This window comes from Pseudoalteromonas sp. C2R02 (genome assembly GCF_018860845.1).
Taxonomy (GTDB): Bacteria; Pseudomonadota; Gammaproteobacteria; order Enterobacterales; family Alteromonadaceae; genus Pseudoalteromonas.
This window is the reverse complement of sequence record NZ_JAHKQC010000009.1, coordinates 1-57671: the sequence shown is the minus strand read 5'-3', so window position 1 is coordinate 57671 and position 57671 is coordinate 1. Positions and strand designations below refer to the sequence as shown.

Genomic DNA, 57671 nt, shown 5'->3' with positions numbered 1-57671 from the left:
ATAATAATTCATTTAAAACACATTGTTTTACTTGAGCATGTTGTTCTTTTTGTGGCTCAACCTCTTGCTCTGCAACACTGACAAAGCTGACGCTCAGTAATGACACGCTAATAAATTTAGTAAACAAATCCATGATGAAGTTTTTGGGTAGGTTAATTTGTAGCTAGTATACTGAATTTAATTGTAATCTAAAAAGAAAAAGGCAAACGATTTTCACCGTTTGCCTTGAGTAGTCATAAATTTATGATCCATGACTCTCACGCAATATTGTTTGAACTCACTAATTTGCTAGGTGAGCTTTTGGTAATTGGTAAAAAATTTATAAAGTTCAGTACCTTGATTAACACTTGCCGATGCAAAATGTAAAATTGTTATTGCATCTTGATCTAAACAAATAGATTGCAAAGGTTGCTCTGATAAATATCTTTCCATACGTAGTATGTTAGCTATTGGTTCACCTGCTTTTATATGGCTCCCAAGCGGCGCTAAGTACTCAACCATGCCGCCCATAGGCGCATAAAATGCGATGTAATCTTTTAATTCACATACATATCGCGGCATTGTTTTAGGTTGATATTGTGAGTCTGTAAAAGCTTCTTTATAAGTTAAATAACTTAAAATACTGTTAGCATCGTGCTTCGCTTCTTTCAGATCAATTAGCTCTTGAGAACCCAATTCAACTGTAAAAGCTTCTACTGCAACTGGGAAATCTTTCCCTAAAGTTGCAAATGTTTCTGTTAGGTTCCACCAAGGGCAAAAGTTTGCTTCATCCATTGCACCATCAAAATCATTAGGGATCATAAGTACATGTGGAATATCAAAATAGCTTGCACTAGATTTTGCATATTCAGGACAATATAAATGTTTACTTGAGATTGGCCCTGTATGTAAATCAAGTACGATATCAGCTTGATGCGCTAATTTTTGTAAGTTTAATGCAATGCGTTTACCTGTAGTAATGGCATAAGCAGGACCATCTAATATTTTATCTACTTCAGATATCAGTGATTGTCTAAATTCGCTTTTAATAGTTTCGATATCACTATCTAAGTGTTTATTTGCAAACTCATTTACTAAATGGCTATTGTCTTGGTACATGCGGTTCCAATTAGTACCAGTGATAGGATCAAAGCGACCCAAAGTGAATTCACCTGACTTTTGATTACAGCCAATTGGATTTGCATAAGGCACTAAAGTGATATCAGCTGTTAAATGCAACTGTTTTAACTGCTCAAGTAACTGATAAATTACAGCATTACCTTGTACTTCTGCACCGTGCATATTGGCTTGAATATACACTTTTGGGCCTGTGCCATCGCCTTTAATACGATAAACAGGGATCGTTAAAGGTAATCCATTAGCAATTTCACCAACTTGAATATCTTCTTGTGTGATTTGGTTTGTTAATTGTGTTGTCATAACCAATTACCTTAATACAAATAGCTTTGAGCGGGTTGAGCTGGGCGAATACAATGAGTTTGATTATTTTCAATCACATATTCTGCAGCAAGTTCATGGCATAAAAAATAAGGCATGCTTTCAGTAAAACCGTAAGCACCACATTGATTGAATACCAGCCAGTCATTTTCATTTATATCACTTGCGAAAGTATGCTCACCTAAGCTATCTAGTGCGGTACATAAGGGTCCATGCACATTAAATGATTTACTAGGCGCATTAGATTCCCTTAATAATAATGCCGGGAAATCTTGAGATGTCACTGCTGGACGTAAAATGTGGTTAATACCGCCAGCCATAATGAGTTGGTCTACACCGTAGTTTTGCTTTTGCTCGACCACAGGATTAGTGTAATAGCCGTATTCACCCACTGCATAACGACCAAGCTCCATCCAAAGTTGTTCAACACCAGCATTTTTTTTGATAAGGCACAGCGCTTCGATTAACTCAGGCCAATGCAGTTGTTTATCTTCTTCGGTATAAGGGATGCCTAAACCACCGCCTAAATCGAGCGTTTTTAATTCAAAACCTAAATCTGTAGCTAATTGCTGTAAAGGTGCAACCATTTGCGACCATAAATCAGCGAGTTTTTCAGTGCTGAGCATATTGCCCCACTGAAAAATATGTAAACCAGTAAAGTTCAGCTGTGCGTAATCAGCAATATTAAGTGCTTGCCATTGCTCACACCCTAAACCAAATGGTGTTAAGCTATCGCCACCTAATGGATTTTTTTCACCTTCAGGCCAGCGTAGCTGTACTCTTAATAATATGTTTAGCTCAACTTCTTGTGCTGTAGCTTCTTCATTCAACCAAGCTACTTGGTTAAGGCTCTCAGCAACAAATGTGCGCACGCCTAAATTAATAAACTCATTAATTTGGCGTTTGCTTTTGGCTGGGCCAGTATTAAGAACACGATTAGGATCTATACCTTGTTTGAGCACTTGTTTTAATTCACCACTGCTTGCAACATCAAAATTAAAACCAGACTTATCTATAGTTTTAATGATAGAAGAAAGCGGGTTAGCTTTAACTGCATACCATAACTTAATACCTGCATCACTGACCGATGAAGTTAGGTTTTGTAAATGTTCAGCTAAACCATCTAAATCATAAGTAAAAAATGGGTAAGGCTCATTTTTACTGATGGTATCGATATGTTGGCGAATATGCGTGCTCAAAAAACTCATAATGATCCTAATTTCATTTATCTTAAAATATCTTCTAACTCTAAAGATGCGTCGCTTTGCTCATCGCGGTATTTCACGATTAATGCACATGACATGCTTAAACCTTGTGCTTTACCCCATTCGCTAGAAGATGGACGAGAACCTGGAATTACAATTGCATTTTCAGGAATGGCTTCGCCTTTATCTAATACACGCTCATTAACACAGTCATAAACTGGAATAGTCGCTGAAAGGCGAACACCTGGCGCTAATACAGCACCTTTCTTAACTACAACACCTTCAACTAAAACACAGCCAGCACCAATAAATGCATCGTCTTCAACAACCACAGGGCTTGCTCCAATTGGCTCTAATACGCCACCAATTTGCACAGCTGCACTTAAATGTACGTTTTCGCCTATTTGTGCACACGAACCAACTAGTACGTTACTATCAACCATAGTGCCCGCACCAACATAAGCACCAATATTCACATAGGCTGGTGGCATGATGATAGTACCTGATGCAACATGAGCACCACGGCGTACACTTGAACCACCAGGAACCATACGTACATTATCTTGCGCTGAAAAACCACGTGGTGCTAAGTTATCTTTATCTACAAAGCCACCTGGAAATTCAATGTTAGAGCCATTTTTAAAAGCTTCTAAAATACCTTTTTTAACTTCAACATTGGCATGCCATTGACCATTTTCGTCTTGAGATGCCGCGCGTACAGTGCCGTTTTCTAAATTATTTAAAAGTTCTAACCAGTTCATTTTTATATACCTATTCTTTAAATCTAAAATTCTGTTATTGCCAAGATAAAATTGTTGAGTTTGCGTGTTCTATTGCTGAAAAGTCGGTTAATTCAAGATGTGTTAATGGCGGTCTTAAATCAGCTAAAGGTAACCGACCTTGCTGTTGCATTAATACTTTTACGGGAATTGGATTGGCGACAGCAAATAAGCTATTTACGGATTGAGTCCATGTTTGGAAAAGGTTAGGGCATGTACCTAACAATGCGCGACGAACAAATTCAGCCGTTTGTTCAGGCCAAGCATTTGCTGCAACTGATACTAACCCTTTAGCGCCAGCTTGAGCGAAATAAGGTAGTAGGGCGTCATCACCGCTAAAAATAGATAATTCTGGAGCCGCAGTTCTAAAACTTTCAAATTTGCTAATGTCACCACTGGCTTCTTTCATAGCCCATAAGTTTTTGTGATGAGATAAGTTTTGAATCACTTCAGGCTCTATTTCAACAGCACTTCGACCTGGTACGTTATAGATCATACAAGGGAAATCAGCAGTCGATAATAAAGCATCAAACCATTGAGTTTGGCCTACAATGCCGGGTTTAGCGTAAAGTGGAGAACCGAGTAAATATGAATCAATTGATAGTTGATTACAGTATGAAACCCATTCTTGTTGTTGTTTTAAGTTACTGCCACCGACTGCGACCATTAAAGGCACATTTGGTTGTAATTGACATACAAATTCAACAATAGATTTATGTTCGTCTAAAGTAAGTGCTAGGCCTTCACCTGTACTGCCTAATAATAGAATGCCATTATTTGCAGCAACCTGATCAGCAACTAAATTTTCTAATGTTGCAAAATCAATATTATCTTGAGCATCAAAAGGCGTGACTAGCGCAGTCCATAAAGGATAGTCATTTAAGTTATATTTTTGGTTCATCTCTACCGAACTCATATCATATTCGAGTGGTAGTTTTGGAGGAGAGCCCGTAATTACCAATCGAACATATTAAATTCGAAGAGCAATGGGCTTAAGAAGAAAAAGGCTAATAGCCTAAATTCTTTAAGACCAGAAGCTCTCCACCATTAGGTGACAGTCAATTAGGATTCAACCCAATCGCCCGAAATTTTATTAAAGCAAATAATAAAAATCTCTCGGCGTTAATTCCCATCACAAGTTCTCATCGGAGTTTGCTCTCCTAAAACTTGTTACCTGAATAACGCACCTCTTCCAGCCCTATCATTTATCGTAAAGTGAAAGCTCACTTAACAATAAACTTATGAATAGGGGAATTAATGATTAATTAAATAATCAGTAATTGCGTGAATTGAAACATTTTAGACGTCTACATGTCAATGAGGTTTTTTGTTATTTGTTATAACAAATTTTTAAATCGGTGATAAATAAGGAGAGAAACGGAAGATTTTAGGTATAAAAAAACGCCCAACTAAAATAAGTTGGACGCTTTCGGTGAAAATACCTTTAGGGGAAAGTTATTTTATTAAAAGTTAACAGTTACTTCTGCAGAACAGTTATCGCTACCTTGGTCACATACTTTGTAAGTGAATGAACCTGAAGTTTTGAAGCTATCAGTAAATGAACCGTCATTTGCAGTTGTTGTTCTTAATGCATCGTTACGGTAAATTTCAACACTTGAAGTAGAAGCGCCAGTCCACGATAAGTTTACGTTATTCTTACCTTTAGAGCGTGAAGTAGTTGCACTTGCTGTGATATCGCCACCAGTTGGTGGCGTTACATCACCACCACAACCATTTGCAGTTAAATATGCATCAGCTGATGCAATTTTTACGATACCGTAACCAAAGTATACATCTTTACCTGAAGCGCCACTGTCTTGTGCTGTTGCTTTTAATGCATCGCGAATTTCAGTACCAGTACACTCAGTATGGTTTGACCATAATAATGCAGCCATACCAGATACTGCAGGAGTAGCCATTGAAGTACCGCTCATAAAGCCGTAATCAGAAGTACCAATTGTGATATCTGCATTTGTAGAACCAACAATTGCCGCGCGGTCTTCAAATGCAGCACCTACAGCTGGAATTGATGTTGCGTTAGTATCACCTAATGTAGCGTATAACATGCCAGCTTCATTATTTATAATGATCGCGCCTACAGCACCTGAGTTTTCACAGTTTTGTACTTTGTCATGGAAAGAAATATTACCACGGTCAATCACACACACATTACCGTTAGCACCAGAATCAGTGGCTTCAGCTGTGCCCATGTAATACGTATTACCGTAAATGCTACCAGAGTTTTCCATTGATGACGTTGCCATTGCAGTACCATCAATACTTAAAGAAGCACTTGTAGCCATGCCAGCAGGGTATGTTGAAAGCGTATCTACACCGCCAGCTGTTACTTCAACACACACTGTTTCATCAGTTATCGTCGTTGCACGACGACCTTTACCTGTTGTTACATCACAGCTTGGGAATTGTGAGAAATCAGCAATATTATTATCAGCATCGTTTGCGCCGATCATCATTACTGAAGGGTAACCTGCTGGGTATGAACGAACTGAGTTACCATCGTTACCGGCAGCTGCAACAACTAAACCACCTGCTGCTGTGAATGCTTTAAATGCGTTTTCTTCAGTGCTGTTAGCACCACCACCACCTAAGCTCATGCTGATGATGTTTGCGCCAGCACCTGAACACTGATCAGCAGCATGCGCTAAGTCAGAAGAGTAACCCCAGCCTTCAGCGTTAAATACTTTAACAATATGCATATCAACGCCAGGTGCCATGCCTACTACACCAACATTGTTATCAGCTGCACCAATTGTTCCTGCAACATGAGTACCGTGTGGACCGCCGTGCTCATCCCAATTACCAGTGCCAGAATCGTTCGAACCTGTAATGTTGCCCCAAACAAAATCTTGGTTCGAACGATCTAAACCTGAATCGATAACACATACTTTCATGCCAGCATTTGAATTAAATGCAACTTGGTTAGCTTGAGATTGGTATACAGCATATGGCGTAAGCTGTTGTGTCATAGCATTACCCATATCATCGCTATAGATAGATAAAGGCATACGGCGTGCATCTTCTTCTATTAACTCAATATGTGGGTTGTTTAATAACCCTTTAACTTGAGATAAATCTTTACCAGTAAAAGTAGCAGCAACAAAACCGTTACCGTCTAGCTTTAGTTCACCGCCCATTTGTTTTGCAAGTGCTTTTACAACACCTTTTTTGCTGTTATCTACTTTGATGATGAAACGGTCGTCAGCTGCTTGTGCACTGAAAGCCGCTGTTACTGCTAATGCTAATACTGATGTAGTGAATTTAGAAATTTTCATGTTAACTCCGAATAAGGTCGTTATTATTTTTATAAACTATGTTGTCGTTGTTCTTTCGTATTGGTGAGCCCTAATGAGCTTCTTATAATAGTGCTTTTATTATTGACTTTATCCGTAGTCAGCTATCCGTGGTCAGCACTTATTGATGTATCGATACTAACAATTAAAAATTTACCGGCTAGTAAATTACCGACAGGTTTTCGTACAAAAACGACGCAATAAAGGCCTTCTTTTTAAAATCAACAAGTTAAGAGTTAGCAAAAAAGTAACAAAAAAACCTTTTTTGTTACTTTTTTTGTGAAAGACGTAATTTAATGAGGAGTTATTACTCTAATACTTAGTGGCGTTTAGCAGGAAAGTATTGCAATTACTGGGTTGTTACAGCATTATCAGTTTTAGGTGTGTAAGCAAAATGTTATTTTTTTGACTTGTTCTAGTATTGCTTTGAACTATAGGTTTTTTGAAAAATCACTGATTTATAGTGTAAATGTTAATCAAAAATCTTACTTTTTAGTACAAAAACGACTTTTATTCGTCATTTTGCGACATATGAAGTTCCAAAGCAGAAACATAATCTTAGTTAGGTTAAATTTGGTGCAATTATTAAGCTAAATCTAGTTAGCACTTGATAAACAATAAATTTAAAGTGCGCATTTATTAACATTCTTGAATTTAAAGAATAAGTAAAAATGTGAAGACCTTTAAGATTAAAAGTAACCAGGGGTGAAATATGCGGGTACAACCTTTAAAAGCAAAGTCGATTTTAGCGACAGGGCTATTATCTTTGTTAATTGGCACTGTTGTTAGTTATACAAATAACGATACCAATCTAGGTATTAAAAATGAACAACAAGCGTCATATTTATTACAAGCTAAAAATATGGATGTTTTACACAATGCATTAAAAAAAGTGCGTATAACTCCTAGCCACGAACTATCTATCATTAATTCATATGCTGTCACAGTTTCAGATTCACAATTAAAAGCTTTAAAAGAGTATGGTGATTTTAAAGTTACTAAAAATAGTGCTGTAAAGCTTAGTGGCTCGATTGCCTCAGCTTCTTTAGAGCAAGTTTCTGTTGTAAATAAAATTGTTAATGCAACAAGCGTGCACCAAACGAGTAATTATGGTGCTGGCATCACAATGGCGTTTTTAGATACAGGGTTACGCCAAATGAATGGTTTGAGATCTGATGTATATGGTTTACAGAAAACTTACGGTACTTATGATGCTATTAATAACAAACCTTTAAATAATGATAATGAAATAAACGGTCACGGCACACATGTATCAAGTATCGCTGGTAATAGTGAATTAGATATCCATGGCAAACCTATGGGTGTAGCACCAAATGCGCGTATGGTTGGTATTAAAGCATTCGACTTTGAAGGTAAGGGCACTTATGCAGATATTATTCGTGGTATAGATTGGGCTTTACAATACAAGGACAGATTGAATATTCGAGTATTGAATATGTCATTTAGTGGTCCACCACGTTCTTACTACTGGGATGACCCATTAAATCAAGCGGTAATGAAAGCATGGCAAAATGGTATCGTTGTTGTCGCTTCTGCAGGTAATAAAGGGCCGGATCCTATGTCAATTGGTGTGCCGGGCAATAACCCATATATTATTACTGTGGGCGCTATGACTGATAACTACACACCTGATGATAGGAGTGATGATAAACTAACGAGCTTCTCTTCTGCTGGGCCTACAGTTGAAGGCTTTGTAAAGCCTGATTTAGTTGCCCCCGGTGGTCATATGAGAGGGCTTTTGCCTGCAAACACTCGTTTGGCAAGATCCCATCCTGAAGCGCATGATGGAGATAAATACTTTACAATGTCGGGTACTTCTCAAGCGACAGCAGTTGTTACTGGTGTAGTCGCCTTGATGTTAAGTAATGATCCAACATTAACGCCTGATGATGTGAAATGTAGATTAGTCACTACTGCGCAACCAGCGGTTTTAAAGGACGGTACCCCGGCATATAGCGTTTTTCAACAAGGTGCTGGTTTAGTTAATGCGCAGTCAGCTTTAAAGAGTCAGCAAACGCAATGTGCGAATCAGGCGTTAGATATTCAAAAAGATTTAACGGGAGAACAGCATTTTGGTGGCCCGGCAGCTATGAGTGAAAATGGAGAGTTTTACATTGTAGACGAAAATGGCGTAATGCTTAATGATGGTGGCTTTATATGGCGTGATGGCGGTTTTATATGGCGCGATGGTGGTTTTATTTGGCGTGATAACTTTGCATGGGGTGATGGCGGGTTTATCTGGCGTGATGGTGGTTTTATATGGCGTGATAGTGCCTATTCATGGAATGATGGTGGCTTTATTTGGCGAGATGGTTTCTCTAATACTGATGGTGGATTTATTTGGAGAGATGGGGGGTTCATTTGGCGAGATTCTATCGAAAGTGAGGTTGCTGTAAACCGTTGGGTGTCTCAAGAATAAAGTATTAATTCTGCTTCTAAGGCTGAACTTTAAAAGACAGCCTTTTTTTTATATTGTTTTTAGTTAAGATAGTTTTATTACTTATCATAGTTGTTATTTATGAATTCGAAATTCAAACTTTTTGCTAGTTTTATTTTTCTCTTCTTTTTTGTTTGTAATTTAGCTGCGTTTGAACCTGATTTTTTTAAAAAGCTACCGACAAATTTAGATGTTTCTCATCAATCAATTCGTGCGATAACACAAGATCAAGATGGGTTTATTTGGCTTGGGACTCATGAAAGTTTAAGTCGTTTTGATGGTTATCAATTAGTTTCATACCACCATAATCCAGATGAAAAAAACTCTTTAAGTCATAACATCATAAGCTCCTTATTAACTGATTCTCAAGGTCAGCTTTGGATTGGTACACGAGGAGGGGGGCTTAACTTATTTCAACCTAACAGTAATAGTTTTGCGCGTTTTGTAGAGCATACTAAACAAAACTCCCTTAGTAATAATAATGTCACTTTACTCTTTGAGGACTCACAGAGTGACCTTTGGATTGGCACTGAAAAAGGGTTAAATAAGTTAATTCATGGTACTGAAGTTATTAAAAACATTGCCAGTGAATTGACTGATGTGAGTGTAAGAGCATTAATTGAAGTGAATAATCAACTATGGGTTGGTACAGAAAACGAAGGTATATATGTTTATTCTTTATCAGGGAAGTTAATCTCTAAATTAGTTCATAATAATGAAAATCCACATAGCATTCCAAGTAATATAATCAGAGCTTTATTACATGATATTGATGGTAATATTTGGATTGGAACAGTCGAGGGAGGATTAAGCCGTTACCAGCCATTAAATGGAACATTTACCCACTTTAAACATAATTCTAATGTAGATAATTCATTAGCAAGTAATATAGTAACCACCTTATTTCAGGATAGTGATAATCGTATTTGGGTTGGGACTGATAAAGGTTTGAATTTATATAATGCGCAAACACAAGGGTTTCAAAGTTTTATTCATGCTAATAACGATATTAACAGTTTATCTAACAATACCATTCTTAATATTTTTGAAGATAAAGGGAAAATGATTTGGTTGGGCACGTTTTCAGGCCTTAATAGGTGGGATCCTAATGTTGCAACATTTAAACAGTTCACCTTACAAAATAAAAGTGGTTTAAATAATAACAGCATTCATAAATTTGCTCAGTTAAACAGTAATCAAGTGCTCATAGCAACATATGGAGGTGGTGTGAATGTGCTTGATTTAAGGACATTGAACGTTGAACAGCCAAAGTATAACCAGTATTTGAATGACAAAAGGATAATGGCAATTTTGAATCATGGGAGTTATATTTGGCTAGGTACACGTGCATCAGGTATTTTTCGCATAAATAAACAAACGGAGCAAATAACTCACTATCAGCAAAATGATAATAACCCAAGATCATTATCTGCAAACAGTATTACAGATATTAAAGTTGATAACCAAGGTGTAATTTGGGTCTCAACCTATCATGGGGGGTTAAATCGCTTCGAAGATGAAGGGTTTAGTCATTATCGAGCAAGTAAAGGTTCACACTCTATAGCACTGAGTACTGACCGTATATTACAAATTCTACCTGATAAGAATCATATATTATGGTTAGCAACTGATGGTGGAGGCTTGAATAAACTGAATACTAAAACTGGAGATATTCAGGTTTTTAAACATGATCACAAGAATAAGAATACTTTAAGTAGTGATGTTGCTTGGACATTGTTTTTAGATAGCAAAGAGAACTTATGGATAGGCACGGAAGCCAATGGTTTGAATTTATTAGTTGCTGAAAATAAAATAAAAAATACTGCTGAATTTAAGCATATTAATATTAATCATGGCATGAAAACGAGTACTGTGTTTGGTTTGACAGAGGATGATAGTGGGTCATTATGGATGATTACCAATAAAGGCGTTTCACGATATTTTGTGGATGAAAAACGTTTTGTTCACTTTAATATTAGTCATGGTTTACTTGATTTAGAATATAACTTTCAGGCAATATTGCAAACTAAAAACAATCAATTATTATTTGGCAGTGCAAAAGGATTTAACATGCTTGATCCTGATATGTTGCTTTCAAACCAACATGCTCCGCAAGTACAGCTAACAGATATCTATTCTCTCAATACTAAACTTAAATTTAATAAACCTTTATCTCAATTAGAAAAAATAGAATTTGATTATACTGATAAGTTAATTGCATTCGAATATACAGGATTAGACTTTGCGTCACCTGAATCAAATCAATTTAAATATAGATTACAAGGGTTTGATAAGCAGTGGATTGAAGCAGGTAAATTAAGACGTGCAACTTACACCAATTTAGCTGCGGGTGAATATCAATTACAAATACGTGCGGCAAATAACTTTGGTGTATGGGGTGAAGCGGATGTTAATTTGAAAATAAAAGTGCATCCAGCTCCTTGGAATACTTGGTGGGCGTATGTGTTATATGCCAGCTTACTTGCGCTTTTATTACTAATGTACTCACGAATAATGACACGAAAATTAGTTGTTGAGCAGCAGCAAAGGCTCAAGCTTAAAAGTGAGGTTTATGAAAAAACCCAAGAGTTTAAAAATCAAAATATTGAACTGGTCGCACTAAATCAAAAGCTAGAAGCATCAGCGATATCAGATAAATTAACGGGTGCAAAAAGTCGCCGTTATTTAGATATTTATATTGAACAAACATCACGATTAATGACGCAAATACATCAAAATATTAGCCCAGCACAGCAGTCTTTATTACCTAGACTGTTTTTAATGTTAATTAATGTTAAATCAGAATCTAACCCATCTGATCGCGTACTTGTTAATGTGGCTGAATACTTAGGTTACAAATGTGCTGAAGATGATTTAGTTGTACGTTGGTCTGATGATATTTTTGCCATTATAGGATCTGAAAAAGATAATAATGTGAGCTTACTTGCGCAAAATTTAGCAGGCAAGCAAGATAATATTGCCTTAGAGAATGCCAGTTTAACTGTTGGTTATTCTTTCTTTCCATTTAATCGAGAGCGCCCACAGGAGCTTAGTTGGGATCATACGAGCATTATTGCTGAAGTTGCCCTTAATAATGTTCAAAATAGCCAGTGGCTGGGGATCTATCAGCCAATTGAGTATCCATTTAATTATAACCAGCTGGTGGCTGTAGAGGATATTACACAAATAAAACAGCTAGTGACTGTGAAACATCAATGATTTTCTATCAATCTAATTTTAAAGAGGATTATATCTTAAAGAGTATATTTATTTAGTTCTATCAATAAATTGATAACAACATGTGACACTGATATTCTGCAGGTAATTATATGAATCATAGGTAAAGTGATTTTTTCATTTAAATATTAATTATGAACAGGATTTCTATATGAATATGACAAAAAAAACTAAAAAGAAAATGGCATTAGGGTCTGAACCTATACTTATAGGTGTATGTGACGGAATCGCAAAATACTTCTCTACTGATGCAACACTTGTGAGAATTGTATTTGTTGCATCAACTATATTTGGGGTAGTGGTCTATTAATTTATCTAATCTGTTACTTTTTAATGCCTTGGTACAAAAATAAAGGAGAAATTAAAAAGGAAAATCTAAAATAGAGTGATAATAACCATTTTTACTCACTATTTTGCTTTTGATATTGCTTAGGCGTGCAGTCAAAACTTTCTTTAAAACAACGTCCAAAATAGGTCTGAGAAGTAAAACCAACTGCGAGTGCAACTTGACCTATTTGTTCTCCGTTAACTAATCTTTCTTTGGCTTTCTCTAATCTAAACTCTTTGATGTAATTATTTGGACTAATATCCAGTAAGGTTTTTAGTTTCCTTTGAAGTTGGCGTTCACTTACGGCTAGTTCTTTAGCAAGCAAGTGAATGTCTAAATCCATATTGGTATATAGCTGGCTAGTGACTTCTGCTAGTTTTATTAAAAACTTATCTGTTTGTGTTTCGCAAATATCAACCTCAGCTGATAGTTCAATGGCCGTTTCTAATGTGTCTTTTTTGTTATTGTTTTGCAGATCTTTTTTAGCATGAGCCTGATGTATTGTTTTAAGCTGTTTACGGTTTTCTATTAAGCTATTAATGCGTACTAACAATTCTTGCTGATTAAATGGTTTACTGAGATATTCATCGGCTTTAAGCTCAAATCCTGAAATCCGACTATCTAAATCTCCTCTAGCAGTGAGCATAACAACAGGAATATGATTAGTGAGCTCATGCTCTTTTAATGCGCTCAAGGTAGCAAAACCATCAATGCCAGGCAGCATTAAATCACATACTATAATGTCAGGAATGGTAGAAAGGGCGAGTTCAATGCCGCTTTCACCGCTATCAGCCAAAATACAATGATGTTGTTGCTCTATGACACGTTTAATATGTGTTTGCATATCGGCATTATCTTCAATAACCAGTACAACTTGTTGTGAGTTTTTATTTTTTGTTATTTGCTCTTTAGGTTGTTGCACAATTAAAGAGCCCACTTCTTGTTCTGAAAAGCTATGTGGTATATCTGTTTGAGCACCTTTTTGTTGGCTTGTGGGAATAACTAAAGTAAAGCGGCTACCAGCACCTTCTTCACTGATCAAATTAAGTCGCCAACCATGCGCTTTAACTAATTCATTAACGAGTGATAATCCGATACCAACACCAAAAGTGGATTTATTCATCACTTCATCTGCACGATGAAAACGTTGGAATATTTTATCGTGTAAATTGGCATTAATGCCTATACCTGTATCTATGATATTGATAAATACTTCGTTGTTTTCACTATATACACTGACTTTAACTGAGCCACCTTTAGGTGTGTATTTAATCGCATTAGCTAATAGGTTAAAGAGGATTTTTTCAAAGCTTTGGGCGTCACATTCAATATAAGTATCATCACAAATATCAAATTCAAACTCTAAACCACTTTGTTTAGCTAAACGTGAAAATGACTGAAGTGGCATTTGCATTAAGGGCTTTAATGAATATGCTAATTTTTCTAAAGGCGGTGTATCAGCTAACCTTGAAAGTTCAAGTAGTTGTTCAACCATACGAACTAACCTGAGTCCGTTACGTTTGGCTGTGGTGAGTTCGGTTACTTCGTTTTGATTTTGGCTACCTTCCAATTGATGATCGATAATGCCATTGATAATCGTCAGTGGTGTTCTGAGCTCATGAGAGATATTGGCTATAAAATTGTCTTTTGATTCTAGATTTTTTTGCTCAGCTAGCTTACGGGAAGTTAAATCAATAAAGGTTAATACTACTAAGGGTTGTTCAGCACGTTCAGCCCATTGAAATGCTGCATTTGCGGGGAATTGATGTTGATCTGATCGCAGTGCAATACACTCTTTTGAAATACCTTGCGTGTTTCTTTGTAGTGTATGTAAGTTACTCTGAAAGTTAAAAAATAATTTTATTTCATCATTTGGTGCAAATAAAATATCAGCATGGGATTGTAGTAATTCATCCTCAAGCCGCTGAAATAATTGTACTGCAGCAGGGTTTGCGCTCAGAATTTTTCCTGAGATATTACAGGTTAAAATGGCATTATTTGATGAACTCACTATGGCTTTTTCTTCACTGTAAGTAATTTCATCGCTCAAACGAGAGATTTCAGAAATTAAATGCTGATTTATTTCTTGTTGCTGGTTTAACTGTTTATTGGTTTTTATCTGTGTATTTTGTTGTGATTTAATAGCGCTATATAGCCAACAAAATGCAGCTATGGTTAATAAAATGACTAAGATGCTTTGCCCTATATTATCAACAATAAAGCTGGGTTTTATATCTATAGCAATAAGATGGGTAAGCGGTAAAGCAATAAAAAAGACTAGATTATAAAATGGAAAAGCAGTCGATTTATTACTTTTAATATTTCTTTGATAATGTTCTTTAGATAATAAACACCCAGCTAAAATCCAAATTAAGCTCATTACTATCAATAAATACTGCCAAGTTAATATTTCGGCTGGGGTTGCATCAAGTCGTTTATAAAGCCCTAATCCATGACTCATACTTAATGATGTTATTGCTAAAGTAAAACATGCATACACCCAACGCCAATATTGATTAAGCGCATACTTTAAGTTGTAAATAAGCTGGGCTAACAGCAAACAATCAACTAATAAATAAAAATAGTGAGAAGGCAAATAAGTTAAATAGGCTGATTGTGAAAAGTTGGCTGGCAAGATAATAAAGTAACTAAAACTGACTACGACAAATATGCTTCTAGGTAGTAAACCAATTGCAATTTTAGAGACCGGTACTAAGCCTAAATTGGGATTAATTTCAATTGCGATTAAAGCAAACAAATAAAATACTAAATATAAATAATCAGTTACTAAAAGCTGATTTTTAGGTGAAAAGCTTTCTGTTGGTATAAAAGTTAACAGTAAACTACTACCCATAGCTAATAAACAAAATTGCCAAAACATTTTTTCAGACTTTGAAAAGTTAAGCCTTAATAAGTTTAATAAAGCTAAGCTACAACCAAACGTTAAAGCTTGAATCGCAGTTATAAAAATAGAGATAGCTTGTGGCTGTGCTAATACTTGGCTTAATACACCTAAAGACATGCAGCTAATTAAAATAACAATTAATAATTTTGAAATGGTGATTGGCAATATAACCTCAGCATGGCATTTTTATCTAGCTAGAGTTGCTAGCATATCAATAGAATCTTTAACATCAAGTTAACAATGTTTGAAACGCGTATATTTGAATAATTTATTTGAAAAGTCGTTTAATGACGAATAATTGTCGTTTATTTACTAGGGGGATTTTTAATTTACGCCCATGATAAAACTGTAATTTGCAATGGAGCAGTAATAATTGCAACTAGAACTTATCAATAATAAATAAAAATAGGGCAAGATATGAAATTTCAAATAAAACACTTAGCAGCAAGCATATTAGTTTTATGCGCGGGCTCTGCAGTAGCAGCAAATAACAATACTAAATTAGATGTGATTGTAAAATTAAAATCTGATTTAGCAGTTGCAGGACATCAAGCAAATAAAAGCAATGCAAAAAACCTAGCTGCGGGTATGGGCGTGGGTGCTGTAAAGCATGCTTATGGTAGTGCATTTTTTGGCTTTTCGGCCTCAGTAACACAAGGTCGCTTAGATGCATTACGCAATAACCCTCATGTTGCTTCAGTAGAGTTTGATGGCGAAAAAACAATAAATAGAGGTAAACCTGGTGGTGGTACGACTCCGGCTGCTCAAGTAATGCCTTGGGGTATTGCACGTACTGGCGCAGATGCTAATTCAAATGAAGGCGCTGGAGTACATGTTTATGTACTTGATACCGGCTTAGATTCTGACCATAGTGATTTGATTGCCAATATGGGCAATGGTATGGCGTTTGAACAATGTAAAGGTAAAGGGTGTAATGAATCATGGGATGACGACCATGGTCATGGTACACATGTAGGTGGCACAATCGGCGCTGTAGATAACGATATTGATGTTGTTGGTATGGCATCTCAAGTCACTTTACATGCAGGTAAAATATGTACTAGTCGAGGTTCATGTCCTAACTCTAGTACCATAGCTGCACTGGATTGGGTAACTTCTGAGGTTCAAGCTCGTGGTGAAGCTGCTGTTGTTAATATGTCTATTGGTGGTAGCGGTAGTGTATCTGGTAGTTGTACTAATAATGGTTTTACAGGTAATGACGCATATCATGAAGCAATTTGTAATGCCCGTAATTCAGGTGTGGTAGTAGTTGTTGCAGCTGGTAATGATAGCGACAATGCCGCAAATTATACTCCAGCGGGTTATTCCGATACGGTTATTACTGTGAGTTCAGCAAAAGAAGGTGATGATTGGAATAGTTTTTCGAACTGGGGCTCACAAAGTGCTAGCTGGACAAGTAACAATTCAGCGCCAGTTGCCATTGCAGCACCAGGCGGGACAATACTATCTCTTAAACCAGGCGGTGGTACTGCAACTATGAGCGGTACTTCTATGGCGTCACCTCATGTTGCAGGTGCAGCAGCGCTTTATTTAGCTACGCACCCTCAACAAGCAAACGGTTCAGCATTTATTAATACTCGATCGGCGTTATTGCAAAATGCTGAAAGCACTAATAACTTTAATAATACCAGTGGCGACCCACATTCAGAAGATTTCTTAGATGCATCAAATCTATAAAACAGTCTCTTTGTAAATGTGCAAAGGCTTTGTGTAACAGCAAAGCCTTTTAAATGAGAGGTATAACTTAATCCTACATATAGAAGTGCTTGAACATAAAACTGCGATTGGTTTGTTGTAATTAATAGGTAAAACAGCATTAATAAGTTGATAAAAAACCAGCTTATGCTGGTTTTTTTGATTGGGAGTTTTGGATAACTAGATTTTTGCGTTAAGGGTTAGTTACGTACTTTTACGTCACCTACACCAACTTCTACTTCTATGCGGTATAAGCCTGAGCCTGTGTATGCACTAGAAGAACTTACCATTTGACGCTTTTGACTTGAGTCGCCTGAAAACCCTGAAATGCGAGTATCACCTACACCAGACTCTAAATCGATACGCTTAAAGTCATTAGTATCTGTATCAATGACAACTGAGCCTACACCTACATCAACTTCAACTGAATTTGATAAGTTATCAATTTCAACACTGCCAACACCTAGGTCAATATCAATCTCTGCTGAACGAGGCACTTTAATATGCCACTCTTGGTTTAAATCATCTTCGTCAATTTCTAATGTGACATGTGAGTTACTGATATTTTTATCTAGCTTTATGCTGCTCAAATCTTTATCTGAAGAAAACCAATTATTCCAGTTAGAGTTTTGTGGTTTTAATTCAATTTCTATTTCAAGTTGGTCGCCATCTACAATTTCAATATCAACACTGCCAACGGGAAATTTAATGTCTAAACTTTGATCTGCAGATAAGGTCAGGTTTTCTACAATGCGTTTTTGAGAGTCAGCAAAAGCAGATGTAGCTAATATAGATGCGATGATTCCTGATGCGATAAGTAATTTTTTCATTTTATTATTCCTTTTGCCTAACTTATTTCTGGGCTTTCTAACCGTTTAATAAGTTAGACGCAGGATTTTTAAAAAGGGTTTAAATAAAATTAATTATTTTTTAGTTATTTTATAACCTTGCTTTCTTAATTGTTGAATTAACCCTTGTTCAGAGGCTAAATGTAATGCGCCAACCGCGATAAATAAAGATTCGTTTTTAAATCTAGGTGCTAATTGCTTTAACCAATTTTGGTTTCTATCAACTAACATGACTTTCTCGCCTAATTTACCAAACTCATCTTGAGTGAACACTTCTTGATAGTATTTGTTTAAATCTTCAAGTGACCCATTTTTCCAGCTATTAATTAAGCTTTCAAAGTGAGTGTTCATATCATTTAACTGTTCAAAAGTATCTGAAACCATAACATCGTTATAAGGAGATAATTTACTGAAGATAGATAGTTGCTGTTCTAAAGTTTCAAGTTGCCCTACTTTGATTTTATTTCTATTAGCAAAAGCGATGATTTGTTTATCTATGCCATTATTTTCACTATAACCAGCGTTTTGATATTCCATTTGAGTAATGATTAACATCACAGCCCAAGGTCGCATGGTACTAAATAAGTTTATATCAATAGATTTTTGCTTGAAGTAGCTTTCTATAACTTGATAGTTTTTGGCTTTTAATTCTGATTTTAATGTTTTACCTGCAGGTAACATCATAAATGGCATGGTTTTAGATTGGATTTCGAAAGGTGTGAATTTAGAAATATCCACTTCGACAATCACTTCATCTGTTTCTTTTATGGCTGAAATTACTTTATTTGGTAGTTTTGCCATGCTGGCATCACCCACATGAACAGTGCCAAATATATATGACTGATTAAATGGTGAACCTTCTTTTTCTACTAACCAAAGAGAAGGTGACGCAAATATTGAAGTACTAAACGATATTAAAATTAATAGTGTGAATATATACGTGAGCTTTAATAAAAACTTCATTAAAAGTCCTTTTTGTTATTTTATAATCTAAAAGGTTATTTTTAAGTAAACAGTTCCACATGTCTATTAATAAACTGTATAAATGGAAATTGTTTAGTTATATAAGATTTAGTTATAAGTAAATTTATTAGAACTGAATATGCATTATCTTACGACTATTAAGGTTTATTATTTTTAATACCTTTGTATACAATGGATATTTAATTCTATATTTAAGTTTTAAATCTTATTAGGTGAATTAATTATCCCTTTGGATGTGTAATTTAAAATTATTTATATCTTGACATAAGCACATTAAAAAGTTAAAAATTAGCCAATAAATAAAGTTGAGATGAAAAACTCCTTTATTTTTTAACCGAATTTAAAAGTAAATTTTATAAAAAAGTGATTATTTATTAATGTTTAATACAACTAACTCTCTCGTCAAAATTATTATTATCGTGGTGATTATTATCACCGCGGGGGCGGGTTAGTGCTGTAATTTAAGCAAGAATAACTAAAACCCCTCGCACCTACTGGTTCGAGGGGTTTTTTGTTTTTAGGTTGTAAATTTTTAGTTAGCATTTTTTTAAGTACAGGGTTGGGATTGAGGATGACAGGCGCAGAGTTATTAATTGAGTTACTAGCCAAGCATGGTGTAAAAGACGTATTTGGTTATCCAGGTGGCGCTATTATGCCTATCTACGATGCACTTTACGGTGCGCCGGTTAAGCATTATTTAACACGCCATGAGCAAGCCGCGGGTTTTTCGGCTATTGGTTATACCCGCAGCACAGGTAAACTAGGAGTGTGTTTTGCGACATCAGGCCCTGGCGCTACAAACTTAGTGACTTCAATCGCAGATGCGATGATGGATTCAATTCCATTATTGGCCATCACAGGACAAGTTCCAACTGCTGCGATTGGTTCTGATGCATTTCAAGAAGTTGATGTTTTAGGTGTTTCTTTAGCAATCACTAAACACAGTTATATGGTTGAGCGCGCTGAAGATTTAGCTGAAATATTACAAGAAGCAATTCACGTTGCGACTTCTGGTCGCCCTGGCCCAGTATTAGTTGATATTCCTAAAGATATTCAATTAGCACAAGTTAATTTTAAGCCTTGGTTAGCTGCTGAAGATTATCAGCCTGAAGTTGACTTAAATGAAGTTGCTAAAGCGAATGAGCTACTTAAAAATGCTAAAACTCCAGTTGCTTATGTAGGCGGTGGTGTACATGCTGCAGATGCACAAGATAAATTAATGGCATTTTTAAATGAAACACAGATGCCTGCTGTGTCGACTTTAAAAGCGCTAGGCTCTGTATTACCTGATTACGAATATGATTTAGGCATGCTAGGTATGCATGGCGGACAAGCTGCTAACTTAGCAGTGCAAGAATGTGACTTATTAGTTTGTATTGGCGCGCGTTTTGATGATCGTGTAACTGGTAACTTAAGTAAGTTTGCTTCTAATGCAAAAATAATCCATTTAGATATAGATGCTGCTGAAGTGGGCAAACGTAAACCCGCTGAGGCATCTTTAATTGCAGATTTACATGATTCATTGCCTTTACTAGCGCATCCGCAAACGAATGAATCTTGGTTAATACATATAAAGTCAATGATGGTAAAACACGCTTGGCGCTATGACTACCCTGGCGAAAAGGTTTTTGCACCTTACTTATTAAATAAATTAAGCCAAACAATGCCAAGTAATGGTGTGGTGTGTTGTGATGTAGGTCAGCACCAAATGTGGGTGGCGCAACATATGAAGTTTAATAGTCCTAAAAATCACTTAAGTAGTGGCGGTGCAGGCACTATGGGCTTTGGTTTACCTGCTGCAATAGGTGTGCAAGTTGCTCGTCCTGATGACTTTGTTATCACAGTCTCGGGTGATGGTTCGATCATGATGAACATACAAGAGCTTGCAACGATCCGTCGTAATAACTTACCTGTGAAAATATTAGTAATAGATAACCAAAGATTAGGTATGGTAAGACAGTGGCAGCAAATGTTTTTTGAAGAACGCTATAGTGAGACTATCCTCTCTGATAATCCGGACTTTGTTGCATTAGCGGCTGTATTTGGCATTAAGGGTCAAACAATTACGAAAGCAAGCGAAGTAGATGATGCCGTTCAAGCATTAGTTGATTCAAAAGGTCCTTACATATTACATGCTTGTATCGATGAGCAAGAGAATGTTTGGCCACTAGTTCCACCAGGTGCAGCAAACGATCAAATGGTTACAGAGGTGAAAAAATGAAACATCAATTAAAAGTTGAAGTAAAAAATCAAAGTGTTGCAGTAGAGCGTTTTTTACGTGTTGTACGCCACCGTGGTTTTTCATTATTACAGTTACAGTTAGAAGCGGTTGATGATAAGTATTTTGTAAATATGACAGTGGATAGTGATCGTCCAATCCATTTACTTACATTGCAACTAGCAAAATTAATTGATGTTCATCAAGTAGAGTTAGCTGAACAAGCGCACCAGCAAGCAATTTAATAAATTTAAATATAAAGGGTATTTGTCATGTCAGATTTAATTTGGTTTAACGGTAAAATGGTTCCAGCTGAACAAGCTACAACAAGTGTATTGAGTCATGCTCTACATTACGGTAGTTCAGTATTTGAAGGTGTCAGAGCGTATGATACCCCTAAGGGCCCGGCTATTTTTCGTTTAACTGATCATATTCAACGTTTATATGATTCAGCCAAAATTTATCGCATGGAAATTCCTTATACACTAGAAGAAATTACACAAGCATGTAAAGACGCCGTAAAAGAAAACGGTTTAACAAATGCATATTTACGACCTTTTGCTTATTTAGGTAATGTAGGTTTAGGTTTAAACCCTAAATCGCATCTTGCCGAAGTATCTGTTGCTGCAATGCAGTGGGGTGCGTATTTAGGTGATGAAAGCTTAGAAAATGGCGTAGATGTATGTATTTCATCTTGGAATCGTTTAGCACCTAATACTATGCCAACAGCCGCAAAAGCAGGTGGTAATTACTTATCATCACAACTAATTTCAGGTGAAGCTAAACGTAACGGTTATGTTGAAGGTATTGCACTTGATACTAATGGTAATTTAAGTGAAGGTGCTGGCGAAAATCTTTTTGTTATCAAAAAGGGCATTCTATATACGCCACCAACAACGGCATGTATTTTACCAGGTTTAACTCGTGATACTTTGATGACATTAGCGCGAGAACGTGGTTATGAAGTTCGTGAAGAATCGATCGCTCGAGAAGCATTATATCTAGCTGATGAATTTTTCATGACGGGAACTGCAGCTGAAGTTGTTCCTGTACGTAGTGTCGATCAAATCCAAGTAGGTAGCGGTAAACGTGGGCCTATCACAAAAGAATTACAACAAGCTTATTTTGACTTAGTTAAAGGTCAATCTGAAGATAAGCATGGTTGGTTAGAATATATAAACGAATAAATCTATTACGCATCTTTATAAAAACCACGGCGTGGAAATAAAGAATAGTTTTGGGAATGAGGAAATGTAGCTAAATAGCTGCAGAAATAAATTGAGGTAAATGATGGCTAAATTAAGAAGTGCAACTACAACTGAAGGTCGTAAACGCGCAGGCGCAAGAGCATTATGGCGTGCGACAGGTATGACAGATAAGGATTTTGGTAAACCAATTATTGCGGTTGTAAATTCATTTACCCAATTTGTACCAGGCCACGTACATTTAAATCAGTTAAGTGAGCTAGTAGCTGATGCAATCACTGAAGCGGGTGGTGTACCAAAAGAGTTTAATACTATCGCGATAGATGATGGTATTGCCATGGGTCACAGTGGCATGTTGTATTCTTTACCTTCTAGAGATTTGATTGCAGATTCAGTTGAGTACATGGTAAATGCCCATTGTGCTGATGCTATGGTATGTATTTCAAACTGTGACAAAATCACGCCAGGTATGATGCTTGCTGCATTTAGATTGAATATCCCTGTGATTTTTGTATCAGGTGGACCTATGGAGGCGGGTAAAACTAAGCTTGCATCTATTGATGTGAAATTAGATTTAGTAGATGCTATGGTTCAAGCTGCCGATCCAAATGTAAGCGATGAGCAATCGGAGCAAGTGGAGCGCTCTGCATGTCCTACATGTGGTTCTTGTTCTGGCATGTTTACAGCAAATTCAATGAACTGTTTATTAGAAGGCTTAGGCTTAGCATTGCCAGGAAACGGGACTACTTTAGCAACGCATAAAGATCGTAAGCAGTTATACCTAGATGCATCTGCTCGTATCGTAGATTTATGTCGTGAGTATTATCAAAAAGATAATGAAGCTGTATTACCTCGTAATATTGCCAGTCGAGCTGCATTCGAAAACGCTATGACACTAGATATTGCGATGGGTGGTTCATCAAATACTGTATTACATTTATTAGCAGCCGCACAAGAAGCGGGTGTTGATTTTGATATGACACATATCAATGCGCTTTCTCTTAAAACACCTTATTTATGCAAAGTTGCACCTGCAACACCTGAATACCATATTGAAGATGTGCATCGCGCTGGTGGTATTATGGGTATTTTAAATGAGTTAGGTAAAGCGGGTTTACTTGATTTATCTTGTGAGCATGTTGCTGGTGGTAGCATTGGCGATTTAATCAATAAATGGGATGCAACAAACCCAGATAACGTTAAAGCGCAAAAGTTTTATAAAGCAGGTCCTGCAGGTATTCGTACAACCAAAGGTATGAGCCAAGAATGTCGTTGGCCAGAGCTTGATATCGACCGTGAAAATGGCTGTGTTCGTAGTGTAGAACATGCATTCAGACAAGACGGCGGTTTATGTGCACTTTACGGAAATATTGCTGTTGATGGCTGTATTGTTAAAAGTGCCGGTGTCGTTGATGACATGTTGACTTTTACTGGTCCAGCAAAAGTATATGAATCACAAGATGATGCTGTTGATGGCATTTTAAATGAAGAAGTTAAAGCGGGCGATGTTGTTGTTATTCGCTATGAAGGTCCTAAAGGTGGACCGGGTATGCAAGAAATGCTTTATCCAACAAGTTATTTAAAATCTATGGGCTTAGCTGAAAAATGTGCATTGATCACTGATGGACGTTTCTCTGGCGGTACATCTGGTTTATCAATTGGTCATGCTTCACCAGAAGCTGCTGCTGGTGGCGCAATTGCATTAGTTGAAGACGGCGATTCAATTATTATAGATATCCCTAACCGCGGTATTTCAATAGATCTTTCTGATGCTGAGCTAAAGGCCCGCCGTGAAAAACAAGACGCTAGAGGTAAAGATGCTTATAAGCCAGTTGATAGAAACCGTGTTGTAAGCCCTGCATTAAAAGCGTATTCGCTACTTGTTACAAGTGCAGATAAAGGTGCGGTAAGAGATTTGGCTAAGTTAGACAAGCTTGTCTAGCGAATAGAAAAATAGAATTTAAGTTTGAATGACTCGCGTCATTCAAACTGTAGGAATGTAATATGGTCAGTAAAGAATTAGATTATTTCAGAGCTATCATCCAAGCCAATATGGCGCCATTAGCTAAATTGACTGACGTTAGCCCAGTTACCAGCCTTGAAAAAAAGTTAGAAAACAACATTTGGCTTAAACGTGAAGATCAGCAACCTGTTTATTCATTTAAACTACGTGGTGCTTTTCATAAGCTAAAAAAATTACCTGCTAACTCTAAAGTAGTCACAGCTTCAGCGGGTAATCATGCACAAGGTGTTGCATTAAGTGCAAGTCACTTAGGTCATACCGCGGCGATCGTGATGCCAGATACCACGCCTGATATAAAAGTGAATGCAGTAAGAAGTTTAGGTGGTGAAGTCATTTTACATGGTCATCATTTTGATGCTGCAAATGCTTATGCAAAAGAACTTGCTGAAAAAGAGGGCGCTATCTTTGTTCCACCATTTGATGATCCTGATGTCATCGTAGGACAAGGCACCATTGCACGTGAACTTATGCAGCAATTACCAAACTTAGATGCGGTATTTATTCCGGTTGGTGGCGGTGGTTTATTGGCTGGTATGGCTGTTTATATCAAATCACTTAATCCTGAAATACAGGTAATAGGCGTAGAGTTTCAAGAAAGTGCGTGTTTAGAAGCCGCATTAAAAGCCGGTAAACCAGTAGAACTTGATCGTGTTGGTAGTTTTGCAGATGGTGTCGCAGTAAAGGTGATAGGCACTGAAACATTTAGATTAGCGCAGCAGTTTTGCGATAAAGTTATTACCGTATCAAGTGATGAAATATGTGCAGCGATGCAAGATATTTTTGTATCTACGCGTGCTGTTGCAGAACCATCTGGTGGCTTAGCATTAGCAGGGCTTAAAAAATGGTGTTTAGATACCGGTGTAAAAGGCCAAAATCTAGCAGCAGTGTTATCGGGTGCAAACTTGAACTTTGATCGCTTACGTTATGTTGCTGAACGTACTGCGCTTGGTGAAAAAAATGAAGCACTTTTAGCTGTTACTATTAATGAAGAAAAAGGTAGCTTTAAAAAGTTTTGCCAGGCACTAGATGGCAGAACGATTACTGAGTTTAACTATCGTTATGACAATAGTAATGATGCTGAAATTTATGTAGGCATAGGCCTGAGGAATGGCCAGGATGAACTTGATGAGTTGAAGTCACAATTAGCTTCTAAAGAATATAATTTTATTGACTTGTCTGATAACGAGTTAGCTAAGCTACATATCCGTTATATGGTGGGTGGTAAGCCTTGTAGCCCATTAACTGAAAAGTTATTTAGGTTTGAATTTCCTGAACATCCAGGTGCTTTAGAGCGCTTTTTAGATACGCTGGGTGCTAATTGGAATATCAGCTTATTTCATTATCGAAATCACGGTTCAGCTATAGGTAATGTATTGGCTGCATTTGAAGTTGCAGATCAGGATATGGCCGAATTTAAGCAACACTTAGATAAATTAGCTTATGTTTATCAAGAAGAAACTGATAACCCTTGTTATCAAAGATTTTTAGCTGCAAATCATAAAGCTTAATTTTTATTAAGTATAAAGCTCACGTGATATTTTATCGTGAGCTACCTCTTTTTGAATAACAAACACTTTCTTACAGTAATTTTTATTTGAAGCAGTAGAATCCAAGTTTTTATAATAAGCTAAGGTTATTATGTCTTCTTTTAAACTCAATTTCGCTCTTTTTTGCTCTATACTCGCTTTGGTATTTTCTGGAATGAATTTAATTCAACAAAATTCCATAATAACTGATGTTACAAAAGAACCAACAGGCACATACAGTAATAAACAATCAATCGCTCTGAGTGAACCTGAAGTAAGAAGCAGTGATATTGAGGTTCAATACTTGTTAGAGCGAATAGTTAAATTAGAAACGCGTCTTGGCTCTTTTTCTAGAGAAGACACCATTATGCCTTTGGATCATTCTCAACAAGAATTAGAGACAGTCGTTTTTTCTTTGATTGAAAAGCATAAACAAAAAGAAATGGATACATTGAAGGCTGAAAATCCAGTATATGGGTTTTACGAGGATCTGCCTAAAGACTATGAGCTAAGAATTAAAACGGATTCTGAGTTTGAAAATCAAGTAAGTAATGATTTAAAGCAAAAAATATTAAATGATAATCTACCTGCAGCAGAGCGTTTGGCTGCAATTAGCCAATTACAGATGAATATGTACATTCTTAACAAAAAAAGTCTGGAACAATATGATTATCAGGCTGTTGAAGCCATTTTAGATATGACAAACAATATGCAAGATGAAAATCTGCGGTTGCAAGCGCTAGAACTCGTTTCAAGAGCGCCTTTAGTAGATGAAAGATTGTCACAGTCATTTACAAAAATGCTGGAGCAAGAACCGAATGATTATGTAAAAAACCTTGCTGCTGAGGGGCTAATGTCCCAATACTTCCAATCGGGCTCTAGCCCTAATAAACAAAAGAAAATAGCTCAAAATTTATTGTTTCTATATGAAAATACAGAAGACCCAAAAGTGAAATTGATTCTTGAAAATACAATGGGAGACGAAAGAATGCTAGAGGACCTAAATGCATTATTGAAAGATTAAATCGAAATTTTTCAAGTTGCCCATTTGTAATGGGCTTTATAGATTTTTAGTCATAATTAGAGCGTTTATAATACTAAAAACTAATTTTTCAGTTGGAAACCATCATTTTATAGTGGGCAGAATAAAACATCAGGGATTACATCTGTCAAAACTGTTTACACAAGAAAAATGATATTTAACGGTTATTTATTGTAATATTTATCTCAGATTTAAGAAATCTTTAATTCTTCAAAAATGATCATATGCTTGCTATCGCTGCTATAATTAGGCATCGTTTTTTGTTATGTCGTTTTATGAATTACCTTGCTCATTTTAAACAGTTAGATCAGATTTTAGTTTCAACTCGTCAATATTGGCAGCTACTTGCTTTTTCTCAAAATGCACTGCCATGGCCTCAGTTATTCGATAAGCTTAATGATTTAAGCCCAGAAAAGTTATTAGAACTAGAACAAAACCCTGATTTATCTTACGCATATTTTTCTGATGCGATCCCGCAATTACCTGACCTTAAAAAACTTACCGATACATTTTCAATGGTGACAAAAGAAGTGGAATTTCCATTTTGGTTAGAGGCGGGCATTAAAGGTCGTAAACTTGCCCAGTTAAAATCATTTGTGGCAGCTGTTGATGAAACCGAATTACCTGTGCTTGAATGGTGCGCCGGTAAAGGCCATTTGGGCCGAATGCTGGCTTTTAAAGGGACTAAAAAAGTACATAGCATTGAAATTCAACCGCATTTATGTGAGCAGGGCACTGCCTTGGCAAAAAAACATGATATGAATATCAACTTTACTCAGGCCGATGTTTTACAAGATGACTTATCGCAACAGATTAAACAAAAACAACATGCGGTTGCATTGCATGCTTGTGGTCAATTGCATCAAACCTTGATGAGACAAGCAGTTTCATCACACACTCAAAAACTTTCCCTTTCACCCTGTTGTTATCATTTGATGCAAGACTCCAATGATTATCAGGCAATGAGCGATGAAGCCTTACAGAGTGAAATAAATCTATCTAATTATGATTTAAAACTCGCATTACAAGAAACGGTTACGGCAGCTGATCGGATCACGCAAAAGCGTACCCTTGAGGTAGAGTGGCGTTTAGGTTTTGATCAGTTGATGCGAGATGTGACGGGTACAGACAAATATATTAGCGTACCGTCAGTAAGTAAAAGTATGTTTTCAACTAATTTTGAAGCCTTTTGTACTTGGGCTGCAGAAAAGAAATCTTTAGATTTACCTAATGATATTGATTTTGAAAGTTATTATCAAAAAGGTAAAGCAAGAAAGAAAATAACCGAAAAAATCGAATTGGTACGTCATTTGTTTCGAAGACCAATTGAAATTTGGCTGATTTTAGATCGCGCTTTGTATCTGCAAAATAATGGTTACCAAGTAACAGTAAATGAGTTTTGCGATAAACAAGTGACACCTAGAAACATATTAATTCAAGCGTATAAAATTTAATTATTTTTGTATTACAGGGGATAAAATGAAACATTTAAAAAATTTATTTGATAATAACCGACATTGGGCATGTCAAACGACTCAAGATAATCCTGAGTTTTTTAAAGTTCTGTCAATGCAACAAAATCCAGATTACTTATGGATAGGCTGTTCAGACTCTCGTGTGCCAGCAAATGAAATTGTAGGTCTATTACCAGGTGAACTATTTGTACACAGAAATGTAGCAAATGTAGTTGTTCATACAGATCATAACTGTTTGTCAGTAATGCAATATGCAGTTGAAGTATTAAAAGTTAAGCATATTATGGTTGTTGGTCATTATGCTTGTGGTGGTGTTAAAGCTGCACTAGATGGTGCAAAGTTAGGCTTAATTGATAACTGGTTAAGACATGTTGTAGATGTTAAAGAAAAGCATACTGAGCAATTAAATGCGATTGAAGACTACGAAAAACGTGTAGATACTTTATGTGAGCTAAACGTTATTGAACAAGTTAAAAATGTTAGCCAAACTTCAATTGTGCAAGATGCATGGGATAGAGGCCAAGAATTAACGGTTCACGGTTGGATTTATGGTTTAAAAGATGGTCATTTAAGTGATCTGAACTCTTGTACAACTAATAGTAAAGAGCTTTTAAGTATTTATCAGCAAGCAACAAAAGAAGTATTTGAACGCTAGTTTTAATATTTTGACATAAAAAAAGCCAACCTATGAAGGCTGGCTTAAGGTGCATTCAACAACAAATGCTACAAGGGAATTTGGTTTTCTAAAGTACTCTTTAGAAGATGTGGCTATTATGTCACTCTCAATCTGAATTTAAGCTTAATGCTTTAATAAAAAGCGTTAAGTTTTAAATTTACCTACTAATGCTGTGAGATTTGATGATAAACCCGATAAGTGCTCTGCATTGTCATTTGCAGAGATTGCAACATTGGCAACTTCATCGGCTACATTTTTAATTTCTACTACATTACGACTAATATCCTCAGCGACATGTTGTTGTTCTTCAGCTGCAGTGGCAATTTGCGTATTCATATTGCTTATCATATCAACAGAGCTTGTAATGCTCACAAATGCATCTTTTGCAGCAGTTGTTAGGTCTACTGTTTCATCAGACTTTTCTAAACTATCGTTCATCTCCTTAGATACACTTTGTGTCATATTCCGTAATTTACCAAGCTGTACTGATATTTCTTCGGTTGATTCTGAGGTGCGTTGTGACAAGGCTCTCACTTCATCGGCAACAACCGAAAATCCTCGGCCTTGCTCCCCTGCTCTAGCTGCTTCTATCGCTGCATTGAGTGCAAGTAAATTAGTTTGCTCAGCAATCCCCCTGATAACATCTAATATGGATGTTATGTTTTGGCTTTCTATATCTAGGCGTTGAATGTCATCAGCAGCACTTCTAATGGTTTTACTTAATGAGCTGACACTTGTTACTGACTTTTCAATTATTTTTTTACCATCATCCGCTGCTTGCTTTGACGTATTGGCAGAGTCAGCTGCATTGGCACAACTTGAGGCAACTTCATTTGCTGTTGCTGCCATTTGGTTTACCGCGGTAGCCGCTTGTTCCAATGCTTGTTGTTGTAATTGAATTGAATCATGTAAAGTGAGAGATAAGCTAGAAGACTGATCAGCTGAGCCATTTACATTTTGTGATGTATCATTGATTTCTTTAACTAAATTGGCAATTGAAGTTAAAAATAAATTAAAGCTATGTGCTAGCTTTCCTGTTTCATCTTCTGTACGTATTGTTAGTCTTTGAGTTAAGTCGCCACCACCTTGAGAAATAAGTTCTAAGCCATCGGTTACTTCAATAATAGGCTTAGAGATTAAACGTGCTAAATAAATTGCTCCAGTTGAAAATAAACCAATTAAAATTAAGCTTATCACTATAATAGTTGTCGCCATTTTATTTGCTGAGGCCAATACCTCGCTGGTTTTAAGCAAGCCAATAAATTTCCAACCAAGCTTTTTAGATGTATATATATTTGCTAAATAAGTTTCGCTATCAATCTCAATTTCAACTTGTCCGCTACTGAGCTTTGATAATTGTTTATAAAAACCATTGCTAACTTCATTAAGTGGTTTAAAGTTATTTTTAGTATGTTTAGGATCAACAAGTATGGTGCCGGTATCTTCAACTAGCATTAAGTAACCAGACTCACCTAATTTTATTTTCGAAACCATTTCCGTTAAGCCTTTAAGGCTAACATCCATTCCTGTTACGCCAAATGATTCCCCATTAGCTGATTTAATTGCTTTTACTGTTGATACAATAACGGCATCATCAGGTTCCCAGTAATAAGCTTTTGTTCTCACAGTTGTGCCATCTGCTTGCATGCCCGTTTTAAACCAAGGTCTAGGCCTAGGGTCATAATTAGCGCCAACACTGCCATTAGGCCATTGTGTATATCCACCTTCTAGATTACCCATATAAATATATGAAATACCATCATGAGACTCGCCAAATTCTGTAAATAATTTATATATATCTGCTTCTATTGGATCATTATCTGTTGGGTCCATAGCTGTGGCGTTTGTATTATCTAAATAAGTTTCTATACCTGAGGCACCTGATGTGACATGTGAGTGATGGGATAAGTAATTTACATTTTTTTCAATTTCACTAAAAAACAAATTTATAGCGTTATCAATTTGTGAAACTTCTCTTGTATTCGCATCTTGAATATTCTCATAAGCTTGCTCTCTAGTTTGACTTACCATCAAAATAGAAATAACTAACAAAGGCAGCGTGATTGTTGTAATAAAAGCCGCTATTAGCTTTTGAGAGATAGTCATAAAGGTACTCAGCATAAGTTTAATATTGCAGTAAATATAGATTCTAGAAGAAGAATCATCAACTTGTAGTTATAATTGTTAGATATATTTTGAAGCTATTACTACACTTGCAGTAATTGGTTGCCTGAGGAACAAGTAATGAACAAATATTCGACCATCTTTTTTTTTATAGTACTTATATTGAGCGGGAAATGCTTTGCTTCACCTGCAATATCGGGCGGAGTTTGGTTCAACTATAGTTATATAGAAGATAATGAAAGAGATAAAAAAACAGTAGGGGATATCTCTGATGAAGCGTTAATTTTATATATTGATGGCGAAGCACATGAAGGTAAAGGTAATTGGTCATACTCGGCTGAATTTAGAATTGGTAATGGCGCATTTACAGATTCTGAAAATAATGCTTCTGGAGATAACTCTACATTACACAAAGCTTGGGTTGGTTTTGATTTATCTGAAAATTATAAGCTAATCGTGGGGAAATCTCAGGTACCTTTTGCATGGAAAACTGCCAATTTTTGGCCGGGTGATATGTTTCAAGCTGCCTATGGAGATCAAATGGATGTGGGTTTAAAGTTAATGGCTCAAACCGAACTGTTTGATTACCAACTTGCTTATTTTCATGCTGATGATTGGGGTGAAACATCTACCGATTCAACCGATGATAATAAACATTGGGGTAGTAGTACCACTTACCGTAAGGTGAAAACTTTTGTTGCAGATGTAAAAATTCCAATGACTGAAAGACATATTTTAGGCCTATCTGGTCAAAGTGGTAAGTTGCAGGATTTAATATCTCCTGAAAATGACTTAACGGGCGATCATCAAGCATGGAGTGCTTATTATCATGGAAAATTTGATAACTTTTATATCAAGGCTGAATATATTGATGGTCAAAGAGAGTTACCACAAGCTTATGCTTCGCAAGCAAATTTAGTTGATACTATTGAAAATACGCGTTATGGATTTGAGTTTAGTTATCAAATGAATGAATGGAATTTTATCTTTGATGCGACTTGGGCTAAACCAGATACATTGGGCAATAGTGCAGATACGATAACGGCTTATGCACCAGGTATAAGTTATGATTATGGTCCTGGTTGGATATATTTAGAATACTTAACTCAAGATGGTTGGATAGACAGAGATATGATGATCCATGAAGGTGATTTTGATGCTTGGTATTTAACGATTGATTTTTATTTCTAATTTAATACATTATCTGGGCTAAATTTATAAGTTTAGCCCAGGGAATATATACTATTCTTTTTCAGCTAAGATAGCTTCAAGCTGAGATACTTTTTCTTCAAGTGTTGTTAGTTTTTCACGAGTGCGGAGCAGAACTTGTGTTTGTATTTCAAATTCTTCGCGAGAAACAAAATCCATTTGTGATAGTTTACTCTGTAAAACTTGCTTAGTTTTGCTTTCTACCGTTTCAGCGATATTTTTAACACCTTGAGGCATATTTTCAGTAATTTGCTTGGCAATTTCTTCAATTTTTTTAGGGTTTATCATCTGCTTGAACCTTGAATTATTTTAGTCAGCTAATCTAGCCAATACATATTTTGTTATATGGTACCCATGAGAGCAGTATTTTAATAGTTAATTTGATAAAATCCCGCTTCTTATTTTTTCATTTCTTTTTAGATAATCGTTCAGGAATTTTGTTCACTATGCAAATGAATCCAAAGCAAGATGAAGCTGTAAAATATATTAGTGGACCATGCTTAGTTTTAGCCGGTGCCGGCTCAGGTAAAACACGTGTAATTATAAATAAAATTGCATATTTGATTCAAAAATGTGACTACAAAGCACGAAATATAGCTGCGGTAACTTTTACAAATAAAGCTGCTAAAGAAATGAAGGAAAGGTTAAAACAAACTCTAGGTAAACAAGAGTCTAAAGGCATTTGGATCTCAACCTTTCATACATTAGGTTTAGAGATCATAAAAAAAGAAATTAAAACTTTGGGGTTTAAGCCGGGTTTTTCTTTATTAGATGATCAAGATACCAATCAATTATTAAATGATTTAACTGAAAAAGAGCTTAAAAAAGATAAAGATCAATTAAATCTGCTTAAAATGCAGATCTCAAATTGGAAGAATGAACTTATTATTCCTAAGCAAGCTATCGCTGAAGCAAGGGAGCCGCAAAAAGTATTATTTGCGCAGCTTTACGAGCGTTATCAAATTCAGTTACGTGCTTATAATGCATTAGATTTTGATGATTTGATTATGATCCCAACGTTACTTTTAGCCAAATTTCCTGAAGTAACCTTGCGTTGGCAAAATAGATTTCGCTACTTATTAGTGGATGAGTATCAAGATACTAATACAAGCCAATACCAATTAGTAAAATATTTAGTGGGTGAGCGAGCTCGTTTTACTGTGGTAGGTGATGACGATCAATCTATTTACTCATGGCGTGGTGCTAAACCACAAAATCTTGTTTTATTAAGTAAAGACTTTCCTTCTCTTAGGCTTATCAAGCTTGAGCAAAATTACCGTAGTTATCAGCGTATATTAAAATCAGCCAATATTTTGATTGATAACAACCCGCATGTTTTTGATAAAAAGTTATTTAGTGAGCTGGCATATGGCGAACAAATAAAAGTGATTGGCACCCGTGATGAAGAACATGAAGCAGAGCGTGTTGTAGCTGAAATCATCTCACATAAATTTATGCAGCGTACTAACTATAAAGATTACGCTATTTTATACCGTGGTAATCATCAAGCGCGTATCTTTGAAAAAGGTTTAATGGCTAACCGTATTCCTTACAAAATAAGCGGTGGCATGTCATTTTTTGCACGCGCTGAAATTAAAGATATTATGGCTTATTTAAGGCTTTTGGTTAACCAAGATGATGATAATGCATTTTTACGTATTGTTAATACACCAAGGCGTGAAATTGGTACGGTAACCCTTGAAAAGTTAGGTACTCTGGCAAATGAAAAGCATATCAGCTTATTTGAAGCATGCTTTGATTCTGAGTTAACAAATCGTTTATCTGGCCGTGGTTTTAATGCGTTGCAGGGCTTTGGTCGCTGGGTTGTTGAGTTATCTGATAATGCAGTCAGAGGCGATACCTTAGAAGCAGTAAAAGCCATGATCCATCAGATTGATTATGAAGATTATTTATACGAATCATCACCAAGTGGTAAAGCGGCTGAGATGAGAATGAAGAATGTATCTGAGCTCTACAAATGGATCACAGATATGTTGGTTGGTAATGATGAAAATCCGCCTATGACCTTAGCTGAAGTAGTTACTAAGTTAACCTTAAGGGATATGATGGAGCGTAATGAGGATGAAGAAGAAAGCGATGCAGTACAACTGCTAACTTTACATGCTTCAAAAGGTTTGGAATACCCATATGTGTTTATGGTGGGCATGGAAGAAGGTTTATTACCACACCAAGTAAGTATTGACGAAGAGAATATTGAAGAAGAACGACGTCTAGCTTATGTAGGTATTACACGTGCACAACAGGAACTCATATTTACCTACGCTAAAACACGTCGTCAATATGGTGAAACTTCTACTACAGAGCTAAGTCGTTTTGTACAAGAGTTACCTCAAGATGATTTAGCCTATGAATCTAGAAAGCAGCCAACAACACAATCAGAAAGGATGGAAAAAGGCCAATCTAAAGTTGCAGGCCTCAGAGCTATGCTTAAAAAATAATATTATGAATAGACGTTTTCTATATTTTTAGCTTTATGATGAATATATTCATATTGACTTGAATAGAGAGAAATACCATATTTCTTTAGTGATTTTTGATAATTAAGAATGCTTGGGCCTTTGGCAATAACAGAGGTCTGAGTAAGATTTGCAACAGCTAGCACACCTTGTAATTGCAGCTGGTAACCTTCGTCTTTAATTATTTTTTTACACATTAAAGGGCTGAGTAAAATAAACTCAAATTGATATTGGGTTAAAATACTTAAATCACATCGTGTATGGCCATAATCGTCTAAACCCATTTTTATACCCAAACTTTGTAACTTTGTAATATTATTTTTATTATTGTTACATATGTGGCGTAAATCAGTTTCATTAAATAATAAGCATAATCTATGTGTGATGTTTAACTCTTCAAGTTCAGTGATTAACGCATTGAAATATTCATTATTTAAAAGTTCAATGCTACAGCGTACTAAAATGGCATGTTTACATTGAATAAACTCACTGATTTTGGGTAATAATGAAATTTCAATTTTATGGAAATCAACACTTTTAGGGGTATACTTTTTGATTTGGCCAAATTTCATTTTGCCAAATGTTGGATGAAACCAAAATCTATCGATCAGGCAGGCGATATGGTTTTCAGTGTGAAGATCTATAATCGCACTTGCTTTAAAATAAATTTCACTGGTATCAAATTCGTTTAAACGATAGGATTCTTGTTCGTTATTATTGCTGTGATAACTTTGATAAAAAGCATATCGACCACGACCACTCTTTTTTGATTGATACATGGCGGAATCGGCATTTTTCATTATATCATCGGTATGTTTATATCCTTGATCACTACAGGTTATGCCGATACTGGCACCTGAATTAATAACATTATTATTGTCTTTAAATGGACGAGATAAGGAATCAATGATGCGTTCAGCTACTTCTTGTGCTTCGTGAGCCTGATAAATATGAGTGAGTAAAATTACAAACTCATCACCTCCTAAGCGAGCTAATAAATCATGTTCTCGAATGCAGAACCCTAACGTTTTGGCAATATGAATTAAAAATGCATCGCCAACTTGATGTCCTAAATTATCATTTATTTCTTTAAAGTTATCTAAGTCTATAAATAAAACTGCAAAGCCTGGTTGTGGGTGTCTTAAATGCTGATTAAGTGTTTGTTCAAGTCGAGACATAAATAGGCTTCGGTTAGCTAATCCCGTTAATGGATCATGATGGGCATCATGATATAGCTGTAATTCAATTTTCTTTCTTTCTTCTATCTGTAGCTGTAAAAAATGATTACTACGTTGTAACTCTTGTGTTTTTTGGGTAACACGCAGTTCAAGCTGATCATGACTTAGTTCAAGTTCAGCCATAGTTAAATGTTTTTGCAACACATTTGCGATTTGTTGTGATACAAAATTAATAAGGTCAACATCATCAGCTTTAAATGAATATGTATTACCATAAGATTGGCAAGCAATAATGCCAATCACGCCATTTTCTGAAATGAGTGGGGCACCTAACCATGATGTGGCTTGCGTATTTTTAGATGTACGTTTGATTGCGCCATGTTCGATTAATTTATTTGCTTTAGTACGATTTAATAATTGAGTACTTCCTTGACTGATCACATACTCTGAATAACCCATGGCAAAACTTCTTTTTTCAAAGTTGCCAGCGATGCTATCAACCCAGTATGGAAACGAGAGCATGTTTTCTTTTTGATCATATAAACATATATAAAGGTTTTCAGCATAAGTAATAGATTTCATGATTTCATGTATTTGATAATAAAAGTCATCTAAATCTTTACTTTGTGTTGCTAGCTCAGAAATTTTAAATAAAATCTGCTGCTGTTTGAGTGTTTTTTTTCTATGTTCAATTTCTATTTGAAGTGCATCATTTGTATTTGTTAATTCTGATGTTCTGAACTTTACTTCGCTTTCAAGAGACTCTCTTTGTTTAACACGTTCAATTGCTGTTGAAAGATAAAGTGAGATTATTTCAACTAATTCTATTTGAGCATCTGAATATGATTGTTCTGGAAAATAAGACTGCGTAACCATAACACCAAGAATGGTTTCATCTTTATAAATAGGGATGCCAAGCCAATGTTCGCAAGGAGCGCCCTGAGATTTAAACTTATTAAGTCTTGTATCAATTTCAATTGAATCTTTGGTGTAATATTGTGTTTTACCAGTTTTATAAACATAACCGGTTAAGCCATTGTCAAAATGGTTATCTTCAGTTAAAGGTACCTTGATCCCATCTTTTTCATCAATAAAATAATTTAGTTCTAATTTTTTAGTTTCTTCATTTATGAGAACAACATAGAAATTTTTACTAGGTAAATATGCTACTAAAATTTGATGTATGGCAGGATATAAAAGTGTCAACTCAGACACTGTACTTGCTTGCTCAGAAAGCTGAATAAGCGCATCTTGCATATTATGAAAATGCTGATACTTTTTAAGTAATTTTTTAAGGCGTTGGTTATATTTAGTAACCTTATTTAACGCGATTGTTGAATCTTCCACTGACCCGAACCATTGTTATAATTATCATGGTTAATATTTGTGCAGTATAATTCCATTTTTATTGGGCAAGGTCAAGATAAAAAAACTAAATGAGAAAGAGATCGATTTTTTTATCTTTTGTACCTAATTAGTTTTTTTAACCTAATAAAAACAGTTCATTAGCCGATTCCATATAGAATTTATTATCAATTTGTTTGGCTACTTCAGCCCATTGATAATATACATTTCTATTAATTTTGGCTGTTAAGCCATGGTTTAAGGTTAAATAAGGTAATTTTGCATCTTTATTATTGGTTGAGTTATTAGTTTTTAAAATTAAAGGATGATTTTGACATAAGAGATATTGGCGCCCTAAATTATCTATACAGCATAAAACGTCGCCTTGCTCGCTTTTTTGCCAATTCCAGTTGGTTATTAAAAATGGCGCATCTTCAACTTGAATTTTTATTTTCTCCACCGGAGTTTTTAAGAAGTACTCGTTAGATTCTTGGATTAAAACTGTGGCAAATAACTTAACCATAGATATCCTATTAATTGGGCTGCCCATATAATGCCAAGATCCGTCTTTTTTAATCTCAATTGGCATTTCACCACAATAATCAGGATCCCAAGAGTCTAGAGGAGGTGTACCTGCCTCTAGAAGCTTGCTCAATTCACTTAAGTTCATTAATTAGCTTTATTAAGTTTGAGTACAAAAGAAACTGGAACTGAATGCGTAATTGAAGGCAATTTTGCAAGTTCTTGTAATTTATCAATACCGGTCGTTAAATTATAGTCTGCTGGGTTTATGATCACAGGCATAAATGATGCTACAACAATATCACCATTAGATTGCTGAGTTGCTAATACTTCAAGAGAGATTAGCTTGTTAATTCCATTAAGTGCTAAATCAGCTTGTGTTTTTAAAATAGCACTTTGACCTTTTTTAAGACTTTTAAGCTGCTTAGACAGATCTGATGTCAGGTTTAGTTTAGGAAATACTTTAGTATTAAATAAAAACTTTTGCATTCTTTCGTTACGAATAGGAATTAAAGTTTCAACGCTAGTTAAGTCAATATCAAGGTTAAATTGACCTGCATCATTGATTGAAGCATTTAACTTTTTGAAATAATGGCTTTCACCTATCTCATTTTTTTTTACAGAAACAAAATTAACACGTGATAATTCGTTATTTAAATTCCAATTTGCAAAAGAAGCAGTACTGAATAAGCAAAGCGCTAATCCAGAAAGTGAATATTTAAGCATGACATACCTATATTATTGAGTAATAAATTCTGTTTTTTAGTATAGTTGATTTTACCATAGTGAAAATACTCTATATAAATTAAATTGATAGCTTAAAGTATATAAAATCAGCATTAGATAGGTTTTTTGTTATCAAACATGTCATTTTTTAATCTTTTTATTATTTCCCTCTTAAATTCAATCGCTTTGTTTTAGCCCTTATTTTTTCTGGTCTAACGCGAAGATTTAACTTCTAAGATCGCTTGACAAATATGCTTGTCAAGTCCTAAAATCGTTGTTCGTGGTAAATTGTGGGTAAAAGTGGTCTTTTAAGACTAAAAAATATTAAAAAGGTCCATTTTATGTTCCGTGGGGCACATTCAGTCAGCTTAGATAGTAAGGGGCGCTTGGCAATTCCAACCAAGTATCGCGCTTTGCTGCATGCTGATAATGATGGGCACATGGTATGTACTGTCGATTTACAACAAAGGTGTTTATTACTTTATTCTTTATCTGAATGGCAAGAGATAGAAGCGCGTTTACTCAAGTTATCTAATATGAATGTGAGTGAGCGTCGCGTTCAAAGGGTTTTACTTGGTAATGCTATGGATTGTCAGATAGATAAAAATGGACGTATTTTGCTTTCATCGCCTTTAAGAGAGCACGCAGGTTTAAGTAAAAAAATTATGCTTGTGGGTCAACTCAATAAATTCGAGTTATGGGATGAGCAAACCTGGCATGAACAAATGAAGTTAGATATAGAGCAAGAACAAGCTGGAGATTTTGAGCTCTCCGATGGTTTAAAAGATTTTTCTTTTTAACTGAAAATAAAATAAATGATTGCATTGGCATAATAGGAATACTAAAAAACGTGGAAAAATCGACGGCAACACAAGAACATATATCGGTATTACTTGAAGAAACAATTGAAGCGCTGGCGATTAAACCCGATGGTATTTATATTGATGGGACTTTTGGTCGTGGTGGGCATTCAGGTCAAATTCTTAAAAGGTTAGGCGATAATGGTCAGCTACAGGCTATCGATAGAGACCCTCAAGCAATTGCTTCTGCTGAAAAATATAAAGATGATCCGCGTTTTTCTATTGCGCATAATACTTTTTCTGAAATCAAGTTAGTTGCTGAAAATGCTTTACTTTTAGGAAAGGTTGATGGAATTTTATTAGATATAGGCGTATCTTCACCACAGTTGGATGATGCTGAACGTGGCTTTAGTTTTATGAAAGATGGCCCGTTAGACATGCGTATGGATCCAACAAAAGGCCGAAGTGCAGCACAGTGGTTGGCTGAAGCTGAATTAGAAGATATTGTTTTTGTTATTAAAAAGTATGGTGAAGAGAAATTTGGTCGCCGCATAGCCCATAAAATTTTAGAAACAAGAGATGAAACGCCTATTACAAGCACCGCACAATTGGCTAAATTAATTGATGAAGCTGTGCCTGTTAAAGATAAACATAAGCATCCTGCAACACGTACTTTCCAAGCAATTAGAATTTATATCAATAGTGAGTTAGAAGAAATTGAAACAGCACTGAATGCGTCATTAGATGTATTAAAGCCTGGCGGTCGTTTAGTGGTTATCTCGTTCCACTCATTAGAAGACCGTATCGTAAAGCAATTTATTAAACGTCAAAGTAAAGGTAAGGCTGTGCCTAGAGGTTTGCCTTTAACCGATGAACAATTGAAGCAAGATTTAACTTTAAAAGCGATCGGTAAAGCAATTAAACCAAGTGAAGCAGAGCTTGAAGCAAATTATAGAGCGAGAAGTTCAGTGCTTAGAGTAGCTCAGAGATTGGAATGAATACAAAAAGTAGTGTTATAAAAAATAATGCTAGGCAGCCCAATCTTTTTGCTGAAATATTAAAAGGTTTTTTTAAAGAGAAAATAGTATGTTTATTACTTTTTCTCATTTTTGTTTCTGCACTATCGGTTGTGCAGGTAACTTATGCCTCAAGGCAAGAGTTAATAACACAAGATGAATTGTTGCAGCAAAGGGATGATTTAGATTTGCAATGGCGTTATTTGCTTGTTGAGCAAGAGTTTTATGCTCAACATGTACGTATTGAAGAAATTGCAAAAACTAAATTAGGAATGAAAAGACCACAAAGTAAAGATGAACAGGTAGTGATCTTGCCATGAGAAATGTGCAAAGAAAAAAAATAAAATCTAATTTTCATCATGGTCGATTTATTATCGTCTGCATTTGCATATCTATCGTTTTTGTAGGTTTAGCTGCGCGTGCGGCTTATATTCAAATTATAGAACCTGATATGGCGGTAAATGAAAGTGATAAAAGAACTAAGCGCGTAAAAAAATTACATGTTCAAAGAGGTATGATCTTTGACCGTATGGGTAAAGAGCTTGCTGTAAGTGTACCTGTTGTAAGTGTTTACGTTGATCCGAAAAATTTAAATAAAGGATTAATCAAAAAGGTATTAAGAGCGGCTAGAAAACAAGGTGAAGACACTAAGTTATTAGCTAAAGACAAAGTTGAATTAGCTAAACGTGTAAAAGAGCACTATCAAGAAGATGAGCGTTGGAAAGAACTTGCCGATGTTTTAAGAGTAAAACAAAAGACCATTGATTATCGTTTAGTGGGGGATCCAACAAAGCGTTTTATTTATTTACAACGTCAAATTACCCCTGCAGTTGCTGAATATATTAAACGATTACAATTACCTGGCATTCATTTAATTGATGAATCTAAAAGGTATTATCCTGCAGGAGAAGTAACCGCTCACGTACTTGGTTTTACAAATATTGATGGTGAAGGCATTGAGGGCATGGAGAAGCTTTATGATAAAGCTTTAACTGGTACTGACGGCAGAAGAACTTACCGTAAGGATGCTCAAGGCAGAGAAATAGAGATCTTAGATGAAAGAGAGCGTGTAGAGCCTGAGTCTATACATTTAAGCATAGATCAACGTATTCAAGCGATTGCATATAAAGCTTTAAAGTCAGCCGTTTTGTCTTTTAAAGCGACTTCTGGTTCAGCTATGGTTGTAGATGTAAAAACAGGTGAAATATTGGCTATGGTTAATAGTCCGTCATATAACCCAAATAACCTATCAAATGCGTTACCTCATAAGCGAAGAAACCGTGCCATTACAGATTTATTTGAGCCTGGCTCTACCGTAAAACCTTTAGCTATTTTAGCAGGTCTAGAATATGGCACTATTGAAGCTGATGCCATTATTAATACTTACCCAGGTTATATGAGAGTCGGTGGTAGTGTTGTTAAAGATTCGCGTAATTATGGCAAGATGACTTTAAGACAAATCATTCAAAAATCGAGCAATATGGGAGTCGCTAAAGTAACCAAAGAGCTGCCTAAAGATTACATTGTTGGTTTATATGAAAAAGTTGGTTTTGGTGAAGATTCTGGCACAACTATGATAGGTGAAAGTAGTGGTTTATTTTCGCCTAGGCGTCGCTGGTCTGATTTCGAAATAGCTACTTTATCGTTTGGTTATGCACTTGCCATTAGTACCGCACAATTATCGCGTTTTTACGCCACTTTAGGCTCAGGAGGCATATCTCGTCCGCTAACAATATTAAAACAAGATGTGCCTATGATGGGCGAGCGAATTTTTGAAAAGAAAAATGTTCATTCAGTACTTGAAATGATGGAAAGTGTTTTTGAAAGAGGCGGTACGGCACCTAATGTTAAATTAGATGGTTATCGTGTTGCTGCAAAAACTGGTACTTCTAAAAAAGCAGTTGCCGGTGGTTACGGTGATGAATATGTGAATTATTTTGCAGGTGTTGGTCCAGTATCAGACCCAAGATTATCAGTAGTTGTAATGGTGAATGAGCCGGGTGGCGATGAATATTATGGTGCTACAACTACCGGACCTGCATTTACTGAAATTATGTCGGGCGCTTTACGTATTTTGAATGTTGCACCTGATTTGAATACCGTTGCAGCAACAAAAGTAGGAGCTAATCGTGGTTGATATAAAAAACTGTTTGGCTCAAATAGGTGTAAATTCACCTTCAATAAAAATAAATAACCTTGTTTTAGATAGTAGAGAAATACAAGTTGGTGATGCTTTTATTGCGATTAAAGGCCATGAGTTAGATGGCGGTAAATTTATACTATCTGCATTAAATAAAGGTGCTGTATTAGTACTTGCAGATAGTGAGTGCCAAATTGATAGTGATATTGAGCCATCTAAAATAATAAGAATTGATCAATTAAATAATAAGTTAGCCAAGTTAAGTGCATCTTTTTATGATAATCCTAGCCAAAAATTACACTTAGTTGGTGTAACTGGCACTAATGGTAAATCAACAATTAGCAGCATGATTGCAAACTTAATAGCGGCATGTGAACAAAGCACTGCTGTTATAGGTACTTTAGGTTGGGGAAGTCTTGATGCCTTAGCGCCACTTAATAATACAACGCCATCATCTGTTGATTTGCAGCATATGTTATCAAATCTACAGCAAAGCCAAACTGATTTAGTTGCTATGGAAGTATCATCTCATGGTTTGAGTCAAGGTCGCGTTGATGAATGTCAGTTTAGTGTATCTGTGTTTAGTAATTTATCACGAGATCACCTTGATTATCATGGTGATATGGCAAATTATGCCGCAGCTAAATTAAAATTATTTACTCAGTATCAGGCAAATTTAAATGCTTTTAATTTAGATGATTGTGTCGCAATAAATTGGCTTGAAACACATAAGTTTAAAAATACCGTATTGTTTGGCAAAGGTGATACACCTTTATCTAAGCATCAATATGTTTTATTTAGTGATGTACAATGCACGGCAGAGGGCATAAAAGCCAAGTTTATTACAAGTTGGGATGAGCCAGATGTTATAAATGAAGTTACTTGTCCTTTATTTGGTGAGTTTAACCTGTATAACTTAGCTGCTGCATTTTCTGTTGCATTAGGTTTAGGTTACCCAATAAAACACATATTTAAAGCTGCTAATAATTTAAAGCCTATCGCTGGTAGAATGCAGCCTTTTTCAGGTTTAAATAAACCAACTTGCATAGTTGATTATGCACATACGCCAGAAGCGTTAGAATTAGCTTTACAAGCTTTACAGCATCATGTGCCTGGCGGCGTAACTTGTGTATTTGGCTGCGGTGGTGATAGAGACAAAGGTAAGCGCGCTTTAATGGCGAAAGCTGCACAAAAATATGCAAATAAAATAGTGGTTACCAGTGATAACCCTAGAACAGAAAATCCTGATGATATTATTAATGATGTATTACTGGGTTTTTCAAATAAGAATAACGTGCAAGTTGAAGCTGATAGAGGAAAAGCAATTACCTTAGCTGTTTCACAAGCATCAAAACATGAAGTTGTTTTGGTAGCAGGCAAAGGCCATGAAGACTACCAAATCATAGGTGATAAAATAATAAACTTTTGCGATAGAGCTTGGGTTGAACAGCTGTTAAAAGGTGGTTGCTGATGATCCCAATGGATTTTAAATGGATAGCAAAAGTTTTAGGGGTGACTGAAAACCTCAAAGATATTAATGAAAATAATAAATCTGTAAGCAATATAAATACAGATACACGCACAATTAGCTCAAATGAAGTGTTTTTAGCACTTAAAGGCGCAAACTTTGATGGTCATAAGTTTGTTAAAAAAGCCATTAACCAAGGTGCAACTGCGGTTATTGTTGAACAAGATGTATTGAGTGAAATTGAAGCTGAAGGTGTCGTTCAATTTATTGTAGCAGATACCCGAATTGCTTTGGGTTTACTTGGCAGTGCAGTGAAAGCAGAGGTTTCGCCAAAAACTATCGCCATAACAGGTAGTGTAGGTAAAACGACAGTTAAAGAAATGACTGCTGCAATTTTAGGTTTAAATGCTAAAGTATTGGCTACAAATGGCAACTTCAATAATGATATTGGCGTACCGCTTACTTTATTACGTTTAGAGCAAGATGATGAATATGCTGTTATTGAGCTAGGTGCAAATCATTTAGGCGAGATAGATTATACCAGTAACTTAGTTAAGCCTGATGTTGCTACCATTTGTAATGTGGCCGAGGCTCACTTAGAAGGTTTTGGTAGTATAGATGGTGTCGCTAAAGCGAAAGGTGAGATTTTTAATGGTTTAAAAGACACAGGCACCGCCGTTTTAAATTTTGATAGTAATTATCATAATTTTTGGTTTAAAACTTTAACATCCAAAAAAATAATGCAATTTTCAAGCAAAACTCAAAAAGATGTTTGGGCTAAAAATATTAGCTTTGATCAACTTGGTCGCGCCAATTTTGATTTATGCATTGAAAATGAATCCGCTTTTGTACAGTTACAATTGCCCGGTGAACATAATATAAAAAATGCATTAACAGCTACTGCACTCACCTTAGCACTAGATATTCCTTTAAAACAAATTTCTCAAGGGCTATCAAACATAGAGCAAGTTAAGGGGCGAGTTAATTTAATTGAACTAAACAAAGATATTACCATTATTGATGATAGCTACAATGCTAATGTGCAATCGGTGAAGGCTGCAATAGATTTACTTAAACAGATCCAAGGGCATACTATTTTAGCTTTAGGTGATATGGGTGAGTTAGGTGAAAATGCTTTAAGTTATCATCAAGATGTAGGGATTTATGCTAAATCTGAAGGTATAAAGCAACTTTATACTTTAGGCACATTAAGTATGGGTGCCCATGAAGGGTTTTACACAGAGCATACATCAAATAAAGATACACAGCATTTTATGGATAGAACTGCACTTTTAAATCAGCTTTTAACTGATTTTTCACAACACAATAAATCAGAAAAAATAACAATATTAATTAAGGGGTCGCGCAGTGCGGCTATGGAATTATTAGTGCAAGATATAATAAAAAATAAAGAAGCATGTGAACTTCAAACTAAAGAGTCTGGAGATTTATCATGTTAATGTGGTTAGCTGAGTATTTAACGCAATATTATTCTGGATTTAATGTTTTTTCTTATCTGACATTTAGAGCTATTTTAGGTATTTTTACCGCTTTATTTATCTCTTTGTATTTTGGTCCAAAATTAATAAAAGCATTACAACGTATGCAAATTGGGCAGACTGTCCGTGATGATGGACCTGAGTCTCATTTATCTAAGTCTGGTACGCCTACCATGGGTGGTTTGCTGATATTGGCCTCTATTTTTACCAGTACGCTATTTTGGGCTGATTTAAGTAATAAATATGTTTGGGTGACTTTATTTGTTATTGGTTCTTTAGGTGCTGTTGGCTTTGTCGATGACTATAGAAAAGTGATCAGAAAAGATAGTAATGGTCTGATTGCGCGCTGGAAGTATTTTTGGCAATCAGTGATTGCGTTAGTGACTGCGTGTTTCTTATTTTTCACCCAGCAATTAGATGCTGAAACGGCGTTATTAATTCCATTTTTTAAAGAAGTCATGCCTCAACTTGGTATCTTCTTTATTGTTATGAGTTACTTTGTAATTGTAGGTACCTCTAATGCAGTTAACTTAACTGATGGTTTAGATGGTTTAGCAATTGTGCCAACTATTTTAGTGGCAGCAGCTTTTGCTTTTATTGCTTATGTAACAGGTAATGTGAATTTTGCTAATTACCTAAATATCCCTCATATACCACTCACAAGTGAACTTGTCATAGTGTGTACTGCCATAGTGGGAGCCGGACTTGGTTTCCTATGGTTCAATACTTATCCAGCGCAGATATTTATGGGAGATGTCGGTTCTTTGGCTCTGGGCGGTGCTTTAGGAATAATCGCAATTTTAGTACGCCAAGAATTGGTATTGGTCATTATGGGTGGTGTATTTGTAATGGAGGCTTTATCGGTAATTTTACAAGTTGGCTCTTATAAATTAAGAGGGCAAAGAATTTTTAGAATGGCACCAATACATCATCATTATGAATTAAAAGGTTGGCCAGAGCCTAGGGTAATCGTACGTTTTTGGATTATTTCTGTGGTATTAGTTTTAGCCGGTTTAGCAACATTGAAGCTGAGATAAATGACTTATTTAAAGCAGTTAAAAGAGTTAAATATTATCGTGCTTGGTCTGGGGGTTTCTGGACTGAGCACTGTGCGTTTTTTACTGCAAAATAATATCAATCCTATTGTGATTGATAGTCGTTTAAATGCGCCTGGTTTAGATTGGTTGCAAGCAAACGCACCTGAGATTGAAGTAAAGCTTGGGGATTTATCAAAATCTAATTTGTCACAAGCAAATTTAATCATTATCAGCCCTGGTATTGCATTAGCGCAAACAGATGTTGCATTAGCAATCACATCAGGTGTTGAAGTAATAGGTGATATTGAATTATTTGCTCGTATAAATACTAAACCCGTTATTGCAGTAACTGGCTCTAATGGTAAATCAAGTGTTGTTACTTTAACTGCAAAAGTATTGGAAAAAGCCGGTTTTAAAGTGGGGTTAGGCGGTAATATCGGCACGCCTATTTTAGATTTGTTAGTACAAAGTCATGATGTATTTGTTTTAGAGTTATCTAGCTTTCAGTTAGAAACAACATCAAGTTTAAAACCTGTTAGTGCCACTGTGCTTAATATTTCAGAAGACCATTTAGACAGATATGATGGTATGGCGCACTACACTCAAACGAAACATAACATTTATGAAAACTGTGAAAATGCGATTTATAGTTTAGACGATAAAGAGACTTATCCGATTAAGGTTAATAATAAATTAAGTTTTGCAGCTGACAATGCTGATTTTTGTTTAGTTACACAAAATGGTCAAAGCTACTTTAGTGCCTTAGATAAGGTTTTATTTGAAACAAGTAACTTAAAAGTTGAAGGTAAACATAATCAACTGAATGCATTAGCGGTTATAGCTTTATTATCACCTTGGAACTTAGAGACCGAAACTTTCAAACAGGCCTTTAATGAATTTTTAGGATTAGATCATAGGTGTCAGTTAGTTTGTTCACATCAGAATGTAAAATATTTTAATGACTCTAAAGCCACCAATGTAGGAGCTTGTATCGCTTCAATTGAGAGCTTAGCTGCGGGTAGTAATAAAAATATTATTTTAATTGCTGGGGGTGATGGCAAAGGTGCTGACTTCTCTACTTTAGTGCCATATTTTGATAAACACATCAAAAAGTTAATTTGTTTAGGTAAAGATGCACATCAATTAGCTAAATTAAGTGATAGTTCATTACTAGTGAGCTCTATGGAAGATGCTGTTAATTTAGCCTCTGAACATGCTTTATCAGGTGATATTGTTTTATTAGCACCTGCGTGTTCAAGTTTAGATATGTATCCTAACTTTATGGCCCGTGGAGATGATTTTTCACATTTTGCTTTACAACAAAAGGCTAACTGATGAATTGGTTAGTTAGTGTAAAAAGCAAATTGCTTTCAAATAATGATAACGGTGCTTCGTCAATTTATGACCCAGTTATTATTTATTGCATTATGTTATTGATAGGTGTTGGTTTTGTAATGGTAACAAGTGCATCTATGCCTGTTGCAGAACGCTTATTTAATAATCCTTTTCACTTTACATTACGGCATGGCATTTTTTTAGGTTTGAGTTTTATTTATCTAGCTGTAAGCGTTAGCTTACCTATGGCTTGGTGGAAAAAAGCAAACCCTTACTTACTGTTAGCTGGGATGGCCTTGTTAGTTTTGGTGTTGCTTATAGGTCGAGAAGTGAATGGTTCACAACGTTGGATTGGGCTTGGTCCTTTTAATATGCAAGTTGCAGAGATAGCAAAGTTATATTTCTTTAGTTATTTAGCTGGATATTTAGTACGTAAGCGCGATGAAGTAAAAGAAAACTTTATGGGATTTGTTAAGCCAATTATTGTCTTTGTTGTATACGCAGGCTTGATTTTAATGCAGCCAGATTTAGGCACTGTGGTTGTAATGTTTGTTACCACCGTAGGTTTATTGTTTTTAGCCGGCGCTCAATTATGGCAATTTTTTATGCTTCTAATGGCGGGCGGTGGCTTAATTGTTTTGTTAATTGTATTTTCTCCTTATCGTTGGGCAAGGGTGACCTCTTTTTGGGACCCTTGGGATGACCCGTTTGGTAAAGGTTATCAGCTAGTACAGTCTTTAATGGCTTATAGTCGAGGTAGTTGGTGGGGCCAAGGATTAGGTAACAGTATTCAAAAACAAGAATACCTGCCAGAAGCGCATACAGATTTTATTTTTTCAGTCATCGCTGAAGAAACTGGTTTTATAGGTGTTTTAAGTATTTTAGCTATTTTGTGTGTATTGGTATTCCGCGCTTTAATAATTGGAAAGAAAGCACTGCAAAGCGGTAAAGAATATGAGGGCTATTTTGCTTTGGCTATTGGTATTTGGTTTGCTTTTCAAACCATGGTTAATATCGGAGCGAGTGCTGGGATTTTACCAACAAAAGGTCTTACTTTGCCTTTTGTTTCTTATGGTGGTTCCAGTATGTTGATGATGACAATCGCAATAGGCATTTTATTAAGAATAGATTTTGAGGTGAAACTGGCTACTAGGCAGGCAACATCCGGAGGGCGAAAAAAATAATGAATAAAAAACAGCAAAAACTAATGATAGTCGCCGGTGGTACGGGTGGGCATATATTCCCAGGTATAGCTGTTGCCGAGTATTTGATAAAACAAGACTGGCAAGTTGTTTGGTTAGGCACATCAGATCGAATGGAAGCCGAAGTAGTGCCGAAGCATGGTTTAGCTATTCGTTTTATCGATGTTCAAGGTGTGCGTGGTAATGGCTTAAAAAGGCTTATAAAGGCACCTTTTATGGTGTTAAACGCAATCTTGCAAGCGCGTAAAGTAATGCAACAAGAACAGCCTGATGTGTTATTAGGTATGGGTGGTTATGTTACAGGTCCTGCAGGTTTAGCTGCAAAAACATTAGGGATCCCTTTAATTGTGCATGAACAAAATGCAGTTGCAGGCATGAGTAATAAGCTGCTTGCTAAATTTTCAAATCAAGTCTTAGGTGCATTTCCTGGGGCGTTTCCTGAGGTTGATTATCAGGTTGTTGGTAATCCGGTCAGACAAAGCGTAGCAAATATTAATTATAGCCCAGTGACTGAATCATGCAGAATCTTGGTTGTTGGTGGTTCTTTAGGTGCAAAAGTATTAAATGATGAGCTACCTGCGGTATTTTCTCAGTTAAATAAAGTCAAACCAATAGAGGTTTGGCATCAAACTGGTAAAGGTAATTTAGGAACTGTAAAAGGCACTTATCAAGAGTTATCTCTAAATGCCAAAGTAGCGCAATTTATAGATGATATAGACACGGCTTATGCTTGGGCTGATATTGTTGTATGTCGTTCTGGCGCCCTAACAGTAAGTGAAATCGCAGCTGCAGGGAAAATGGCTTTATTTGTGCCATTTCCACATGCTGTTGACGATCATCAAACTGCAAATGCGCAATTTTTAGTATCAAATCAAGCTGCATTATTGTTACAGCAAAGAGATTTAAATCAGCAAAGTTTAGTTGCGTTATTAAAGCCTTTTATAGAGCAACCACAGTTAATTAAAGAGATGGCTGATAAAGCTAAGTCTTATGCTCAAACAGATGCAACTGAACAAGTGACTAATTATATAAAACAGCATACTCGTTATGCATGTACAAATTAAAAAGAGAATTTAGTGAGCAAAGTAAGTGAAGTAACAGCAATGAGAAAAGTAAACAGTATTCACTTTATTGGCATAGGTGGTGCCGGTATGGGTGGTATTGCTGAAGTGTTAGTTAATGAGGGGTATTGTGTTACAGGCTCAGATATCGCTCAGAGCCCTATGACTGACAGATTAAAGTCTGCTGGTGCGATAATTTTTATTGGTCATCACAGTGAAAATGTAAAAAAAGCGAGTGTTGTTGTTATTTCTACAGCAATAGATGAAACAAACCCTGAAATTATAGAAGCAAAAGCAAATCGTATTCCGATTGTTCGCCGTGCCGAAATGCTATCTGAGTTGATGCGTTTTCGTCATGGTATTGCCATTGCCGGTACTCATGGAAAAACAACAACAACTAGTTTGATTGCCAGTATTTTTGCGCAAGCTGATTTAGATCCCACTTTTGTTATTGGTGGTTTATTAAATAGTGCAGGAACAAATGCACGATTAGGTAAAAGCCGTTTTTTAATTGCTGAAGCTGATGAAAGCGACGCATCATTTTTACATCTACAGCCTATGGTATCAGTGATCACTAATATTGAAGCTGACCATATGGATACTTATCAAGGTAACTTTGAAAATATGAAAGATACCTATATTGAGTTTATCCACAACCTACCATTTTATGGTGTTGCTGTTGCTTGTATCGATTGCCCTGTTGTAACTGAGCTTTTACCTAGATTTGCTCGGAAATTTATTACTTATGGTGAGTCAGAACAAGCGGATTACAGATTGGTAGACTTTACTCAAACAGTCAGTACGAGTGAGTTTAAAGTAATTAACAACTCAGGATCTGAACTGCTTGTTAAATTAAATATGCCAGGTAAACACAATGCATTAAATGCGACAGCAGCAATCGCAGTTGCAAAAGATGAAGGCATTAGTGATGAAGCAATTATTAAAGCGTTAGAAAAATTCGAAGGAATAGGTCGACGTTTCCAACAATATGGTGAGTTTGAAACGGGACGCGGTAAAGTCATGTTGATTGATGATTATGGTCATCACCCAACAGAAGTGGCGGCTACAATCAAGGCTGTCAAAGATGGCTGGCCTGATAGACGTTTGGTGATGGCATATCAACCTCATAGATATACAAGAACAAGAGATCTCTATGAAGAATCTGTAAAAGTATTAACTGATGTTGATCTTTTATTATTGCTTGAAGTCTATTCTGCGGGAGAAGCGCCTATTGCAGGTGCTGATAGTAAAAGTTTATGTCGCAGCTTACGTCAAAGAGGTAAGGAGCCTGTATATATTGCGCAACCAAATGAATTGCCATTGGTTTTAAGTGATGTATTACAAGATGGCGATATCGTTTTAACCCAAGGTGCGGGAAACATTGGCCAATTAGTTAAATCTTTAGCACAAATGAAATTAAATATAGAAAAATTAAAGCAGGTTAACGCATGAATGGGCAAAAGTTCGGTAAAGTAGCCGTTTTAATGGGAGGCAGTTCTGCAGAGAGAGCTGTTTCACTTAATTCAGGTAAAGCTGTGTTGTCAGCTTTACAAAGTGCAGGCGTAAATGCATTTGCGTTTGATCCTGCTGAGCGAAACTTATTTGAATTAAAAGAGTGTGATACTGAACGAGTATTTATTGCATTGCATGGGCGAGGTGGTGAAGATGGCACAGTTCAAGGTGCGCTTGAGTTTTTAGAGCTTCCTTATACTGGTAGTGGTGTTTTGGGTTCAGCTTTAGCTATGGATAAAGCGCGTTGTAAAGAATTATTCAGATCGCGTAATTTACCAACAGCTAATTTCATTGCATTAGAAAAAAATAGTGAATTTGATATAGAGAAAATAATTCATGAATTTGGTGCTGTAATGGTAAAGCCTTCTCATGAAGGTTCAAGTATTGGCATGGCAAAAGCAGCGACAGCAGCTGAGTTAGAAACAGCGCTTGAAGATGCATTCAAATATGATGATATCGTTTTATTAGAACAATGGATATCAGGGCGAGAATTTACGGTAACTATGTTAGCAGGTGATGCACTGCCGGTTATTGAAATGGTTACACCTCGCGGTTTTTATGATTATGAAGCGAAATATCAAGTGAATAGTACTGAATACTTTTGTCCTGCTGATTTATCTCAAAAAGATACACAATATTTACAGCAGATATCAAAATTAGCATTTGATTTAGTAGGTGCAACAGGTTGGGGCCGAGTTGATATCATGCAAGATTCTGATAATCAGTTTTATATACTAGAAGTTAATACGGTACCTGGTATGACTGAAAAGTCACTTGTGCCTATGTCAGCAAAAGCGAATGGTTTGTCATTTGAGCAGTTGGTTGTAAATATATTAGCGCAAACTTTAGGTAAATAAACTTAATGAATCAAAAAATAGAATCTTTTTTAAAATGGCAAAAAACCGTGCATTGGTCACGGGTGTTTGGCATGGGGTTCTTTTTAATTGTGTTGATTGGTTTATGTCAGATGTATTTTTCAATTAGTGACTATTTACAAAAAGAACATCAAACACAAATAAAGCATGTAACTGTATTAGGGGAGCCTAAACATACATCAGAGCGTCAAATTTTAAATGCGATTAAACAAACTGATTTATCTCGTTTTTTTGACCTAGATGTTAATCAAGTTCAAGATTTGGTCATCGCCTTACCTTGGGTAGAAACTGCTTCAGTGCGTAAACAGTGGCCAAACACCTTAAAAGTATTTGTTGTTGAGCATAATCCAGTTGCGATATGGAATGATGATTTGTTGTTAAATTCTGATGGCAAAGTATTTCAGGCTCCAAAAGCAACAATAACAAAAAAATTACCAAGTTTATTTGGGCCTGAAGGCAGTGAAGTAGAGGCTTTTAACACATTTCAGCAGTTCGCTGAATTACTTTATATCAATAACTTTGAACTAACGAGTTTGGCGCTTTCGGAAAGATTTGCTTGGCAGTTTTGGTTAAGCAACGGCATAAACCTAAATTTGGGTCGAAAAGATAAGTTAAAACGGGTGCAAAAGTTTATTGATATGTACCCATATATGCTTAAACGCAAAGATGCTGAGGTAGATTCAGTTGATTTAAGGTATGATACTGGGCTTGCGGTTAGTTGGAAGGCTGCAGACTTACACAAATTACAACAAAAAAACTATAAACAAAAGAGTAAGGCATGACTAAGTCAGCAGAACGAAATCTAGTTATCGGCTTGGATGTAGGCACATCTAAGGTGGTTGCGACTGTGGGTGAAATCACCGCAGATAATAAATTAAGTATAGTTGGCATAGGTAGCCAAATATCTCACGGTATGGATAAAGGTGGGGTAAATGATCTTAATTTAGTATCAGAATCAATTCAAAGAGCCATAGATGAAGCTGAGTTAATGGCTGATTGTCGTATTAGTTCTGTTTATTTGGGGATCTCAGGTAAACATATTCAATGTCAAAATGAAAATGGTGTTGTTGCAATCAATAATACTGAAGTGAGTTCTGATGATATTGATAATGTGATGCATACAGCTAGATCTGTGCCTATTTCAGCAGAGCGAAAAATGCTACATGCAATCGCACAAGAGTACAGTGTTGATATGCAAGAAGGGATTAAGAACCCGCTTGGCATGAGTGGTGTGCGCATGGAAACACAAGCTCATATTATTACATGTTCAAATGATATGGCTAAAAATATTGAAAAATGTGTTGAGCGATGTGGTTTAACTGTTGATCAATTAACTTACACCGCATTAGCATCTAGCCATGCTGTTTTAACTGAAGATGAAAGAGAGTTAGGTATTTCAGTGATTGATATTGGCGGCGGAACTATGGATTTAACTATCTATACCAGTGGGGCTTTACGTCATTCCGCTGTGATTCCTGTTGCAGGTAATCAAGTTACGGGTGATATCGCTAAAATTTTCCGTACGCCTATTTCACATGCTGAATCATTAAAAGTACAATATGCATGTGCAAGTAGTGCAATGGCCAGTACAGAAGATACGATTGAAGTGCCAAGTGTTGGTGGTCGTCCATCTAGAACGATGTCACGCCATACTTTATCTGAGGTTGTAGAACCAAGGTTTAAAGAATTGCTTGAGCTGGCATTAAGAGAGATCCGCCGTTCAGGTTATGAAGATCAAATTGCTGCGGGTATTGTTCTAACAGGCGGTACCGCAAAAATGACTGGCGCTTTGGAAGTCGCTGAAGAAATTTTCCAAATGCCAGTTAGAATAGCCAGTCCTATCGGGATGATTGGATTGACGGATTACGTTGATGACCCTTCATTTGCAACGGCTGTTGGCTTATTACAATATAGCCAGACAATGCAAACAGCAAATGCCCAAAAAACATCTGAGCAAAATGGTGTAAGTTGGTTTAGCCGGGTGCAAAAAATGTTTAAGGATCACTTTTAATAAATTTTTTACTCAGTCGGAGAGTAACAATGTTTGATTATATGGAACAACACAGCGAAGAAGCTGTTATAAAAGTTATTGGTGTCGGTGGCGGTGGCGGTAACGCTGTTGAGCACATGGTTAAAAAGCAAATTGAAGGTGTACGCTTCATTGGTGCTAATACTGATGCGCAAGCATTGCGCCGTTCATCTGCTGATACTACTATTCAGTTAGGCACAAAAATCACTTCAGGTTTAGGCGCTGGTGCGAATCCTGAAGTAGGTCGTCAATCTGCAGAAGAAGATATTGAAGCAATAAAAGCAGGCCTTGAAGGCGCTGATATGGTCTTTATCGCTGCTGGTATGGGCGGTGGTACAGGTACAGGTGCAGCTCCTGTTGTTGCTAAAATGGCAAAAGAAATGGGCATACTTACGGTTGCTGTTGTAACACGTCCATTTGACTTTGAAGGTAAAAAGCGTGCATCAGCTGCAGATCATGGTATTACCGAGTTAGCTGATACAGTAGATTCACTTATTACAATTCCTAACAATAAATTACTTAAAGTTTTAGGAAAAGGGACTACACTTTTAGATGCATTCGCAAAAGCAAACGATGTACTTTATGGTGCTGTACAAGGTATTGCTGAGCTAATTACACGTTCTGGTCTAATCAACGTGGATTTCGCGGATGTAAGAACAGTCATGTCTGCTATGGGAACTGCAATGATGGGGACTGCTTCTGCAAGCGGTCCTGATCGTGCTCAAGAAGCTGCAGAAGCTGCAATTTCGAGCCCGTTATTAGAAGATGTTGATTTAACAGGTGCAAAAGGTATTTTGGTTAATATTACAGCTGGTATGGATATTGCGATTGAAGAGTTTGAAACAGTTGGTAACCATGTAAAAGCGTTAGCATCAGAAAACGCAACTGTAGTTGTTGGTGCGGTAATTGATCCTGAAATGAGTGATGAATTACGCGTAACAGTTGTTGCAACAGGTTTAGGTGGGGAAAGAAAAGCACAGTTTGGTATCGTTGATAATGGCTTTAAAAAAGCATCTGGTTCAGATGTAGCAACTACACCAAGTAATGCGCCAACGACAACACCAGGCGTATTTGTGCCAAACTTTGCAAATCAAACTTCTGAAGAATTTAGCTCTGCTGCAAGTGCACCAGTTGAAGCTACTCCAGAAAAAGAAACTCCTGAAGCAGGAAAAGCAGAGCAAGGTGATTATTTTGATATCCCAGCTTTTTTACGTAAGCAAGCTGATTAATCAAAATCAAGTAAATAAAATGCGAGTTGGTTAATAATAAATCAACTTAATTGTCAGCTGGTCTTATCTGTGATAAGATCCGCGGCCAAATAAATAATTCATTAATGAGTGAGCTGCCTATGATCAAACAACGTACGATTAGCCAAGTAGTTAACGCCATTGGAGTTGGACTTCATAAGGGCGAAAAGGTTTCTATTACTCTTCGACCTGCGGGCGCAAATACTGGGATAGTATTTCGTCGTGTAGACCTTGAGCCTGTGGTTGATTTTTCAATCACACCTGAAGCAGTGGGTGATACTCAGCTATGTACATGTTTGATTAATAAAGATGGAGTTCGTTTATCAACAACTGAGCATTTAGTTGCTGCTATTTCAGCACTAGGTATTGATAACTTAGTTGTTGAATTAGATAGCCCTGAAGTACCGATTATGGATGGAAGTGCGCTACCATTTATATACCTTTTACAAAAAGGTGGTATTGAAGAGTTGTCAGTTGCAAAGCGTTTTATTCGCATAACTGAAAAAGTACGTATAGAAGATGGCGATAAATGGGCTGAAATTGAACCGTATGACGGTTTTCATATTGATTTCCAAATTGATTTTGATCATCCAGCTATCAATGATAGTGAGCAACGTATTGGTTTAGATATTACTGCAAAAAGTTTTACTGAACAAATTAGTCGTGCAAGAACTTTTGGTTTTATGCAAGATATTGAATATTTACACGCTAACAATTTAGCTTTAGGTGGCAGCATGGATAATGCTGTTGTACTTGATGAATATAAAGTACTCAACCCAAATGGTCTACGTTACCAAGATGAATTTGTTAAGCATAAGATCTTAGATTGTGTTGGTGATTTGTTTATGACCGGCCATAACCTGTTAGGTAAAGTGACAGCGTTTAAATCAGGACATGATCTGAATAATAAATTGCTTCGTAAACTAATGGCGACTGAATCAGCTTGGGAATGGGCAAGCTTTGAAGATACAGTTACTATGCCTGCACCTGGGCTTGAAGTTATAACAGCGTAATAGCATATTAGTAAAATAAAACTTAAATGAAAGCCAGAAGTTTACTTCTGGCTTTTTTGTATCTACACATATCTACAATCCACATATCAAAACATCTGTTTTATTCGTTGCTCTTTCAGTTTTTCTTATTTTATAACTTGGGCCACCAAGAAGGATAGAACAGGCATTTCTGTGAGTAGCTTATAAAAAATAAATTAAACTAGTGAAAATCGCTGTTTGAATGTATTTAAATACTTTTTATGTTTAAAACAACAAATCGATAAAATAGATTAAGGAAAATCATAATCAGCAAATAGCCTTATTTAGAATTTAAATACTGAATATGTTTGTTTTTTGAGTTTTTTTGATTGTTTTGTAATCGAACAAACATTATTTTGAACTTTATTTAAAAAAACACTTGCGCTGAAATAGAATCTCTCTATACTGCGCCTCCACCGACACAGACGGCAAGCAACATTCTTAAAGGGATGTAGCGACATCGACT

Annotated in this window: 44 protein-coding genes and 1 riboswitch (1 of these 45 running past the window's edge); of the genes, 30 read left to right on the top strand and 14 right to left on the bottom strand. The window is 36.1% G+C overall.

What is annotated here, in order from left to right; genetic code table 11:
* From KO527_RS01580 to KO527_RS01555, 6 genes are all read right to left on the bottom strand, one after another.
* Nucleotides 1-133, bottom strand: partial view of a phospholipase A gene (locus KO527_RS01580; protein ID WP_216038646.1) — the 5' end (the start) only. It extends 896 nt beyond the left edge of the window; the window shows 133 of its 1029 coding nt (coding positions 1-133); it begins with the start codon at nt 131-133; its stop codon lies off the left edge, out of view.
* A gap of 155 nt (nt 134-288) precedes the next feature.
* The gene (locus KO527_RS01575; RefSeq protein ID WP_216038645.1) at nt 289-1419 is read right to left on the bottom strand and encodes a succinylglutamate desuccinylase/aspartoacylase family protein; all 1131 of its coding nucleotides are present in this window, start codon (nt 1417-1419) and stop codon (nt 289-291) included.
* An 11-nt stretch (nt 1420-1430) separates the two neighbouring features.
* Nucleotides 1431-2645 (bottom strand): PLP-dependent decarboxylase, encoded by a 1215-nt coding sequence (locus KO527_RS01570; RefSeq protein ID WP_216038644.1) that lies wholly within the window; start codon nt 2643-2645, stop codon nt 1431-1433.
* Nucleotides 2646-2662: 17 nt separating this feature from the next.
* Nucleotides 2663-3403, bottom strand: coding sequence for a 2,3,4,5-tetrahydropyridine-2,6-dicarboxylate N-succinyltransferase (locus tag KO527_RS01565; RefSeq protein ID WP_216038643.1), 741 nt, complete (start codon nt 3401-3403; stop codon nt 2663-2665).
* A gap of 34 nt (nt 3404-3437) precedes the next feature.
* On the bottom strand, nt 3438-4322 hold the full coding sequence (gene dapA / locus KO527_RS01560) for a 4-hydroxy-tetrahydrodipicolinate synthase (protein WP_216038729.1): 885 nt from the start codon (nt 4320-4322) through the stop codon (nt 3438-3440).
* A 125-nt stretch (nt 4323-4447) separates the two neighbouring features.
* Nucleotides 4448-4621, bottom strand: a riboswitch (Lysine riboswitch).
* A 263-nt stretch (nt 4622-4884) separates the two neighbouring features.
* Complete coding sequence (locus tag KO527_RS01555; RefSeq protein WP_216038642.1) at nt 4885-6714, bottom strand: S8 family serine peptidase; 1830 nt, start codon at nt 6712-6714, stop codon at nt 4885-4887.
* A 730-nt stretch (nt 6715-7444) separates the two neighbouring features.
* Here KO527_RS01555 and KO527_RS01550 point away from each other — a divergent pair.
* The 3 genes from KO527_RS01550 (at nt 7445) to KO527_RS01540 (ending at nt 12737) form a co-directional block, all read left to right on the top strand.
* Nucleotides 7445-9172: a S8 family peptidase gene (locus KO527_RS01550; protein ID WP_216038641.1), complete on the top strand. Its 1728-nt coding sequence runs from the start codon at nt 7445-7447 to the stop codon at nt 9170-9172.
* Nucleotides 9173-9271: 99 nt separating this feature from the next.
* Entirely contained in the window at nt 9272-12409 is a 3138-nt protein-coding gene (locus KO527_RS01545) for a two-component regulator propeller domain-containing protein (protein ID WP_216038640.1), read from the top strand.
* Nucleotides 12410-12578: 169 nt separating this feature from the next.
* Complete coding sequence (locus KO527_RS01540) at nt 12579-12737, top strand: PspC domain-containing protein (protein ID WP_216038639.1); 159 nt, start codon at nt 12579-12581, stop codon at nt 12735-12737.
* A 91-nt stretch (nt 12738-12828) separates the two neighbouring features.
* Here the strand turns inward: KO527_RS01540 and KO527_RS01535 are convergent, their stop codons facing one another.
* A complete protein-coding gene (locus KO527_RS01535) occupies nt 12829-15825 on the bottom strand; it encodes an ATP-binding protein (RefSeq protein WP_216038638.1) in 2997 nt (998 codons plus the stop codon).
* Between the two features lie 252 nt (nt 15826-16077).
* Between KO527_RS01535 and KO527_RS01530 the strand changes: the two genes are divergently transcribed.
* Nucleotides 16078-17358: a S8 family serine peptidase gene (locus tag KO527_RS01530; RefSeq protein ID WP_216038637.1), complete on the top strand. Its 1281-nt coding sequence runs from the start codon at nt 16078-16080 to the stop codon at nt 17356-17358.
* A gap of 218 nt (nt 17359-17576) precedes the next feature.
* On the opposite strand, the gene KO527_RS01525 is transcribed toward KO527_RS01530, so the two are convergent.
* Nucleotides 17577-18206: a hypothetical protein gene (locus KO527_RS01525; protein WP_216038636.1), complete on the bottom strand. Its 630-nt coding sequence runs from the start codon at nt 18204-18206 to the stop codon at nt 17577-17579.
* Between the two features lie 93 nt (nt 18207-18299).
* Nucleotides 18300-19187, bottom strand: a complete 888-nt coding sequence (locus KO527_RS01520; RefSeq protein WP_216038635.1) for a TraB/GumN family protein — start codon at nt 19185-19187, stop codon at nt 18300-18302.
* 592 nt (nt 19188-19779) lie between these two features.
* Here KO527_RS01520 and ilvG point away from each other — a divergent pair.
* From ilvG to can, 8 genes are all read left to right on the top strand, one after another.
* Nucleotides 19780-21429: an acetolactate synthase 2 catalytic subunit gene (gene ilvG, locus KO527_RS01515; protein WP_216038634.1), complete on the top strand. Its 1650-nt coding sequence runs from the start codon at nt 19780-19782 to the stop codon at nt 21427-21429.
* The gene (gene ilvM / locus KO527_RS01510) at nt 21426-21671 is read left to right on the top strand and encodes an acetolactate synthase 2 small subunit (RefSeq protein WP_216038633.1); all 246 of its coding nucleotides are present in this window, start codon (nt 21426-21428) and stop codon (nt 21669-21671) included. The genes ilvG and ilvM overlap by 4 nt, the downstream gene beginning before the upstream one ends.
* Before the next feature lie 27 nt (nt 21672-21698).
* On the top strand, nt 21699-22613 hold the full coding sequence (locus KO527_RS01505; RefSeq protein ID WP_216038632.1) for a branched-chain amino acid transaminase: 915 nt from the start codon (nt 21699-21701) through the stop codon (nt 22611-22613).
* Between the two features lie 103 nt (nt 22614-22716).
* Complete coding sequence (gene ilvD / locus KO527_RS01500) at nt 22717-24573, top strand: dihydroxy-acid dehydratase (protein WP_216038631.1); 1857 nt, start codon at nt 22717-22719, stop codon at nt 24571-24573.
* A gap of 62 nt (nt 24574-24635) precedes the next feature.
* Nucleotides 24636-26162: a threonine ammonia-lyase, biosynthetic gene (ilvA, locus tag KO527_RS01495; RefSeq protein ID WP_216038630.1), complete on the top strand. Its 1527-nt coding sequence runs from the start codon at nt 24636-24638 to the stop codon at nt 26160-26162.
* Between the two features lie 130 nt (nt 26163-26292).
* Complete coding sequence (locus KO527_RS01490) at nt 26293-27204, top strand: hypothetical protein (RefSeq protein WP_216038629.1); 912 nt, start codon at nt 26293-26295, stop codon at nt 27202-27204.
* A gap of 293 nt (nt 27205-27497) precedes the next feature.
* Nucleotides 27498-28676, top strand: a complete 1179-nt coding sequence (locus tag KO527_RS01485; RefSeq protein WP_216038628.1) for a methyltransferase — start codon at nt 27498-27500, stop codon at nt 28674-28676.
* A gap of 25 nt (nt 28677-28701) precedes the next feature.
* A complete protein-coding gene (gene can, locus KO527_RS01480; RefSeq protein WP_216038627.1) occupies nt 28702-29352 on the top strand; it encodes a carbonate dehydratase in 651 nt (216 codons plus the stop codon).
* Between the two features lie 165 nt (nt 29353-29517).
* Here the strand turns inward: can and KO527_RS01475 are convergent, their stop codons facing one another.
* Entirely contained in the window at nt 29518-31479 is a 1962-nt protein-coding gene (locus KO527_RS01475) for a methyl-accepting chemotaxis protein (protein ID WP_216038626.1), read from the bottom strand.
* 138 nt (nt 31480-31617) lie between these two features.
* Between KO527_RS01475 and KO527_RS01470 the strand changes: the two genes are divergently transcribed.
* Entirely contained in the window at nt 31618-32688 is a 1071-nt protein-coding gene (locus tag KO527_RS01470; RefSeq protein ID WP_216038625.1) for a hypothetical protein, read from the top strand.
* A gap of 51 nt (nt 32689-32739) precedes the next feature.
* Here the strand turns inward: KO527_RS01470 and KO527_RS01465 are convergent, their stop codons facing one another.
* Entirely contained in the window at nt 32740-32994 is a 255-nt protein-coding gene (locus KO527_RS01465) for an accessory factor UbiK family protein (RefSeq protein ID WP_216038624.1), read from the bottom strand.
* 158 nt (nt 32995-33152) lie between these two features.
* On the opposite strand from KO527_RS01465, the gene rep reads away from it, so the two are divergent.
* Complete coding sequence (rep, locus tag KO527_RS01460; protein WP_216038623.1) at nt 33153-35165, top strand: DNA helicase Rep; 2013 nt, start codon at nt 33153-33155, stop codon at nt 35163-35165.
* A 2-nt stretch (nt 35166-35167) separates the two neighbouring features.
* On the opposite strand, the gene KO527_RS01455 is transcribed toward rep, so the two are convergent.
* The 3 genes from KO527_RS01455 to KO527_RS01445 form a co-directional block, all read right to left on the bottom strand.
* Nucleotides 35168-37708, bottom strand: coding sequence for a diguanylate cyclase (locus KO527_RS01455; protein ID WP_216038622.1), 2541 nt, complete (start codon nt 37706-37708; stop codon nt 35168-35170).
* A 136-nt stretch (nt 37709-37844) separates the two neighbouring features.
* Nucleotides 37845-38375 carry a DUF1285 domain-containing protein gene (locus KO527_RS01450; RefSeq protein WP_216038621.1) on the bottom strand — a complete coding sequence of 177 codons (531 nt, stop codon included), beginning with the start codon at nt 38373-38375 and terminating at the stop codon, nt 37845-37847.
* A complete protein-coding gene (locus KO527_RS01445; RefSeq protein ID WP_216038620.1) occupies nt 38375-38953 on the bottom strand; it encodes a YceI family protein in 579 nt (192 codons plus the stop codon). The genes KO527_RS01450 and KO527_RS01445 overlap by 1 nt, the downstream gene beginning before the upstream one ends.
* 341 nt (nt 38954-39294) lie before the next feature.
* Between KO527_RS01445 and mraZ the strand changes: the two genes are divergently transcribed.
* The 16 genes from mraZ (at nt 39295) to lpxC (ending at nt 57187) form a co-directional block, all read left to right on the top strand.
* On the top strand, nt 39295-39753 hold the full coding sequence (mraZ, locus tag KO527_RS01440; protein ID WP_042146637.1) for a division/cell wall cluster transcriptional repressor MraZ: 459 nt from the start codon (nt 39295-39297) through the stop codon (nt 39751-39753).
* Nucleotides 39754-39803: 50 nt separating this feature from the next.
* Nucleotides 39804-40751, top strand: a complete 948-nt coding sequence (gene rsmH, locus KO527_RS01435) for a 16S rRNA (cytosine(1402)-N(4))-methyltransferase RsmH (RefSeq protein ID WP_216038619.1) — start codon at nt 39804-39806, stop codon at nt 40749-40751.
* Entirely contained in the window at nt 40748-41089 is a 342-nt protein-coding gene (gene ftsL / locus KO527_RS01430; RefSeq protein ID WP_042146632.1) for a cell division protein FtsL, read from the top strand. The genes rsmH and ftsL overlap by 4 nt, the downstream gene beginning before the upstream one ends.
* Nucleotides 41086-42906 (top strand): penicillin-binding transpeptidase domain-containing protein, encoded by a 1821-nt coding sequence (locus KO527_RS01425; RefSeq protein WP_216038618.1) that lies wholly within the window; start codon nt 41086-41088, stop codon nt 42904-42906. Before ftsL ends, KO527_RS01425 begins: the two co-directional genes overlap by 4 nt.
* Nucleotides 42899-44380, top strand: a complete 1482-nt coding sequence (locus KO527_RS01420) for a UDP-N-acetylmuramoyl-L-alanyl-D-glutamate--2,6-diaminopimelate ligase (RefSeq protein WP_216038617.1) — start codon at nt 42899-42901, stop codon at nt 44378-44380. Before KO527_RS01425 ends, KO527_RS01420 begins: the two co-directional genes overlap by 8 nt.
* Nucleotides 44380-45837 carry a UDP-N-acetylmuramoyl-tripeptide--D-alanyl-D-alanine ligase gene (gene murF, locus KO527_RS01415; RefSeq protein ID WP_216038616.1) on the top strand — a complete coding sequence of 486 codons (1458 nt, stop codon included), beginning with the start codon at nt 44380-44382 and terminating at the stop codon, nt 45835-45837. Before KO527_RS01420 ends, murF begins: the two co-directional genes overlap by 1 nt.
* Entirely contained in the window at nt 45831-46913 is a 1083-nt protein-coding gene (mraY, locus tag KO527_RS01410) for a phospho-N-acetylmuramoyl-pentapeptide-transferase (RefSeq protein WP_042146625.1), read from the top strand. The genes murF and mraY overlap by 7 nt, the downstream gene beginning before the upstream one ends.
* Nucleotides 46914-48248, top strand: a complete 1335-nt coding sequence (gene murD / locus KO527_RS01405; RefSeq protein WP_216038615.1) for a UDP-N-acetylmuramoyl-L-alanine--D-glutamate ligase — start codon at nt 46914-46916, stop codon at nt 48246-48248.
* Entirely contained in the window at nt 48248-49432 is a 1185-nt protein-coding gene (gene ftsW / locus KO527_RS01400) for a cell division protein FtsW (protein ID WP_216038614.1), read from the top strand. Before murD ends, ftsW begins: the two co-directional genes overlap by 1 nt.
* Nucleotides 49432-50514 carry an undecaprenyldiphospho-muramoylpentapeptide beta-N-acetylglucosaminyltransferase gene (gene murG, locus KO527_RS01395; protein ID WP_216038613.1) on the top strand — a complete coding sequence of 361 codons (1083 nt, stop codon included), beginning with the start codon at nt 49432-49434 and terminating at the stop codon, nt 50512-50514. Before ftsW ends, murG begins: the two co-directional genes overlap by 1 nt.
* Before the next feature lie 39 nt (nt 50515-50553).
* A complete protein-coding gene (gene murC, locus KO527_RS01390; protein WP_216038728.1) occupies nt 50554-51963 on the top strand; it encodes a UDP-N-acetylmuramate--L-alanine ligase in 1410 nt (469 codons plus the stop codon).
* Nucleotides 51960-52880, top strand: coding sequence for a D-alanine--D-alanine ligase (locus KO527_RS01385; protein WP_216038612.1), 921 nt, complete (start codon nt 51960-51962; stop codon nt 52878-52880). The genes murC and KO527_RS01385 overlap by 4 nt, the downstream gene beginning before the upstream one ends.
* Nucleotides 52881-52885: 5 nt before the next feature.
* Nucleotides 52886-53680, top strand: a complete 795-nt coding sequence (locus KO527_RS01380) for a cell division protein FtsQ/DivIB (protein WP_216038611.1) — start codon at nt 52886-52888, stop codon at nt 53678-53680.
* Entirely contained in the window at nt 53677-54909 is a 1233-nt protein-coding gene (gene ftsA / locus KO527_RS01375) for a cell division protein FtsA (protein WP_042146612.1), read from the top strand. The genes KO527_RS01380 and ftsA overlap by 4 nt, the downstream gene beginning before the upstream one ends.
* Before the next feature lie 29 nt (nt 54910-54938).
* A complete protein-coding gene (ftsZ, locus tag KO527_RS01370; protein ID WP_216038610.1) occupies nt 54939-56156 on the top strand; it encodes a cell division protein FtsZ in 1218 nt (405 codons plus the stop codon).
* A 119-nt stretch (nt 56157-56275) separates the two neighbouring features.
* Nucleotides 56276-57187: a UDP-3-O-acyl-N-acetylglucosamine deacetylase gene (lpxC, locus tag KO527_RS01365; protein ID WP_216038609.1), complete on the top strand. Its 912-nt coding sequence runs from the start codon at nt 56276-56278 to the stop codon at nt 57185-57187.
* The last annotated feature ends 484 nt before the right edge of the window (nt 57188-57671 follow it).

Excerpts from the sequence above, each read along its gene's own strand:
- mraZ (WP_042146637.1), top strand. The coding sequence starts at position 39,295 with ATGTTCCGTGGGGCACATTCAGTCAGCTTAGATAGTAAGGGGCGCTTG.
- KO527_RS01470 (WP_216038625.1), top strand. The coding sequence starts at position 31,618 with ATGAACAAATATTCGACCATCTTTTTTTTTATAGTACTTATATTGAGC.
- KO527_RS01525 (WP_216038636.1), bottom strand. The coding sequence starts at position 18,206 with ATGAAAAAATTACTTATCGCATCAGGAATCATCGCATCTATATTAGCT.
- ilvG (WP_216038634.1), top strand. The coding sequence starts at position 19,780 with ATGACAGGCGCAGAGTTATTAATTGAGTTACTAGCCAAGCATGGTGTA.
- lpxC (WP_216038609.1), top strand. The coding sequence starts at position 56,276 with ATGATCAAACAACGTACGATTAGCCAAGTAGTTAACGCCATTGGAGTT.
- KO527_RS01385 (WP_216038612.1), top strand. The coding sequence starts at position 51,960 with ATGAATGGGCAAAAGTTCGGTAAAGTAGCCGTTTTAATGGGAGGCAGT.
- KO527_RS01380 (WP_216038611.1), top strand. The coding sequence starts at position 52,886 with ATGAATCAAAAAATAGAATCTTTTTTAAAATGGCAAAAAACCGTGCAT.
- KO527_RS01550 (WP_216038641.1), top strand. The coding sequence starts at position 7,445 with ATGCGGGTACAACCTTTAAAAGCAAAGTCGATTTTAGCGACAGGGCTA.
- KO527_RS01555 (WP_216038642.1), bottom strand. The coding sequence starts at position 6,714 with ATGAAAATTTCTAAATTCACTACATCAGTATTAGCATTAGCAGTAACA.
- murG (WP_216038613.1), top strand. The coding sequence starts at position 49,432 with ATGAATAAAAAACAGCAAAAACTAATGATAGTCGCCGGTGGTACGGGT.
- KO527_RS01530 (WP_216038637.1), top strand. The coding sequence starts at position 16,078 with ATGAAATTTCAAATAAAACACTTAGCAGCAAGCATATTAGTTTTATGC.
- KO527_RS01545 (WP_216038640.1), top strand. The coding sequence starts at position 9,272 with ATGAATTCGAAATTCAAACTTTTTGCTAGTTTTATTTTTCTCTTCTTT.
- mraY (WP_042146625.1), top strand. The coding sequence starts at position 45,831 with ATGTTAATGTGGTTAGCTGAGTATTTAACGCAATATTATTCTGGATTT.
- KO527_RS01520 (WP_216038635.1), bottom strand. The coding sequence starts at position 19,187 with ATGAAGTTTTTATTAAAGCTCACGTATATATTCACACTATTAATTTTA.
- dapA (WP_216038729.1), bottom strand. The coding sequence starts at position 4,322 with ATGAACCAAAAATATAACTTAAATGACTATCCTTTATGGACTGCGCTA.
- KO527_RS01490 (WP_216038629.1), top strand. The coding sequence starts at position 26,293 with ATGTCTTCTTTTAAACTCAATTTCGCTCTTTTTTGCTCTATACTCGCT.
- KO527_RS01425 (WP_216038618.1), top strand. The coding sequence starts at position 41,086 with ATGAGAAATGTGCAAAGAAAAAAAATAAAATCTAATTTTCATCATGGT.
- murD (WP_216038615.1), top strand. The coding sequence starts at position 46,914 with ATGACTTATTTAAAGCAGTTAAAAGAGTTAAATATTATCGTGCTTGGT.
- KO527_RS01565 (WP_216038643.1), bottom strand. The coding sequence starts at position 3,403 with ATGAACTGGTTAGAACTTTTAAATAATTTAGAAAACGGCACTGTACGC.
- ftsZ (WP_216038610.1), top strand. The coding sequence starts at position 54,939 with ATGTTTGATTATATGGAACAACACAGCGAAGAAGCTGTTATAAAAGTT.
- murF (WP_216038616.1), top strand. The coding sequence starts at position 44,380 with ATGATCCCAATGGATTTTAAATGGATAGCAAAAGTTTTAGGGGTGACT.
- ftsA (WP_042146612.1), top strand. The coding sequence starts at position 53,677 with ATGACTAAGTCAGCAGAACGAAATCTAGTTATCGGCTTGGATGTAGGC.
- KO527_RS01575 (WP_216038645.1), bottom strand. The coding sequence starts at position 1,419 with ATGACAACACAATTAACAAACCAAATCACACAAGAAGATATTCAAGTT.
- KO527_RS01505 (WP_216038632.1), top strand. The coding sequence starts at position 21,699 with ATGTCAGATTTAATTTGGTTTAACGGTAAAATGGTTCCAGCTGAACAA.
- KO527_RS01475 (WP_216038626.1), bottom strand. The coding sequence starts at position 31,479 with ATGACTATCTCTCAAAAGCTAATAGCGGCTTTTATTACAACAATCACG.
- ilvD (WP_216038631.1), top strand. The coding sequence starts at position 22,717 with ATGGCTAAATTAAGAAGTGCAACTACAACTGAAGGTCGTAAACGCGCA.
- KO527_RS01465 (WP_216038624.1), bottom strand. The coding sequence starts at position 32,994 with ATGATAAACCCTAAAAAAATTGAAGAAATTGCCAAGCAAATTACTGAA.
- KO527_RS01450 (WP_216038621.1), bottom strand. The coding sequence starts at position 38,375 with ATGAACTTAAGTGAATTGAGCAAGCTTCTAGAGGCAGGTACACCTCCT.
- ftsL (WP_042146632.1), top strand. The coding sequence starts at position 40,748 with ATGAATACAAAAAGTAGTGTTATAAAAAATAATGCTAGGCAGCCCAAT.
- ftsW (WP_216038614.1), top strand. The coding sequence starts at position 48,248 with ATGAATTGGTTAGTTAGTGTAAAAAGCAAATTGCTTTCAAATAATGAT.
- KO527_RS01485 (WP_216038628.1), top strand. The coding sequence starts at position 27,498 with ATGAATTACCTTGCTCATTTTAAACAGTTAGATCAGATTTTAGTTTCA.
- KO527_RS01540 (WP_216038639.1), top strand. The coding sequence starts at position 12,579 with ATGAATATGACAAAAAAAACTAAAAAGAAAATGGCATTAGGGTCTGAA.
- KO527_RS01570 (WP_216038644.1), bottom strand. The coding sequence starts at position 2,645 with ATGAGTTTTTTGAGCACGCATATTCGCCAACATATCGATACCATCAGT.
- can (WP_216038627.1), top strand. The coding sequence starts at position 28,702 with ATGAAACATTTAAAAAATTTATTTGATAATAACCGACATTGGGCATGT.
- KO527_RS01445 (WP_216038620.1), bottom strand. The coding sequence starts at position 38,953 with ATGCTTAAATATTCACTTTCTGGATTAGCGCTTTGCTTATTCAGTACT.
- murC (WP_216038728.1), top strand. The coding sequence starts at position 50,554 with ATGAGAAAAGTAAACAGTATTCACTTTATTGGCATAGGTGGTGCCGGT.
- rep (WP_216038623.1), top strand. The coding sequence starts at position 33,153 with ATGCAAATGAATCCAAAGCAAGATGAAGCTGTAAAATATATTAGTGGA.
- ilvA (WP_216038630.1), top strand. The coding sequence starts at position 24,636 with ATGGTCAGTAAAGAATTAGATTATTTCAGAGCTATCATCCAAGCCAAT.
- ilvM (WP_216038633.1), top strand. The coding sequence starts at position 21,426 with ATGAAACATCAATTAAAAGTTGAAGTAAAAAATCAAAGTGTTGCAGTA.